The organism is Flavobacterium zhoui, assembly GCF_042787235.1.
GTDB classification, from domain to species: domain Bacteria; phylum Bacteroidota; class Bacteroidia; order Flavobacteriales; family Flavobacteriaceae; genus Flavobacterium; species Flavobacterium zhoui.
This window is the reverse complement of record NZ_JBHZPY010000002.1, coordinates 173,015-230,685: the sequence shown is the minus strand read 5'-3', so window position 1 is coordinate 230,685 and position 57,671 is coordinate 173,015. Positions and strand designations below refer to the sequence as shown.

At 32.0% G+C, this 57,671-nt stretch carries 56 protein-coding genes (2 of these 56 running past the window's edge); 30 read left to right on the top strand and 26 right to left on the bottom strand.

Translation table 11 applies throughout. The features are described from left to right. Positions 1-1,015 carry the 3' portion of a DUF349 domain-containing protein gene (locus tag ACFX5F_RS04035; protein ID WP_379850139.1) on the top strand. 1,010 nt of this gene lie to the left of the window's left edge, so the window shows 1,015 of its 2,025 coding nt (coding positions 1,011-2,025); the start codon falls outside the window, past its left edge; the stop codon is at positions 1,013-1,015. Positions 1,016-1,160: 145 nt separating this feature from the next. After that, on the top strand, positions 1,161-2,525 hold the full coding sequence (gene hemN, locus ACFX5F_RS04030) for an oxygen-independent coproporphyrinogen III oxidase (protein WP_379850137.1): 1,365 nt from the start codon (positions 1,161-1,163) through the stop codon (positions 2,523-2,525). Between the two features lie 228 nt (positions 2,526-2,753). Here the strand turns inward: hemN and ACFX5F_RS04025 are convergent, their stop codons facing one another. From ACFX5F_RS04025 to ACFX5F_RS03990, 8 genes are all read right to left on the bottom strand, one after another. Continuing rightward, positions 2,754-3,455, bottom strand: a complete 702-nt coding sequence (locus tag ACFX5F_RS04025; RefSeq protein ID WP_379850135.1) for a sulfite exporter TauE/SafE family protein — start codon at positions 3,453-3,455, stop codon at positions 2,754-2,756. 75 nt (positions 3,456-3,530) lie between these two features. Then, on the bottom strand, positions 3,531-3,980 hold the full coding sequence (locus tag ACFX5F_RS04020) for a FixH family protein (RefSeq protein WP_379850133.1): 450 nt from the start codon (positions 3,978-3,980) through the stop codon (positions 3,531-3,533). A gap of 38 nt (positions 3,981-4,018) precedes the next feature. After that, on the bottom strand, positions 4,019-5,437 hold the full coding sequence (ccoG, locus tag ACFX5F_RS04015; protein WP_379850131.1) for a cytochrome c oxidase accessory protein CcoG: 1,419 nt from the start codon (positions 5,435-5,437) through the stop codon (positions 4,019-4,021). A gap of 79 nt (positions 5,438-5,516) precedes the next feature. Beyond that, positions 5,517-6,407 carry a cbb3-type cytochrome c oxidase N-terminal domain-containing protein gene (locus tag ACFX5F_RS04010; protein WP_379850129.1) on the bottom strand — a complete coding sequence of 297 codons (891 nt, stop codon included), beginning with the start codon at positions 6,405-6,407 and terminating at the stop codon, positions 5,517-5,519. Positions 6,408-6,434: 27 nt separating this feature from the next. Continuing rightward, the gene (locus tag ACFX5F_RS04005; RefSeq protein WP_073207217.1) at positions 6,435-6,605 is read right to left on the bottom strand and encodes a CcoQ/FixQ family Cbb3-type cytochrome c oxidase assembly chaperone; all 171 of its coding nucleotides are present in this window, start codon (positions 6,603-6,605) and stop codon (positions 6,435-6,437) included. A 5-nt stretch (positions 6,606-6,610) separates the two neighbouring features. Continuing rightward, positions 6,611-8,800 (bottom strand): cytochrome-c oxidase, cbb3-type subunit I, encoded by a 2,190-nt coding sequence (ccoN, locus tag ACFX5F_RS04000; RefSeq protein WP_379850127.1) that lies wholly within the window; start codon positions 8,798-8,800, stop codon positions 6,611-6,613. Between the two features lie 2 nt (positions 8,801-8,802). Continuing rightward, positions 8,803-8,994, bottom strand: a complete 192-nt coding sequence (gene ccoS, locus ACFX5F_RS03995) for a cbb3-type cytochrome oxidase assembly protein CcoS (RefSeq protein ID WP_379850125.1) — start codon at positions 8,992-8,994, stop codon at positions 8,803-8,805. Between the two features lie 116 nt (positions 8,995-9,110). Beyond that, complete coding sequence (locus ACFX5F_RS03990) at positions 9,111-11,516, bottom strand: heavy metal translocating P-type ATPase (RefSeq protein WP_379850123.1); 2,406 nt, start codon at positions 11,514-11,516, stop codon at positions 9,111-9,113. A 112-nt stretch (positions 11,517-11,628) separates the two neighbouring features. Between ACFX5F_RS03990 and ACFX5F_RS03985 the strand changes: the two genes are divergently transcribed. Then, on the top strand, positions 11,629-12,309 hold the full coding sequence (locus tag ACFX5F_RS03985; RefSeq protein WP_379850121.1) for a Crp/Fnr family transcriptional regulator: 681 nt from the start codon (positions 11,629-11,631) through the stop codon (positions 12,307-12,309). A gap of 14 nt (positions 12,310-12,323) precedes the next feature. Here ACFX5F_RS03985 and mazG read toward each other — a convergent pair whose 3' ends face one another. The 3 genes from mazG to def form a co-directional block, all read right to left on the bottom strand. Continuing rightward, positions 12,324-13,097: a nucleoside triphosphate pyrophosphohydrolase gene (mazG, locus tag ACFX5F_RS03980; protein WP_379850119.1), complete on the bottom strand. Its 774-nt coding sequence runs from the start codon at positions 13,095-13,097 to the stop codon at positions 12,324-12,326. Positions 13,098-13,183: 86 nt separating this feature from the next. Beyond that, positions 13,184-13,702 (bottom strand): DUF5606 family protein, encoded by a 519-nt coding sequence (locus tag ACFX5F_RS03975; RefSeq protein ID WP_379850117.1) that lies wholly within the window; start codon positions 13,700-13,702, stop codon positions 13,184-13,186. 87 nt (positions 13,703-13,789) lie between these two features. Continuing rightward, complete coding sequence (def, locus tag ACFX5F_RS03970) at positions 13,790-14,377, bottom strand: peptide deformylase (protein ID WP_379850115.1); 588 nt, start codon at positions 14,375-14,377, stop codon at positions 13,790-13,792. A gap of 197 nt (positions 14,378-14,574) precedes the next feature. Here def and ACFX5F_RS03965 point away from each other — a divergent pair, with 197 nt between their 5' ends. Then, positions 14,575-16,788 (top strand): FUSC family protein, encoded by a 2,214-nt coding sequence (locus tag ACFX5F_RS03965; protein WP_379850113.1) that lies wholly within the window; start codon positions 14,575-14,577, stop codon positions 16,786-16,788. Between the two features lie 65 nt (positions 16,789-16,853). Here ACFX5F_RS03965 and ACFX5F_RS03960 read toward each other — a convergent pair whose 3' ends face one another. From ACFX5F_RS03960 to ACFX5F_RS03950, 3 genes are all read right to left on the bottom strand, one after another. Then, on the bottom strand, positions 16,854-18,350 hold the full coding sequence (locus ACFX5F_RS03960) for a malate:quinone oxidoreductase (protein WP_379850111.1): 1,497 nt from the start codon (positions 18,348-18,350) through the stop codon (positions 16,854-16,856). 97 nt (positions 18,351-18,447) lie between these two features. After that, positions 18,448-18,864 carry a Holliday junction resolvase RuvX gene (ruvX, locus tag ACFX5F_RS03955; protein ID WP_379850109.1) on the bottom strand — a complete coding sequence of 139 codons (417 nt, stop codon included), beginning with the start codon at positions 18,862-18,864 and terminating at the stop codon, positions 18,448-18,450. A 271-nt stretch (positions 18,865-19,135) separates the two neighbouring features. After that, positions 19,136-19,369 carry a hypothetical protein gene (locus ACFX5F_RS03950; protein WP_379850107.1) on the bottom strand — a complete coding sequence of 78 codons (234 nt, stop codon included), beginning with the start codon at positions 19,367-19,369 and terminating at the stop codon, positions 19,136-19,138. A 169-nt stretch (positions 19,370-19,538) separates the two neighbouring features. Here ACFX5F_RS03950 and ACFX5F_RS03945 point away from each other — a divergent pair, with 169 nt between their 5' ends. From ACFX5F_RS03945 to ACFX5F_RS03930, 4 genes are read left to right on the top strand one after another with little or no spacing between them, the layout of a single operon-like run. Then, positions 19,539-20,366, top strand: a complete 828-nt coding sequence (locus tag ACFX5F_RS03945; RefSeq protein WP_379850105.1) for a 2,3,4,5-tetrahydropyridine-2,6-dicarboxylate N-succinyltransferase — start codon at positions 19,539-19,541, stop codon at positions 20,364-20,366. A 36-nt stretch (positions 20,367-20,402) separates the two neighbouring features. Further along, positions 20,403-21,383: a glycosyltransferase family 2 protein gene (locus ACFX5F_RS03940; protein WP_379850103.1), complete on the top strand. Its 981-nt coding sequence runs from the start codon at positions 20,403-20,405 to the stop codon at positions 21,381-21,383. 11 nt (positions 21,384-21,394) lie between these two features. Continuing rightward, positions 21,395-22,459: a glycosyltransferase family 9 protein gene (locus ACFX5F_RS03935; protein ID WP_379850101.1), complete on the top strand. Its 1,065-nt coding sequence runs from the start codon at positions 21,395-21,397 to the stop codon at positions 22,457-22,459. Positions 22,460-22,519: 60 nt separating this feature from the next. Next, positions 22,520-23,311: a glycosyltransferase family 2 protein gene (locus tag ACFX5F_RS03930; protein ID WP_379850099.1), complete on the top strand. Its 792-nt coding sequence runs from the start codon at positions 22,520-22,522 to the stop codon at positions 23,309-23,311. Here the strand turns inward: ACFX5F_RS03930 and ACFX5F_RS03925 are convergent. Then, on the bottom strand, positions 23,294-24,058 hold the full coding sequence (locus tag ACFX5F_RS03925; protein WP_379850097.1) for a lipopolysaccharide kinase InaA family protein: 765 nt from the start codon (positions 24,056-24,058) through the stop codon (positions 23,294-23,296). The genes ACFX5F_RS03930 and ACFX5F_RS03925 overlap by 18 nt on opposite strands. 183 nt (positions 24,059-24,241) lie before the next feature. On the opposite strand from ACFX5F_RS03925, the gene ACFX5F_RS03920 reads away from it, so the two are divergent. Then, positions 24,242-25,312 (top strand): glycosyltransferase family 4 protein, encoded by a 1,071-nt coding sequence (locus ACFX5F_RS03920; protein ID WP_379850095.1) that lies wholly within the window; start codon positions 24,242-24,244, stop codon positions 25,310-25,312. 29 nt (positions 25,313-25,341) lie between these two features. Here ACFX5F_RS03920 and ACFX5F_RS03915 read toward each other — a convergent pair whose 3' ends face one another. The 3 genes from ACFX5F_RS03915 to ACFX5F_RS03905 form a co-directional block, all read right to left on the bottom strand. Further along, entirely contained in the window at positions 25,342-26,082 is a 741-nt protein-coding gene (locus tag ACFX5F_RS03915) for a polysaccharide deacetylase family protein (RefSeq protein ID WP_379850094.1), read from the bottom strand. 100 nt (positions 26,083-26,182) lie between these two features. Further along, positions 26,183-27,295 (bottom strand): glycosyltransferase, encoded by a 1,113-nt coding sequence (locus ACFX5F_RS03910; protein ID WP_379850092.1) that lies wholly within the window; start codon positions 27,293-27,295, stop codon positions 26,183-26,185. A gap of 76 nt (positions 27,296-27,371) precedes the next feature. Further along, positions 27,372-28,343 carry a WaaS/CpsH family glycosyltransferase gene (locus ACFX5F_RS03905; protein WP_379850090.1) on the bottom strand — a complete coding sequence of 324 codons (972 nt, stop codon included), beginning with the start codon at positions 28,341-28,343 and terminating at the stop codon, positions 27,372-27,374. A 267-nt stretch (positions 28,344-28,610) separates the two neighbouring features. On the opposite strand from ACFX5F_RS03905, the gene ACFX5F_RS03900 reads away from it, so the two are divergent. From ACFX5F_RS03900 to ACFX5F_RS03870, 7 genes are all read left to right on the top strand, one after another. Then, positions 28,611-28,736 carry a hypothetical protein gene (locus tag ACFX5F_RS03900; protein ID WP_379850088.1) on the top strand — a complete coding sequence of 42 codons (126 nt, stop codon included), beginning with the start codon at positions 28,611-28,613 and terminating at the stop codon, positions 28,734-28,736. A 193-nt stretch (positions 28,737-28,929) separates the two neighbouring features. Continuing rightward, positions 28,930-29,922 carry a glycosyltransferase family 2 protein gene (locus tag ACFX5F_RS03895; protein ID WP_379850086.1) on the top strand — a complete coding sequence of 331 codons (993 nt, stop codon included), beginning with the start codon at positions 28,930-28,932 and terminating at the stop codon, positions 29,920-29,922. Positions 29,923-29,934: 12 nt separating this feature from the next. After that, positions 29,935-30,501, top strand: a complete 567-nt coding sequence (locus ACFX5F_RS03890; protein WP_379850084.1) for an L-threonylcarbamoyladenylate synthase — start codon at positions 29,935-29,937, stop codon at positions 30,499-30,501. Between the two features lie 67 nt (positions 30,502-30,568). Then, the gene (locus tag ACFX5F_RS03885; RefSeq protein ID WP_379850082.1) at positions 30,569-32,002 is read left to right on the top strand and encodes a CCA tRNA nucleotidyltransferase; all 1,434 of its coding nucleotides are present in this window, start codon (positions 30,569-30,571) and stop codon (positions 32,000-32,002) included. Positions 32,003-32,053: 51 nt separating this feature from the next. Next, positions 32,054-33,076, top strand: a complete 1,023-nt coding sequence (locus ACFX5F_RS03880; protein ID WP_379850080.1) for a COX15/CtaA family protein — start codon at positions 32,054-32,056, stop codon at positions 33,074-33,076. A gap of 57 nt (positions 33,077-33,133) precedes the next feature. Beyond that, positions 33,134-33,907 carry a CDP-alcohol phosphatidyltransferase family protein gene (locus ACFX5F_RS03875; protein ID WP_379850078.1) on the top strand — a complete coding sequence of 258 codons (774 nt, stop codon included), beginning with the start codon at positions 33,134-33,136 and terminating at the stop codon, positions 33,905-33,907. Between the two features lie 238 nt (positions 33,908-34,145). Further along, on the top strand, positions 34,146-34,328 hold the full coding sequence (locus tag ACFX5F_RS03870; protein ID WP_073207301.1) for a CsbD family protein: 183 nt from the start codon (positions 34,146-34,148) through the stop codon (positions 34,326-34,328). A 108-nt stretch (positions 34,329-34,436) separates the two neighbouring features. Here ACFX5F_RS03870 and ACFX5F_RS03865 read toward each other — a convergent pair whose 3' ends face one another. From ACFX5F_RS03865 to ACFX5F_RS03835, 7 genes are all read right to left on the bottom strand, one after another. Next, the gene (locus tag ACFX5F_RS03865) at positions 34,437-35,192 is read right to left on the bottom strand and encodes a LytR/AlgR family response regulator transcription factor (RefSeq protein ID WP_073207304.1); all 756 of its coding nucleotides are present in this window, start codon (positions 35,190-35,192) and stop codon (positions 34,437-34,439) included. 49 nt (positions 35,193-35,241) lie between these two features. Continuing rightward, positions 35,242-36,732, bottom strand: coding sequence for an ArnT family glycosyltransferase (locus ACFX5F_RS03860; protein ID WP_379850076.1), 1,491 nt, complete (start codon positions 36,730-36,732; stop codon positions 35,242-35,244). Between the two features lie 83 nt (positions 36,733-36,815). Further along, positions 36,816-37,169, bottom strand: a complete 354-nt coding sequence (locus ACFX5F_RS03855) for a 2TM domain-containing protein (protein WP_379850074.1) — start codon at positions 37,167-37,169, stop codon at positions 36,816-36,818. A 17-nt stretch (positions 37,170-37,186) separates the two neighbouring features. Beyond that, positions 37,187-37,492 (bottom strand): 2TM domain-containing protein, encoded by a 306-nt coding sequence (locus tag ACFX5F_RS03850; protein ID WP_379850072.1) that lies wholly within the window; start codon positions 37,490-37,492, stop codon positions 37,187-37,189. Between the two features lie 48 nt (positions 37,493-37,540). Next, positions 37,541-38,896 carry a histidine kinase gene (locus ACFX5F_RS03845; RefSeq protein ID WP_379850070.1) on the bottom strand — a complete coding sequence of 452 codons (1,356 nt, stop codon included), beginning with the start codon at positions 38,894-38,896 and terminating at the stop codon, positions 37,541-37,543. A gap of 31 nt (positions 38,897-38,927) precedes the next feature. Further along, positions 38,928-39,548, bottom strand: a complete 621-nt coding sequence (locus ACFX5F_RS03840; protein ID WP_073207318.1) for a hypothetical protein — start codon at positions 39,546-39,548, stop codon at positions 38,928-38,930. 169 nt (positions 39,549-39,717) lie between these two features. Next, entirely contained in the window at positions 39,718-41,877 is a 2,160-nt protein-coding gene (locus tag ACFX5F_RS03835; RefSeq protein WP_379850068.1) for a TonB-dependent receptor, read from the bottom strand. 140 nt (positions 41,878-42,017) lie between these two features. Between ACFX5F_RS03835 and ACFX5F_RS03830 the strand changes: the two genes are divergently transcribed. From ACFX5F_RS03830 to ACFX5F_RS03795, 8 genes are all read left to right on the top strand, one after another. Beyond that, positions 42,018-42,575 (top strand): sugar O-acetyltransferase, encoded by a 558-nt coding sequence (locus ACFX5F_RS03830; protein ID WP_379850066.1) that lies wholly within the window; start codon positions 42,018-42,020, stop codon positions 42,573-42,575. A 9-nt stretch (positions 42,576-42,584) separates the two neighbouring features. Then, a complete protein-coding gene (locus tag ACFX5F_RS03825; protein ID WP_379850064.1) occupies positions 42,585-42,845 on the top strand; it encodes a hypothetical protein in 261 nt (86 codons plus the stop codon). Between the two features lie 12 nt (positions 42,846-42,857). Continuing rightward, positions 42,858-43,247, top strand: coding sequence for an SMU1112c/YaeR family gloxylase I-like metalloprotein (gene gloA2, locus ACFX5F_RS03820; protein ID WP_379850062.1), 390 nt, complete (start codon positions 42,858-42,860; stop codon positions 43,245-43,247). A 183-nt stretch (positions 43,248-43,430) separates the two neighbouring features. Next, entirely contained in the window at positions 43,431-44,711 is a 1,281-nt protein-coding gene (locus ACFX5F_RS03815) for a chloride channel protein (RefSeq protein ID WP_379850060.1), read from the top strand. Positions 44,712-44,717: 6 nt separating this feature from the next. Next, positions 44,718-45,329: an HPP family protein gene (locus ACFX5F_RS03810; RefSeq protein WP_379850058.1), complete on the top strand. Its 612-nt coding sequence runs from the start codon at positions 44,718-44,720 to the stop codon at positions 45,327-45,329. Between the two features lie 158 nt (positions 45,330-45,487). Next, on the top strand, positions 45,488-46,027 hold the full coding sequence (locus ACFX5F_RS03805; protein WP_379850056.1) for an IS1096 element passenger TnpR family protein: 540 nt from the start codon (positions 45,488-45,490) through the stop codon (positions 46,025-46,027). Between the two features lie 94 nt (positions 46,028-46,121). Beyond that, positions 46,122-47,180 carry a nucleoid-associated protein gene (locus ACFX5F_RS03800; RefSeq protein WP_379850054.1) on the top strand — a complete coding sequence of 353 codons (1,059 nt, stop codon included), beginning with the start codon at positions 46,122-46,124 and terminating at the stop codon, positions 47,178-47,180. Positions 47,181-47,376: 196 nt separating this feature from the next. Next, entirely contained in the window at positions 47,377-47,616 is a 240-nt protein-coding gene (locus tag ACFX5F_RS03795; RefSeq protein WP_379850052.1) for a DUF1660 family phage protein, read from the top strand. A 172-nt stretch (positions 47,617-47,788) separates the two neighbouring features. On the opposite strand, the gene ACFX5F_RS03790 is transcribed toward ACFX5F_RS03795, so the two are convergent. Then, entirely contained in the window at positions 47,789-48,853 is a 1,065-nt protein-coding gene (locus tag ACFX5F_RS03790; protein WP_379850050.1) for a hypothetical protein, read from the bottom strand. 421 nt (positions 48,854-49,274) lie between these two features. Here ACFX5F_RS03790 and ACFX5F_RS03785 point away from each other — a divergent pair, with 421 nt between their 5' ends. From ACFX5F_RS03785 to ACFX5F_RS03760, 6 genes are all read left to right on the top strand, one after another. Then, positions 49,275-51,041 (top strand): PAS domain-containing sensor histidine kinase, encoded by a 1,767-nt coding sequence (locus tag ACFX5F_RS03785; protein ID WP_379850048.1) that lies wholly within the window; start codon positions 49,275-49,277, stop codon positions 51,039-51,041. Between the two features lie 83 nt (positions 51,042-51,124). After that, positions 51,125-51,442 carry a response regulator gene (locus ACFX5F_RS03780; RefSeq protein ID WP_379850403.1) on the top strand — a complete coding sequence of 106 codons (318 nt, stop codon included), beginning with the start codon at positions 51,125-51,127 and terminating at the stop codon, positions 51,440-51,442. A 55-nt stretch (positions 51,443-51,497) separates the two neighbouring features. Beyond that, positions 51,498-52,394 carry an ABC transporter ATP-binding protein gene (locus ACFX5F_RS03775; RefSeq protein WP_379850046.1) on the top strand — a complete coding sequence of 299 codons (897 nt, stop codon included), beginning with the start codon at positions 51,498-51,500 and terminating at the stop codon, positions 52,392-52,394. A gap of 58 nt (positions 52,395-52,452) precedes the next feature. Further along, positions 52,453-53,289, top strand: coding sequence for an ABC transporter permease (locus ACFX5F_RS03770; RefSeq protein WP_379850044.1), 837 nt, complete (start codon positions 52,453-52,455; stop codon positions 53,287-53,289). Between the two features lie 15 nt (positions 53,290-53,304). Next, complete coding sequence (locus ACFX5F_RS03765) at positions 53,305-55,644, top strand: T9SS type B sorting domain-containing protein (RefSeq protein WP_379850042.1); 2,340 nt, start codon at positions 53,305-53,307, stop codon at positions 55,642-55,644. A gap of 24 nt (positions 55,645-55,668) precedes the next feature. Continuing rightward, on the top strand, positions 55,669-57,671 hold the beginning of the coding sequence (locus tag ACFX5F_RS03760) for a T9SS type B sorting domain-containing protein (protein ID WP_379850040.1). Its footprint extends 3,094 nt past the window's final position; 2,003 of the gene's 5,097 nt are visible here — the first part of the coding sequence; the start codon lies at positions 55,669-55,671; its stop codon lies off the right edge, out of view.

Sequence of the window (57,671 nt, the reverse complement as noted above, 5' to 3'; positions counted from 1 at the left end):
CGATAAACGCGAAGTTCTTTTTGAAAAATTAAGAGGGACCGAAGCTGAGAACTTAGAGAAGAAAAAAGAAATTATTTCTAAAATTGAAGTTTTAGCAACTGAAAAAGTAAATGCTCATTCGCAATGGCTCGCTCAAATTGAAAAAGTAGAGGCATTACGTACCGCTTTTTTCTCTGCAGGAAAAGTACCTTCTGATGTAAATGAAGAAACTTGGAATAGTTTTAAAACTGCTGTCAGAAATTTCAATACTTTCAAAAATGCTTTTTACAAAGACATTAAGAAAGATCAAAATGACAATTTAAGTAAAAAAACAGCTCTCGTTGCCAAAGCTAAAGAATTACAGGAAAGTCTTGACTTTGATGCCACAACTCCCATCATGAAGCAAATTCAAGAGGAGTGGAAACAGATAGGACACGTTCCTAGAAAATATTCTGATAAAATCTGGAAAGACTTTAAAGACGCGTGTAATCACTATTTTGAAAAATTAAAAGAGCAAAAAAACGAAGAAAATGTCGAAGAAGTACAGGCTTTTAATAGTAAGAAAGCCTACTTGGAAACGTTGCGCGAATACGAATTGACTGGTGACCATAAAAATGATTTGGATGCAATCAAATTGCACATTGAAACCTGGAAAAGTTTTGGAAAAGTTCCTTTTCCGAGAAGACATATAGAAGGAAAATTTAATAAAATCCTGGATGCCCTTTTTGAAAAATTGAGTTTAAGTAAAAAAGACACTGAAATGTTACGTTTTTCTAATAGAATGGACCATTTATCAGAAAGTAACGATACCAGAAAATTAGATAATGAAAAGATTTTCTTAATGCGTAAAATTGAAGAAGTTAAGAATGAAATTTTTCAATTAGAAAATAACATTCAGTTTTTTACCAATACCAGAAATGCTAAAAAAGAAAATTCAATTGTTTTAGAAGTTCGTAAAAACATTGCGCTACACAAAGAGACTTTAGATGTTTGGAAAGAAAAACTAAAACAAATCAGAAATTTGAAACAAGAATAAAGTTTAATAAAAAGCAAAAAAAAACAAACCTCGATTTAAATTCTATTTCGAGGTTTTTTTATGCAGAAATCTTACTGATATGATAAATATCATTTTAAGTAATTAGCTGTAGCATTACTTTTGGTAGATGATAAATCTCGCTTCCATGAAAAATTCTCTAATTCAAAAGTATAATGTTCCGGGCCCTAGATACACTAGCTATCCAACAGTTCCATACTGGGATGAAACAGATTTTTCAAATGAAATTTGGAGTGAAACTTTAAAAAAATCATTTGCAGAAAGCAATACTTCAGAAGGAATAAGCCTTTACATTCATTTGCCCTTTTGCGAAAGCTTGTGTACTTTTTGTGGTTGCAACAAGCGGATTACTAAAAATCACACGTTAGAAAATCCATATATAGAAGCCGTTTTGAAAGAATGGACAATCTATTGTAAAATTCTTAATGAAAAACCGACAATAAAGGAAATACATTTGGGAGGAGGAACACCAACTTTTTTTTCTCCAAAGAATTTAGAAGATTTAATTAATAGAATTTTGAGTCATGCGACTAAAGCTTCCGATTATGAATTTAGTTTTGAAGGCCACCCTAACAATACTACCCATGAACATTTACAAAAACTCTATGATTTAGGTTTCAGAAGAGTAAGTTTTGGTGTTCAGGATTACTCCGAGAAAGTGCAAAAAGCGATTCATAGAGAACAACCGTTTCACAATGTGGCGAAAGTAACCTTTTGGGCAAGAGAAATTGGCTATACTTCGATTGGTCATGATATTATTTTTGGACTGCCATTTCAGGAAGTAGAAGATATTATTGATACCATTGAAAAAACTAAATCATTACAACCAGACAGACTGGCATTTTATAGTTATGCTCATGTTCCCTGGATAAAAGGTAATGGACAACGAGGCTTTAACGATGAAGATATTCCTAAAGATGATAAAAAGAGAATGCTCTACGAAACAGGTAAAAAATTATTGTATAAAAATGGGTATCATGAAATAGGAATGGATCATTTTGCATTGGAAACTGACAGTTTATACAAAGCCTTTCAAAATGGAAAACTACACCGTAATTTCATGGGATATAGTTCTTCAAAAACTAAACTGATGATTGGTTTGGGGGTTTCTTCAATAAGTGACAGTTGGCTTAGTTTTGCTCAAAATGTAAAGAATCTGGAAGATTATTATCAGATTTTAGAATGGGGAAAACTACCCGTTTACAGAGGACATTTACTAACCGATGAAGATCTAATCATTAGAAAACATATTCTGAATTTAATGTGCCAATTTGAAACTTCCTGGAAAAATGATGAAACTTATTTTGAAGAGATTCCAGAAATTTTAATCCAGTTAAAAGAAATGGAAAAAGACGGACTTCTTATCATTAAAGACAATATAATCCAGGTTACTGATGCAGGAAAACCCTACGTAAGGAATATTTGCATGGCATTTGATCTGCGTTTAAAACGAAAAGCTCCGGAAACTGAACTGTTTTCTATGACAATTTAATATACTTTAAGGTCTGATGTCTGTACACAAGTTTAAAATAGGACACATATAAAATTGATTAAGCAGCCTTACACTAATTTTAAAGTTGATATTGAAAATTAAAACACGAATTTCACAATTTGCACGAATTAATTTGCACAAATTTGTGAAATTCGTGTTTAAAATCAGATGCAATATTGTGTCTTAGCCATAGGCCAGTGTATTTTTATACACTATACATTTAAAAATTTAATGACAATTGGGATTTTGTTGTACAAACAAACTCATGTTTGAAGGAGATACATAAGGAATTCCTAACCCTAGACCTCTTAAAATAAATAACACACCAATTATAACGGCAACATAAGGAATTGCTTTCTGAATTTTATTTCGGATGGGAATCGTTAAAAATGAATTCAAATATACTACACTACTCATTAACGGAACGGTACCCAATCCAAATAAAACCATGTACAAAACCCCAAAACCAGCACTTTGCATCGCTATTGCACCAAACAAAGCAACATAAACCATTCCGCAAGGCAAAAATCCATTGAGTAGACCGATTGTAAACAAAGATTTGTAACTCTTATTTTTAAACTGGCTTCCCAGCTTTGTTTTAATTTTTGAAATCAAATTAAAAACAGGTTTTGAAAAATTGTATTTTGCAAAAGCTCTCTCTGGTATTAAAATCACGAAAATCATTGCGATTCCAATAAATATAGATAATTTTTGTTGTAAACCCGCTAGAAAAAAACCTTTGCCTAATAATCCAAAAACCAAACCAATGGTCGCATAAGCCGATATCCTTCCTAAATGATAAGTAAAAATTTGAAATGCTTTTTTCGCAGGATTGTTTCTATCCACAGGTAACATCATAGCAATTGGGCCACACATTCCTATGCAGTGCAAACTACTGATTAAACCGAAAATGAAAGCTGTATAAAGCATTGTTTTAGAATAATGATTTAAAGTCAAAACGAATTAAACTCAAAAAAATTAATTTTTCACTTTTCGATTTTAAGACTAATTGATATATACTGTTTCTTTGGTCAAATACGACTTTCCCTCATATTGCCATTCCATATTAATGTCCCATCGACCGCCTACCAGACTTTTTTTAGGTATGAGCAAAGTAGAATTAGCTAATGAAATTGGCACTTCAAAATCTAATTTTTTGTTAGACGGTCTATACAGGGACACATTTCCTTTTATTTTATTTGGAAAAAATACATCTGGAAATACAATTGTAATCCCTTCTGGAGTATTTGTAATTATTGGCTTTTTAACTAAATCATGCGCATTTTGTATTCGTATCATTTCGTCGCCAAAATGAACATCATGTTTGTAATATTCTTCTACAACCAACTCATTATCATATTTTGAATCCGACTGAACTTTGAATACAAAGTATAAAATGAAGGTCATAAATAATGCAAATGCAATTACAATTCCTGTTCCCCAATTAATTTTCATGTCTTATGTTTTTATATTTAAAGCGTAAAACGCAGGTTTTAATCAAAGCTTCTCGGGCTTAAAAAACTGGTAGTACTAGTCTCAATTTTTTGGTTTCCGTTGAAAACTTCAATTTTTAATTTGGTCTTATCGCTATCTAACAAATTCTGATTGATTTCAATAAATAAAGTTCCTCCGTTCATACCTTGCTTTGGCACTTTTATATCTTGTTTTCCAACTACTTTCAAAGTTCCTTTAATATCAACTAATTTAAAATGAATATCATTAAAATCATCATTGGTTTTATTGATAATCTTAAAAGTATAGATATTACTAATATTGTCCCCTTTGTGTTGGAATAATTGGCCTGGTAAACGTAAAATACTTGCTTCTACATCCGTTCTCAAAAACAACAATCCGATCAAAATACCTGTCAAAATAAGTAATATGGCCGAATAACCTTTCATTCTTGCCGTGAATTTGAACTTCGTTTTTTTCTCAATTTCATCTTCAGAAGCGTAACGAATTAACCCCTTTGGCAATCCGACGCTATCCATAATAGTATCACATTCATCAATACAAGCAGTACAATTCACACATTCCAGCTGAACGCCATTCCGAATGTCAATTCCTGTGGGACAGACATTTACACATTGTTTACAGTCGATACAATCCCCTTTTCCTGATGCAGCCCTATCTTCTTGTTTATTGAATTTAGCTCTGCCCACTACTTTTTCACCGCGAACAAAATCATAGGCAACATTAATCGATTTGTCATCTAATAAAACCCCTTGTAATCTTCCGTAAGGGCAAGCAATAATGCAAACCTGTTCTCGAAACCATGCAAAAATAAAATAGAAAACTCCTGTAAAAATTAACAATGAGACTAAAGTACTCACATGGTTTGCAGGTCCTTCTTCAATCATTAAAAACAACGTATCACTACTAATAAGATAGGCAAGAAAAACATTGGCGATAAAAAAAGAAATTATTAAAAATATAGTCCATTTTACGGCTTTTTTTCTTATTTTCTCTGCATTCCACTCTTGTTTTTCTAAACGGATCTGGGCACCGCGATCCCCTTCGATCCAATATTCTATTCTGCGGAAAACCATTTCCAGAAATATGGTTTGCGGACAAATCCACCCACAAAATATGCGTCCAAAAATAACGGTAAAAAGGATGACGAAAACAACGCCAACAATCATAAAAAGAACAAAGAGATAGAAATCTTGTGGCCAAAATGGAAATCCAAAAATATTAAATCTTCGTTCCAAAATATTGAACATCATGAACTGATTCCCATTAATCTTAATAAAGGGATTCGCAACAAGTATAATCAACAAAAAGTAACTGACCCACTTTCGATACTCATAAAATTTACCTGAAGGTTTTTTAGGGAAAATAAATTTTCGATTTCCTTCTTTATCAATTGTTCCGATGGTATCTCTAAAAGCTTCGCCTGGTAATTTTGACATTTTATTTCTATTTAAATATTTAATCTCAAAGACAAAGTTATTTAGACAGTGACGATTCATTTTGAGATTAATTTATTATTTATTTTGAAGCAGTTTCATCTACCCAAATCTCACCATCCGGGGCTTTTGGATCTTTAGGATTACTTCCTTTTAAAGACAAAATATAACTGGCCACTTTTTGCATTTCTTTTGGTTTCAACGTTCCTTTCCATGCAATCATTCCTTTTCCGTCACGACCACCATTTGTAATTGTATGGAATAAGTTTTTAATTCCTCCTCCCAAAATCCAATTATCATCCGTTAGATTTGGACCAATTTGACCTCCAGCATCTGCTCTGTGACATGCAGCACAATTGGTAGTGAAGATTTCTTTTCCCGCCGCTAAATCAGTCGGTTCCGTTAACAAAGTCACCGTTTTTTCATCCATCATATCAGGAGCAGTTTTCATATATTCCGCTACTTCAATTTTGGCTTGAGCCAATTCTTTTTTAAGTTCAGTTTCTTGGTTATCAGCACCTAATAGTTCATAACGCACCATATAAACCACCCCAAAAACAATACCTGCATAAAATAAATACACCCACCATGGAGGTAAATTATTATCTAATTCTTTGATACCGTCGTAATCATGATCTAACAATAGTAAGCCTTCATTTTCTATTGGTTCTGATTTAGTTACACTTTTTATCAGTTTTTTATACCATTCGGTATCTTTGAAACTTATACTATTTACTTCATTAAGTTTGGCTTTCTGTTCTTCTGTCAAAAGATGATACGTAATATTATCAACAGCGCTCAATGTTATTTCTATTGCGATCAATAGGAAAAGAAACACGAATAAAAAGACAGAAACCATTGGGAATTTTAAGAAAGCAGGTCTGTCTCCAGAGTCTATAAAATATTCCATTGCTGCAAAGACAGCAAAGAAAATAAGTGGGACTCTAACATATACTGGAATTAATTTTTTCATTTTCTAAATTTTAAAAAATTGTACTTTTTAATTGTCGTTCAATGGCATTTGGCTCATTTCATTGATTTTTTCTTTTTTATATGTTAGAACCCAAAAACCGAGTCCTACAAAGAAAATGAAGAAAATCAATAACGAAAGAATTGGATAAGTCGCAACTCCCTCGATTGTTTCCATATTATGCTTTATTTGTTCAAACATGACTTTTATTTTTTAGCTATATCTTTTACTTTAATATCTGTTCCAAGTCTTTGTATGTAAGCAATCAAAGCGATAATTTCTCTTTCATTCATTGGAACAAATTTTTCTCCTCTTGCCTCTGCTTTTTTCTTACTGTCGTTATAACTTTTTACAAAATCAGGATCATTTTTTAAGCTTTCTTCAATTTTTAGGGCTTGTGTTCTTAGATCTTTAACTCCATTTGCAACTTGAAGAGCCGTGTAAGGAACTCCAAGACTAACCATAGCTTCCATTTTCTTTTGCGTCAAAGAAATATCCATTGGTTTGTTATCAAACAACCATTTGTAACCTGGCATAATAGAACCTGCAGATATACTTTGAGGACTCCAAAAGTGATTAAAATGCCAATTGTCATTGTATTTCCCTCCTATTCTTTGTAAATCCGGACCAGTACGTTTTGATCCCCAAAGAAATGGGTGGTCATAAACAAATTCTCCTGCTTTAGCTTGTGGCCCATATCGTTCTACTTCACTACGGAAAGGACGAACTGATTGAGAGTGACAACCCACACATCCTTCACGAATATATAAATCACGTCCTTCTAATTCTAAAGGAGAATACGGTTTCACACTGGCAATTGTAGGGATATTCGATTTTACCATTATGGTAGGTACAATTTGAATAACTCCACCAATTAAAATAGCCACCGTTGCCAAAATGGTTAATTGAATAGGTTTTCTTTCTAACCAAGGGTGAAATTTTTCTCCTTGAACTCTTCCAGAACTAATTTTCAATAATGCCGGAGCTTCGGCTAGTTCATCTTCAATTGCAGAACCTTTTCTCAAAGTTTGAACAATGTTATATACCAATGTCAGCATTCCTATTAAATAAAGTGAACCACCAATAGCTCTCATCCAATACATTGGCATGATTTGAGTCACTGTTTCCAAAAAGTTACCATAAGTTAAAGTTCCATCTGGGTTAAATTGTTTCCACATAGAAGCTTGTAAAAACCCAGCAACATACATTGGAATTGTATATAAAATAATCCCTAAAGTTCCAATCCAAAAGTGAAAGTTAGCCAATTTAAGAGAGTACAAAGTGCTTTTAGTCATTCTTGGAATCAACCAATAAATCATACCAAAAGCCATAAATCCATTCCAGGCTAACGCACCTACGTGAACGTGAGCAATAATCCAATCCGTATAATGCGCTATAGCATTTACATTTTTCAGAGACAACATTGGACCTTCAAAAGTGGCCATTCCGTAACCTGTTATTGCTACTACGAAGAATTTTAAAACTGGATCTACTCGTACTTTATCCCAAACTCCTCTTAAAGTTAATAGTCCGTTTATCATTCCACCCCAAGATGGTGCGATCAACATTATTGAAAAAGCAACACCTAAATTTTGCGCCCAGTTAGGCAAAGCAGAATATAATAAATGGTGTGGTCCTGCCCAGATATAAATAAAAATTAAGGACCAAAAGTGAACAATTGATAATCTATAAGAATATACCGGGCGATTCGCTGCTTTTGGAACAAAATAATACATCAATCCTAAAAAGGGCGTGGTTAAGAAAAATGCAACCGCATTATGTCCGTACCACCATTGCACCAAAGCATCTTGAACTCCTGCATAAACAGAATAACTTTTCATTGCAGAAACAGGCAATTCTAAACTGTTGAAAATATGCAGAACGGCAATCGTTACAAATGTTGCCAAATAAAACCAAATCGCAACATACAAGTGTCTTTCTCTTCGTTTTATAAGAGTTCCAATCATGTTGATACCCATCACTACCCATATTAGGGTAATTGCAATATCAATTGGCCATTCCAATTCGGCATACTCTTTTGATGTACTAAAACCTAATGGTAAAGAAATCGCTGCGGCAACAATAATCAACTGCCAACCCCAAAAATGAATATTACTTAAAAGGTCACTGAACATTCTTGCCTTAAGCAATCGTTGCATCGAATAATACATTCCCGCAAAAAAAGCATTTCCTACAAAGGCAAAAATAACTGCGTTAGTATGTAAAGGTCTCAATCTACCATAACTTAACCACGAAATTCCGTCAGTTAGGTTTGGAAAAAGGAACATGATCGCCAACGTAAGACCGACCAACATTCCTACTACACCAAAAAGGATAGTAGCGTAAATGAATTTCTTTACAATTTTGTTATCATAATAAAACTGCTGCATTTCCATAATTAAATTTGTTTTTCTTCTATTGTTTGTATTGGTTTTGGGCTCTCAATTTTTAGCTCATCGTCAAAAAGCATTCTGACTGATGGCGTATAATCGTCATCATATTGACCTGTTTTTACTGCTCTTATAAAAGCAATAAAAAAGCCGATAGCAACTAATATACTGATGGAGATTAATAAATAAATGACACTCATACCTTAATTTGTGTTAACAAAGTTACTCTGACGTTCTCTAGTAAAATATGACATTTGTCATATATATCGAATTATGTTAAAATTATGTAAAATCAAAATCTAAACGTTATAAGATCCTATTTTTTACTTGCATAATAGCTACTCATAACCGTCACAAAACTGACTATGGTTACAGTACTTAATGGCATAATAATAGCTGCAACCAAAGGCAATAAATTTCCTGTAATGGCAAATGATAATCCAACTACATTATACAATAAGGACAAGGTGAAACTCATTTTGATTGTTGTGATAGAATTCTTAGACAGTTTTAAAAAATAATCCAATTTTGGAAACTCGTTGGCATCTAAAATAGCATCACAAGCCGGCGAGAAAACATTGACATTTTCTGAGATAGAAATTCCAACATTACTTTGTGCCAAAGCTCCCGCATCATTCAATCCATCACCCACCATCATCACATTTTTACCTTTCTCTTGTAAATTCTTGATGAATTCTAATTTTTGTTCTGGTTTTTGATTAAAAATTAACTCCGTGCCTTTCGGCAAAAGTCTTTCAAGAGTTGATCTTTCTCCTTCATTATCACCAGACAAAACTTTGATTTGATACCTGCTGCTTAAATTCTTAAAAAGTTCCTCTAATCCTTCTCTATATTGATTATTGAAAATATATTTTCCGTAATAAACTCCGTCAATCTTAATATGAACAGAAGTTTGCTGAATGCTATTATCCTCAGACTTTTGTACAAAAGAAGCGGAACCAATTTGAATTTGGTATCCAAAAATTTGAGCTTGAATTCCTTTTCCTGTGATCTCTTCAAAAGCATCAACTTTTAACTTTTTAGTTTCCTCTGCCGATTTGCTTTGCAAGATTACAACAGGTAAATAATCATATAACATTCTACTTAGCGGATGATTTGAAGCCCGAAGTACATTTTTAATTAACAGTAAATTTTCATCTGAAAGACTCACTCCTTCATACGATATATTCGATTTTTTATTGGTGGTAATTGTCCCTGTTTTGTCGAAAACGATGGTGTCAACTTTTGCCAACTGCTCAATAACTAATGCATTTTTGAGATAAAATTTTTGCTTTCCTAAAATTCGCAATACGTTTCCAAAAGTAAATGGAGCGGTTAATGCCAATGCACAAGGACAAGCAACAATCAGTACCGCCGTAAACACATTGAAAGCGATACTAGTATCTATAAAAATCCAATATCCAAAACCTGAAAAGGCAATTAATAAAAGTATTGGTGTAAAATACCGAGAAATTCTGTCTGTTATCGTTTTGTGCTTTTGTTCTACATTTTTTTGAAAGACATCATTACTCCATAATTGCGTCAGGTAGCTTTGTGAAACGGAATGCAATACTTCCATTTCTATCACTTTACCCATTTGCTTTCCTCCTGCAAATACTTTATCACCGGAATGTTTGGTAATGGGAATAGCTTCCCCAGTGACAAAACTATAATCAATTTCCGCTTTTTCTGAAATTAAAATACCATCAACAGGAATTAGTTCTTGGTTTCTAATTAATAGTCGGTCACCTTTTTCAACTTCATAAATTGGAACACTTTCTTCTGAAGCATCTGAATTGATTTTGGTAATTGCTATTGGAAAATAGGATTTAAAATCTCTTTCAAAACTCAAAAAACTATAGGTTTTGATTTGGAACATTTTACCAAGAAGCATGAAGAAAATCAAACCGCAAAGGCTGTCAAAAAAACCAGAGCCATAATCCATTACAATATCAACCGTACTTCGCACAAACATCACAATAATTCCCAAAGCAATTGGTATATCAATATTCAGCATTTTAGATTTGATACTTTTATAAGCCGAAACATAATAACCGCTAGCCGAATAAAAGAAACTTGGCAAAGACAAAGCGAAAATCAACCAACGGAAAAAACCGCGGTATTGATCGAGCCAGAATTCTTTAACTTCGAAATATTCAGGAAATGAAAGCAACATGATGTTTCCGAAACAAAAAAATGCAACACCAAGTTTATAAGTCAAACTTCTATCTACATCGTTTTTACCCGTTTCATAGTTTTCTAAACTAATATAAGGTTCATACCCAATAGAACTCAATAAATAAACAATGGTTTTAATTGAAACCGTTTCGGGATTATATGTGATTCGAACTGTCTTTTCAGGAAAATTAACCTGAGAAGTACTTATTCCTTTTTGAAGACGCTGTAAATTTTCCAGAATCCAAATACACGAACTACAATGTATATGAGGAATGTTAAGTGAAATAATAGCGGTTGAATTCTCTTGAAATTCCAAAAGTTTTGAAACGATACTTTCATTGTCTAAAAAATCAAATTTACCATTAATATCTTGAGGGGTTGCTCCAGGTGATTTTTCGAAATCATAATAACAAATCATATCATTAAGACTGAAAATTTCGTAAACGGTCTTACAACCATTGCAACAAAATTCTTTCTCATCAAAAATAATTTCTTCCGCTTTTATAATATCTAAACCACAATGGAAACAGTTTTGTCTGTCCATAATTCTTTGCTCATTTTACCTACCACAAAGGTTGTAAATAGATTAAGTAAAAAATATGACATTTGTCATATAAATGCCTAAATTTGTTGTGTTATTAAATCCCCTTTCTATTATGAGTAAATGTGAACAATGTATTGTTAGAGAATTCAGTTCTTTGAAAGCGCTTTCGAAAAATGAATTAGTACATCTTTCTGATTGTAAAACATCGCGTACTATAAAAAAAGGTGAAGTTATTTTTGAAGAAGGTGAAAATGTGAATGGAATTTATTGCATAAAAGATGGTGTGTGCAAACTAACCAAATTGAGCCCCAATGGTAAAGACCACATTGTAAAACTGGTTACAAAGGGAGAATTATTAGGACAACGCTCGATGATTAGTGAAGAACCCGTGAATTTAAGTGCTGTTGCTCTAGAAGATATGGAGGTTTGCTTTATCCCTAAATCTGAGGTGATGAGTTTCTTTGACAAGAACAATCAGTTTTCAATGAATGTGATGAAAACTATTTGTGGAGATCTAAAAGAAGCCGATGATCATATGGTTAATTTAGCCCAAAAAACAGTAAAAGAAAGACTAGCCGAAACGCTTCTTTACCTGCATGATACCTTTGGCAAAAATGAAGATAACTCTTTAAAAGTTCAACTTTCAAGAGACGAATTAGCCAGTATGATTGGCACCGCTACAGAAAGTTGCATTCGACTATTATCTGATTTCAAAAAATTAGGTTTAATCGAATTGACAGGAAAAAAAATCCTTTTGAAAGACATCAACAAATTAAAAAAAATGGCTGAATAATTATATCCACTAGGCTATAATTTCTTCGCTTCTTCCCAAAAAACATCCATTTCAGCAAGGGTCATATCCATTAAGGGTTTTCCTAATTCACCCGCTTTACTCTCCAGATATTGAAAGCGTTTGATAAATTTTTTATTGGTTCGTTCCAAAGCATCTTCGGGATTTACATTTAGGAATCGGGCATAATTAATCATTGAAAACAGAACATCACCAAATTCGGCTTCAATCTTATCTTGATCACCAGCTTCAACTTCAACTTGCAATTCCTCTAATTCTTCTTGTACTTTATCCCAAACCTGATGTGATTCTTCCCAATCAAATCCAACACCTTTTACTTTATCCTGAATTCGGCTTGCTTTTACCAATGCTGGCAGACTTTTTGGTACGCCTTCCAAAACTGATTTTTTACCTTCCTTAAGTTTTAATTTTTCCCAGTTTTGTTTGACTTCCTCTTCATCTTTTACAACTACATCACTGTAAATATGCGGATGACGATGAATAAGTTTATCACAAATTTCATTGCAAACATCAGCCATGTCAAAATCATTTGTTTCGCTTCCAATTTTGGCATAGAAAACAATATGCAATAACAAATCACCTAATTCTTTCTTTACCTCGCTTAAGTCATTATCTAAAATAGCATCGCCCAACTCATACGTTTCTTCTATGGTAAGATGACGCAGGGTTTGCATGGTTTGCTTTTTATCCCAAGGACATTTCTCTCGCAAATCGTCCATGATATCTAATAGTCTTTCGAAAGCCTGAAGTTGAGTTTTTCTTGAGTTCATTACGCAATTGGTTTTTGTAAAAATAAAAAAATCCTGTTAAGAAATCATCTTAACAGGATCAAATATAATTTATTAAATATAATCTACTATTTTTTTGCTGGAGCTTTTTTAGCAACCGCTTTTTTTGCTGGAGCTTTCACTTCCGTAACTGGAGCTTCTTCTTCAACAGCAACAACCTCTTCTGCAACAGGAGCTTCTTCAGTCGCAACAGTAGCTGATACATCATCAGTAACTAATCCTTTTGCCTGAAGCATATTATACCAGTTTAAAACTTTCTTAATGTCAGAAGGATATACTCTTTCTTCATCATAATCAGGTAAAATTTCTTTGAAATAAGCCGTTAGTTTAGCGTTGTCTTCTTTATGAGAAATTGCAGGACCTTTGCTCTCTTTATCAGCAATTTTTTGCATGATTTCAGCTAATGGTTTTTCGCCTTCATAGGTATAAATTGAAATCTCAGACAATAAACTCACATTGCTTTTTAAATTTACTGTGATTTTTTTTTCGTCTAATAATGATTCTGCAACAAACCCTGTACGTGTTTGTACTTTCAATACGTATAAACCTGGTTTCCCAGAAATGGCTAATATTTTTTCTAAATTCATGTTTTTCTACTTATTATTAAGAATTCAATTTATTTTACTTTTCATTAATCAACTAAAACCATACCAATATTAAAGAATAATACTATTTTATCTACCTTTTTTGGCAAAAAATTTCATTCGGTAATCTTGAAATGTTTTTCCTTCAAGAATATTTTTTAGTTTCTTTTGAATCAAACGTTTTTTAAGAGATGAAATTTTATCGGTAAATAAAACGCCTTCAATATGGTCGTATTCATGTTGGATTACTCTGGCGATTAAGCCATCAAAAACTTCGGTTTTCATTACAAAATCCTCTTCACAATACTCGATAGTTATTGTTGGATTGCGAAATACATCCTCCCGAACATCAGGAATACTCAAGCAACCTTCGTTGAAACTCCATTCTTCACCTTCTTCTTTTATCATTTTTGCGTTGATAAAAGTTTTTTTGAATCCTTTAAGTTCTTTTTGTTCCGCATCTTCAAGATCTTCATCCTCGCTAAAAGGCGTTGTATCGATTACAAATAAACGAACTGCCAATCCTACTTGTGGTGCAGCAAGTCCAACTCCATAAGCATTATACATGGTCTCATACATATTAGCAATTGTTTCCTTCAAGTTAGGATGATCTTGTGAAAGAACCTCTCCTACTTTTCTTAAAACTGGATCACCATATCCTATAATTGGTAAAATCATTAGTGTTGTATTAAGTATTATCTACTATAAGTCTGAAATCAATATACTTTTAATTCAGTCTGCAAAAATAGTAAAAAAATAGACAATGAATAATCCTCCAATGATTATTAGTGATTTTTTAGAATTTAAGTTAAAACCCACTTAAATATTCCTTATATAAATCGTACAATTCTTACCTTTGCAAACAATCCAATTGTATGATCTACGAAATTCGAAAATTCACCGACAGTACTTATTTCACCAATGCTTTAAAAGTAACAATAGCCGCAGTTATTCCGGTCTTCCTATTTTCTTTTTTGGACAATTTTGAAATTGGATTTACAATAGCTCTTGGAGCTTTTTTTACTTATCCAAGCGATATTCCTAGTAATCTAAAACATAAAATTAACGGTATTCTCTTCACTGCATTTCTTGTCGCGGGTGTCAACCTACTAGTGAATATTGTACATCCTTATTCATGGGTTTTCTATCCTTTTTTAGCTTTATTAATATTCTTGCTATCAATGATTTCAGTATATGGACAAAGAGCCACCATGGTTTCTTTCTCCGCATTACTTACGGTTTCACTGGCATTTGCACACTTACACACGGGCTGGGAAATGCTCCAATATTCCGGTTTAATTCTTGTTGGCGGTTTATTTTATCTCCTTATTTCGCTTATTTTTCACTACATCAGACCTCACCGATATATCGAATTACAAATTGCTGAATGTATTAAACTCACAGCTAAATACCTGAAATTAAGAGGTGATTTATGGACTATCAATGCTGATAAAAAGGCAATTATCGAAAAACAATTGCATCTTCAGGTGGAACTGAATACGATTCGACAAAACATTCGAGAAGTGCTTATTAGCAGTCATACAACTTCCGGTTCTTCCAATCAAAACCGAAAGATGCTTATCGTTTTTATTTCATTAACAGAAATTCTGGAGCTGGCACTATCTACATCTTTTGACCACGATAAATTACATCAAAAATTTGATGACCATCCAAAGGTGCTGTTAACGTATCAAAGCCTAGCATACAATCTTGCGGTCAGTTTGAAGCAATTGTCCAAAAGTATTCAAAATAAAACTAAATATGTTTCTAAACATACTTTGCTTAGTGATTTAAATGCGTTGCAACTTGCTATCACAGATTATGAAAGTGACTTAGGAAAAAATTCAGCTTCCGAAGGTGTTTTTATGCTTACAACCATGCTTCAATATGCCGAAAAACAAGTTGAAAAAATAAAAATTGTAGAACGTGCTTTTACATTGGCGATCAATTCACTTGACTTTAAAGGAAAAGATAAAGATTTAGAAAAATTTCTGACTCCACAATATTATCCTTTAAGCACTTTGATTCAAAATCTGAGTTTTTCCTCTACTATTTTCAGACATTCTTTGCGATTGACCATAACTATTCTGATTGGTTTTATAATTGGTACTATACTCCCTTTTCATAATGTATATTGGATTTTATTGACTATTCTGGTAATCATGAGACCTGGATATGGCTTGACAAAACAACGTTCATTTCATAGAATTTTCGGTACTATTTTAGGCGGATTAATTGCATTTGGAGTGCTTTCATTGGTACATAATAGCATTGCAATCAGTATTTTTTCGATCCTTTGTATGTTATTGGGATTCTCGTTTACGCAAACAAATTATAAAATAAGTGCAACATTTGTGACTATGTACATTGTTTTCATTTATGGAATATTAACTCCTAATATTACTGATGTTATTCAATATAGAATTTTAGACACCATTGTAGGTGCCACTTTAGCTTTTCTTGCTAATCATTTTTTGTGGCCTTCATGGGAATTTTTAAACATTCCCATTTATTTGGAAAAATCTATTAAAGCCAATCAAAATTACTTGAAAGAAATCTCTATATTTTATAATAAAAAAGGTTCTGTTTCGACTTCATACCGATTAGCGAGAAAAAATGCTTTTATTGAAATCGGTAATTTAATGGCTTCTTTTCAACGAATGATTCAAGAGCCTAAATCAAAACAAAAGCAATTACCTCAAGTATATAAACTAGCGATTCTTAATCATTCGCTACTTTCTTCTTCCGCTTCTTTAGGGACATATATCCAATCACACAAAACAACATCAGCTTCCGAGGCATTTAATGTGGTGGTGGATACTGTCATTAAAAACCTTGATAATGCAATTGCACTGCTAAAAGAGAATGATTTAGACTTAAAAGAAAATCTTGCAAAAGAAGATTTAGCTATGCGTTTTTCGGAGTTAAAAAATATTCGAGCCAAAGAATTGAAGGAAGGAATTCCAATTGATGAAGAAGCATTCCAATTGAAAATGCAGGAAGCACAGTTAGTAATCGAACAATTAATCTGGCTGACTAATTTATCTGAAAATATTGTAAAAACGACCAAAGAATTAATTGCTATTTAAAACAAAAAAGCTGGATTTAGAAGTTCAAATCTAAATCCAGCTTTATCAATCATGTTGTGCAATTTCTAATTATTCAATTTTAGAATTTCAGCGGTATTTTTTCTGATTTCTTCCAATAAAGAAGGTTTATCATTTAATGTTTGTCCAAATGATGGTATCATTGTTTTCAGTTTTTCTTGCCATTCCGGATTAACAATTTCATTTTTAAAACATTTTCCAACCAAATCTGTCATGATAGAAACTGCTGTAGAAGCACCGGGAGAAGCGCCAAGTAATACAGCTAAACTACCATCCGTAGTTGTAATTACCTCGGTACCAAATTCAAGTATTCCACCTTCTTTTTCATCTTTCTTTATAACTTGAACCCGCTGCCCTGCTCTTTCTATTTTCCAGTCTTTAGATCTGGCTGTAGGAACATATTCTCTTAATGCATTAATCCTATCTTTAGGGGATTGACGTACTTGTTCTATCAAATATTTTGTAAGCGGTATATTTTTAATCCCTGCAGCTATCATAGGAATTATATTATCCGTTTTAATAGACAAAGGCAAATCAGAATAAGAACCATTCTTTAAAAACCGAGTAGAAAACCCGGCAAAAGGACCAAAAAGAAGTGCTTTTTTTCCATCTATCATTCGGGAATCAATATGTGGCACAGACATTGGTGGCGCTCCTACGGAAGCTTTACCATAAACTTTAGCGTGATGTTTTGCAATTACTTCAGGATTGGTACACTTTAACCATTGTCCGCTAACCGGGAAACCTCCGAAACCCTTTCCTTCTGGAACGTCTGCTTTTTCTAGTAAGGGCAATGATCCGCCTCCAGCACCGATAAAAACAAACTTGGCATATGCTTTTCTTTTTTGGCCTGTAGCCAAATCGGTTATTTTTATTCTCCAAGATTTATCTTTGCGCTGTTTCAATTTTTGAACTTCGTGATGAAAATGCATGGTAACACCATCTAATTTAGCCAAATAATTAAACATACTTCTGGTTAATTCCCCAAAATTCACATCCGTACCAATTGCCATAGAAGTAGCAGCCACTTTTTCATTTTCATCTCTACCCTCCATAACCAACGGCATCCACTTTTTTAATTCTGAAAAATCAGTACTAAAAATCATTTGTTTGAAAAGTGGATTAGAATGTAAAACTTCGAATCTTTTCTTTAGATATGCAACATTTTTTTCACCCCACACAAAACTCACATGAGGAATACTTTTTATAAAATTTTCAGGAGATGAAATCTTTTTTTCTTGGACTAAATAGGCCCAAAATTGGCGAGAAACCTCGAAAGATTCAGCAATACTGATTGCTTTTTTGGGATCAATAGTTCCATCAGCACTTTCAGGAGTATAATTGAGTTCACAAAAGGCAGAATGTCCAGTTCCTGCATTGTTCCATGCATCAGAACTTTCAGCAGCTGCAATATCTAATCTTTCGTAAATTTCAATTTTTAAATCAGGTTGTAATTCTTTTAGAATTAAGCCAAGAGTGGCGCTCATTATTCCAGCTCCTATAAGAACTACATCACTATTTGAACGAATGGTTGTATCAGGCATAACAAAAATTTAAAGTGCAAAGATACTTCATATGATTGCAAAAAAAAGCTTAAATTTTGTGTGAAAAGTTACATAATTACGAAAACGTTTTAGAAATTTAAAACAATTTTCGTGTCAAATAGTCTTGCAACATTATCGTTGCCGAAATTTCATCTATAAGTGCCTTATTTTGACGTTGTTTCTTTTTAAGGCCGCTATCAATCATCGTTTGGAATGCCATTTTTGAAGTAAAACGTTCATCTACCCGAATAACTTTCATCTCCGGAAAATGATTTGTGAAATGCGTTACAAAACCTTTAATCATCGATGCGCTTTCTGAGGGTTCACCATTCATTTGTTTAGGCTCACCAATAAGCACTGCTTCTACTTTTTCTTTAGCAAAATAATCCTTCAAAAAAGCAATTGCCGTTGCGGATGGCACAGTCGTTAATCCTGAAGCAATGATTTGCATTTCATCGGTAACCGCAATTCCTGTGCGTTTTTGTCCGTAGTCTATGGAGAGTATTCTTGGCATTTATAAGGAGTGTTTGAGTTTAATAAAACCGAAGACAGAAACGGAGTTTTCTACCATATCAATATAATAAATGACAGTATAACCTTTAAAAACATAATCTCATATATTTTCATCGTTAAAATAAATTGACTTTTTGAATTGAAAAGGTTGTTTTAAATCTTTTCGAATATTTCGCACTAAACCATTTTTAAACTTTCTAGCGGCAACGGGCTTATCTTTCGAAAGATAATAAACCTGATTATTTAATTCAAACAAAAAATCATCCTGAAACTTAATTTTCATACTTAGAAATTGTTTCTTCAAGTATTGCATCTACCTCTTCAAAAGTGTAAAATTCTGCTGTTCCATCTTTAATCCTAGCCAAAGAAATATCTAGTTTTCGCTTATTTTCATCGAAATCAGGATCTTCCTGAACTATTTTGAGTTCATCTGATGAAAATGAACTCAATAACTCCAGAATTTTGGCTTTTATTTTTGGTTGAAATTCTAATCTAATTGTTTCCATAATCCATTTGTTTAATATACAAAGATATAACTTTTTGTAAAGTAAAAACCAAATCTTACTATTTGTAAAAAGACAACCAAACAAGAAGTTAAATCTGTAACATTTTCAACTCATTTTGCTTTTTTGCTTTTGGCTAAAAATCCTATCTTTGTCAAAAATTATCAAAAAAATGAATCCATTACAAACTATTATAGAGCAAGCTTGGGAAAACCGCGCATTGCTACAGGAAAAAACTACAACTGATGCTATCAGAGAAGTTATTGAGTTACTTGACACGGGAAAATTACGCGTGGCTGAACCAGTTGGTCCCGAAACTTCGGGAGAATGGCAAGTAAACGAATGGGTGAAGAAAGCAGTAGTGATGTATTTCCCAATTCAAAAAATGGAAACTTTACATTCTGGTATTTTCGAATACCACGATAAAATGTTGCTAAAAAAGGACTTTGCCGAAAAAGGAATTCGCGTAGTTCCTAATGCTGTGGCGCGTTACGGTGCTTACATTTCCAGTGGTGTTATTTTGATGCCAAGTTATGTAAATATTGGTGCTTATGTAGACGAAGGAACGATGGTAGATACCTGGGCAACCGTAGGAAGTTGTGCTCAAATTGGTAAAAACGTACATTTAAGTGGCGGTGTAGGTATTGGTGGTGTTCTGGAACCTTTGCAAGCTGCTCCAGTAATTATTGAAGACGGTGCTTTTATTGGCTCCCGTTGTATCGTGGTTGAAGGAGTTCATGTCGGTAAAGAAGCGGTTCTTGGTGCCAATGTTTGCTTGACTGCCTCTACAAAAATTATTGATGTTACTGGTGAAACTCCTATTGAAATGAAAGGATTTGTTCCAGCTCGTTCTGTAGTGATTCCGGGAAGTTATACTAAAAAATTCGCTGCTGGTGAGTTCCAAGTGCCTTGCGCTCTAATTATTGGAACCCGTAAACCTTCAACAGATTTAAAAACATCATTGAATAATGCTTTACGCGAATATGACGTAGCGGTATAATCCGTTTTCGTTTAAAAATCTTTATAAAAAGACCTATTGGATATTTCAATAATTATTGTCAATTACCGTGGTTGGAAAGCCTTAGACGAGTGTTTAGAATCTATTGAAGCAATTATTTCAAAAACATTCGCATTTGAAATTATCATTGTTGATAATTTTTCTAATGACGGACAATTTCCAGTTTTTAAACAAAAATATTCCAAGTTTACATTTATAGAAAATTCTGGTAATAATGGTTTCTCAAATGGTTGCAACTTTGGTGCAAGCATTGCTACGGGAAACCATTTCTTTTTTTTAAATCCAGATACAAAACTTACTCTTGAAGCTCTGGAAACCCTATTACATACAGCAGTTTCACATCCAGAAATTGGAATTTTGTCTTGTCTTCAAATAAATGAAAACGATGTTTTTTACAAACAGAATAATTTACTTCCGGCTTTAGGACGATTTTTTGGAATCGCAAGAGCCATTTTTAGAAAGCTGAATAAATCAAAACTAGAAAAACGTTTCAACAATACCAGCGATTTGTTTTACCCGGATTGGGTCACTGGAGCAGTTGTTTTTATTAGCAGAGAATGGTTTGACAAAATTAACGGCTGGAACGAAGATTACTGGTTGTATTTTGAAGATGTCGACCTTTGCAAAAAAGTTTTTGATAGTGGAGGAAAAGTTGCCGTAACCAAAAAAGCGACGATTTTCCATCAGCATGGTGGTGCATCCCGATTAAATGTTAAGACAAAAGCACTCACAAAAACCGAAGTAATTATTTCTAAACACGTTTACATCAGCAATCAATTCCCAACAGGAGTTCAAGTCTATTTGCAAAGTCTATTGATTATAGGAGTCCTTCTGGAGAAAACAATCTTGTCCATTTTAAGTCTGTTTTTGTTTTTTATTCCAAAATTAAAAGTGAACCAATTGATGTTTAAAAACTTATTTGTTTATTATTTTAATGCGCTTCAAAAACAAACTTGGATTAGTCCTCGTGCGATGAATTACTTGAAACCAAAAGCTTAATTTTTCTAATAATGAAAATACTTGTAATTCAACAGAAAATGATTGGTGACGTTTTGGTAAGCTCCATTTTATGCGAAAATTTGCGCAAAGCCTATCCAAAAGCGCAAATTGACTATATGGTTTACGAATCTACAATTGCTGTTTTACAAGGAAACACAAGTTTTGATAATCTCATCCTATTTAAAGAAAAACATCAAAAAAGCAAATGGGAATATTTCAAATTATTGAAATCCATTCGATCTCAAAAATATGATATTGTTATTGATGCGTATTCTAAATTAGAAAGCTGGCTTGTTGTACTATTTTCGGGTGCCAAACAAAAAATTTCATATTGGAAAAAAGGAAGAGAATTTCTTTACACGTATACTGTTAAACGAAAAAAAATTTCCAATACTAATTTGGGTTTAATAATCGAACAACGATTAGCATTGCTAAATCCTTTGCATCTGGATGTTAAATTAGAAACTTTTCCTCGAATTTACGTCACGCAAGAAGAGAATGATTTTGCCGCTTCACTTTTTGAAACTCATGGAATAGACCAATTCAAAAAGACGATTATGGTCAGCATAATTGGAAGCAGTGTAGATAAAACCTATCCGCTGGGGTACATGTCGCAGTTAGTTGATTTTATTGCAGATAAAGGGGATGTGAATATCCTTTTCAATTATTTTCCAAAGCAAATTGAAGAGGCAAAAACAATCTACAACGGCTGTAAAGAAACCACAAAAAAGAAGATTTATTTTTCTGTTTTAGGAAAAAACATCCGAGAGTTTATTGCTATAATGAATCATTGTGATATGATAATTGGTAATGATGGCGGCGCAATAAATATGGCAAAAGCTTTAGAAAAACCTTCTTTTATTATTTTTTCTCCATGGATTGATAAAAAAGGTTGGGCCACATTTGAAGATGGAATTAATCATGTTTCTCTTCATTTAAAAGAATTTAAACCCGATTTATTTGAAGGCAAAACGGACAAAATTATAAAAAAAGAAACCGTTTTATTCTACAGAGAATTTAGCCCTAAATTAATTTATCCTGCATTAAATACATTTTTAGAAACACATCTGAAATAAAACTTACACCTGCTCATTTATTTCCTTAGATTCCTTTAAATTTGAAAAAGACCACCACTAATGGATTTCAATCAGAACAATAAAATTTCAGTTTTAATTATCACTTTAAACGAAGAGGAAAATATACCTGCCCTTTTAGCTGATTTAGATTTTGCTGATGAAATTATTGTTGTCGATTCATTTAGTACCGATAATACAAAGTCGATCGCAATATCATTCTCTCAGGTGCGGTTTATTGAAAACAACTTCGAAAATTATTCTTCTCAACGGAATTTTGCAATTTCTCAAGCAAAAAATGATTGGATTTTATTTTTGGATGCCGATGAAAGATTGTCTCCTGCATTAAAAAATGAAATTATAGCCACGATAAAAACTAATAAAACATTTTCGGCTTTTCTTTTCTGCAGAACTTTTATGTTTGAAGACAAAGTGCTGCATTTCAGCGGAAATCAAACTGATAAAATATTTAGGCTCTTTAATAAAAATCAAGCGGAATATGCTAAAGACAGGCTCGTCCATGAAAAATTAAAAGTGAATGGAAAAATAGGTGTTCTAAAAAATAAACTGATTCATTACTCCTATTCCAATTTTCAAACTTATAAAGCAAAAACAATACGTTACGGAAAATTTAAGGCCCAGGAGAAGTTTATAAAGAAGCAAAAGCCTTCCATTTTATTACATTTTTTGTATCCTGCCTATAATTTTTTGTTTAATTATATTATCAGATTAGGTTTTCTTGACGGAAAAAGAGGATTGATTATTTGTTATTTAAACGCAAATTCGATTTATGTTCGTTATCAAGAATTAAAGCGGCTTTGGAATAGAAAACAAAAGCTACCTCCAAAACAATAATTTCTTTTTTCGTGCGATTTTTCTATGGAATTTCATCTGAAAATCATTGGTATAAAAGCACATTTTAGCAAAAACTTCCTCGTATTTCTTATTGTAAAGTTTGGCATATTCCTCACTCATTACTGCCTGCATTTCAATCTTTGGCGTAAGCCTATGAAAATTTTTCATGCGAGAATCAAAATCCATCATGTCATGAAAATTCATTCTGTTTAAATCAACTAAGTAAAAACTGTAAGCGTTGTTTGCTTCTTTCTTGATTAATGTATTTCCTGGAGAATGGTCTAAAAATTCAATTCCTTTTTGATGTAAATCAAAGGTAAATCGAGTAAACTGTCGCAAGATGTTCTCATGATCAGGATAATCCGGAATTTCAACCAATTCTCGGAAAGTAAGTTCAACCTGAAGATGCTCACTCACATAAAAACTCTTTTCTAATCCTGTGAATGTAAAATTTTCCGCATATGCTATAGGCTGAGGTGTGCCTATTCCGTTTTCCAACAATTTAATGCCATATTCATAAGAACGTCTCGCCTTTGACTTTCGAAAATATTTGTAAGCTACTTGATTAATTAAGTTAGGAACTTTAAAAGATTTAATATTAATCGTTTTACCATCGAAATCAAATAGTTTAATTTTATTTCTTTTACCATCACCAAAGAAATCTCCGGAAGTACTAAAATCACTAATGTTTTTTTTAATCTCCTTTTTTTTAGAAAGAAAATCTTGATGTATAACTATTGTACTCATGGACTATCTGGAATATATGAGCGACAAAAATAGTTAAATGTATTTTTAGTTTTAGAAAAAAAGACTGTCACTTAAAATAAAACTAAAAAACAAATTAAACCTTTTATCCCTTGTATTGTCTAAACAAACACAATTAACATTACTAAACTAATTTGTGTTTTTAATTTTATTAAAAAATATTAAATGTCAAAGTCCGTCTTTATCGAATCTCACAATTTAAAAAATAAAGCAACTGGCTTAGGAACATTCAATTACGAACTGATAAAAGGGTTTTCACAATTAGAATTCAGCAGTTTAGAATTGATATTAAACGCCAAAAATCCTAACGTTCTTGAGAGCGAATTTGGAAACAAGTTTACCTACCATACGTACTCTGACTTATCAAGACTCCATTTATTTCGCACTAGAAAAAAAAATGATTTATGGCATTCGCTTAATCAAAACACAAAAATTGAACCTTATCACGTAAGCAACTATTTATTAACGGTTCATGACGTAAATTTTGTGGAGGAAATTTCATTTGACATGAATCATAAAGTAAATAGGCTGTTTAAAGAAAAATTAGAAAAATCAACTGCAATCACTTACATATCCGAATTTGCAAAAAAGCAAACCCATCAATATTTTAATGTTCCAAATATTCCTGAATATGTAATTCATAATGGGAATCCTATCACCACCATTTTAGACACTTCAGGATTTGCATCAAACATCCCAACTGATAAGCCTTTCCTTTATTCTATTGGCGACTTTCTGGAACGGAAAAACTTTCTTTCAATAGTAAAAATGATGGTTCATATTAGTGACTTTAATTTGATTATTTCAGGAAATAATAATAAAAAATATGGTTTTGAAATCGTGAAATTCATACAAGACAATAATTTACAAAATCGTGTTTTTCTGACCGGAAAAGTAGATGATGTAGCTAAACAATATTATTTATCAAATTGTCATGCCTTCTTATTCCCATCAATAAGAGAGGGTTTTGGACTTCCTCCCATTGAAGCGATGCGTTTTGGAAAGCCCGTATTCTTATCCGATAAAACTTCTTTACCAGAAATTGGTGGAGAACATTGCTATTATTGGGATAATTTTGATCCTGAAAATATGAAAACAGTACTCTTTGATGGATTAAATCATTTTTTCAATAATCAAATTAAAATGGAAACATTTATGAAAGAAAGGGCGAACCATTTTAATTGGAAAACGGCAGCATCAGAATACTTAAACGTATATAAAAAGTGTCTTTATTAAAACAAAACTTATTATTTTTTGATTTTCCTTTAAAATATCTTTTTTCTACCTAAAATAACTTTCTTTTTAAAGTCTTCCATGGAATCAGTACCGCGAATATCAATACGTTGTACTAGATAGTTGTTTTTTAAAGGAAAAATATTGATTCTATTTCCTATTCGTAGTCCATACTTAATGCCATATTTACTTAATAATTCAAAAAAGAGTTTCTGTTTTTCTCCTTTTTTTCTGTAATATCCACCGTAAGTATATGCTAATGCTGGAAAAACATTCAAATCCTCTTTTTTAATTATTTCCTGACAAAGCTGTAGGTCTTTTTCGATTTCCTCTAAGGTTAAATCAGCATAATTATCATGCTTAAAAGTGTGATAGCCCAACTCAATATGAGAACCAATTACCAATAATTGTCCCCTATTCATCAACTTCATATTCGCATTGACGTATTTTCCGTTCCAATCAACATCTTGTCCTATTCTACCTAAAACCATAAAACAAACTGCTTTAAAGTTGTACTGTTGCAATAAAGGATATAACTCTGTATAATTATCTAAAAAGCCGTCGTCAAAAGTAAGAACAACAGTTTTGGGAGCCAATTTGAGATTCTTGTTGTTGCGCTCATCAACTTCTGACATCCATAATGTTGTATAATTATTGTTTTTTAAATATTCAAATTGCTCAATTATTTTTTCTTTGCTAATAGTTATTTGATCTTCAAAACCATTTGTAGAAATGGAATGATACTCTAAAATTCTGAGTTTTTTTGAAGGCAAATACAGCAATTTAAATTGAATATTTAGAAAAATAAAAAAAACAAACAATAATAAAAAGAATGCGATTATAATAAAAATCATATGTGAAATTTTAATCTAATTAAACAAAATTATCTTTAGTTACTTCATTCAAAACCTCTAAAAACTTTGTCCCAATTATAAAACGAGTAGAAGTGGCCATTAAGAAATCAAAACCATTATTGACAAATTTATCCTGCATGGTTTTGTCATTTATTAAAATTTCTACTTTATCTGCAAAATCAATTGGATTACCCACTTCTGCCAATAAACCCGTTTCATTATCCGTTAAAACTGTAGGAATCCCACCGGCTTTTGCTGCTACCACAGGAACTTTACATGCATAACTTTCTAATACTACACCGCCTGTTGCCTCATTTTTTGATGTAAACAAAAACAAGTCTAATTCTGGGAGGCATTTATTTACATCTGCTCTGAAGCCTGCAAAAATAACTTCATTCTCTAATCCTTTTGATTTAACATAAGCCTTAATCTCCTCCTCTAAAGATCCTTCTCCAATAAGAATATATTTGGCTTTCAGTCCTCTTTTAAATAAAATATCTACCGTATCAATCCAGGTGTAATGATCTTTTACTTGGCAAAAAGCAGAAACATTACCAATAATTTTATAGTCTGATGGAATATTAAATTCTCTGTGAAGAAACCCATTTTTAGCATTATTTATAAAACGATCTGTATCAACAACACTTCCTATTACAGTCATTGACTCATGATTTTTTATAGAAGGTTTTAGGATTTCAACTACGGCCTCAGATACACACACTATTTTTTTAATTCCTTTGTAATTATATTTGTATTTTCTTAAAAAATTAGTGCCAATATTTTTTATTAACGTCCTACATAAAACTAAAGGAACTTTTAAACCATAAAATACAGCTGACAGAACACTTATGGTATGTGCTTTACTATTATGAATAATAACTACATTCGCACTGTAAGAGTCCACAATTTTTTTAAATTTCTTTGCGAATTTTAGATCATATTCTGATTTAAAATCAAAAGTCTGAACCTGTAAATTTCTTTCTGTGGCGACTTTATACAGTTCAGAATTAGCAGGACATATAATTAATTGATTCGCAATAAATCTGTTATCCCTAAATGATTCATATAAATCAACAATCATCTGTTCATGACCTCGCCAAACAGTTGAAGTAGTAAAATGGATTAGTTTCATCAATTAGTATTTTATCGACAAATGTAATCTTAATAGTAAAGTAAAAACTTAAAAAAGTACTTAAAAACTAACCAAATTAATTATTCTCCTTAATATTGACTTTAAAAACCTCAAAAATCCAATTGTCTAATTTGTACTTATTAAGAATAGCACTATTAATTTCAACAAAATCTTTTTCAAAAAAGCTAGGAGGAACTTCATAATTACTTTCTGAAATAACAAAAATATTATTAGGATTATAAAAATCATAAGTGACAATATCTTGATTATTAGTAATTAATTTTTTCTTATACCCCAAGGCCTCAAACACACGAAAAGTCAAACCATCCTGATTTTTCTGTTGGATATCTACTAAAACTAAACTGCTTGCAATTATTTTTTTGACTTCACTTATCGGTAAATATCGATCAGAAATTTCAATATTTTCATGTGTAAATATCCTGTCTTTCTTTACTATAAAACGAAAAGAAATTCGCTTTTTAGCAAAATAATCAGCAAGCTTTTCTAAAAATGGGAAGCGCTCATCAAACGAAGATATATTGAATACCAGATTAGTTATTTCTTTAGTTTCAATTTGATCATCATAAATGTAATTCGTCAAAAATTCAAAATTATATTTTTTAACATCTGCTTTATCATAACTATAAATTGTATCAAAAAAAGACAATGTCTTTTTTTGATCTTTAAAATTTTCAATACCATCGAACAAAAAGCAACTCATTTGAATTGCATTTTCCCTTAAAAATAACAAAGCTTTTTGCTCTAATTTATCGGGCCTAATAATTAAAATCTGATCAAATAAATCTTCATTTTGAATTAATGTTTTTATATAATTTGTTTTATTTTTTTCTTTTAAACTGGGGAAATGCAGCAATTTTAAAAGGGAATTAGTAATTCTTGAGATTTTATTTTTATAAGAAAAAGGAATCGTATCAATATTAACGTAAGTCAAATCAACATTCTGTGCTACCTTAAGCTTACTAACTAAAAAGTCAATATAACCAAATGAATGTGTAGTTATTATTGCTATTCGCTTCCGTTTTGTCATTGTTGCTATCTTTGTGAAGTAATTATTTTTAACAAAAATAGAATCTTAATTACAAAATATAATCTAAATAAAGGTTTAAGTTTATTTAAAATTATTTATCGGGAAAATATTTCCTGCGTCTGATTTCAAATTATATTAAAAAATGTCCTAATTAAGCCTGAATTAATCCTAAAATAGCTTCTAAAATCAAGCAACTTCGGTTTTCTTAGAATATTTAATAAAAAACGTATAATTTTGCAAATGCAAAATCCTTTAATTTGAAATTAAATGAGAATTGCAGCATGTGTACTATTATACCATCCCAAAGAAAATGATTTAAAAAACATATTAAGCTATTTATCAAAGGTAGATAATTTGTATATCTATGATAATATGGGAATAAAAAGACAATAATCCCCTTCGAAAATCTCAATGAAATTGTTTATTTTTCTGATTGTGAAAACAAAGGACTGTTCATCCGTTTAAATCAAGCAAGTAAAAAAGCAATTCCGATGGTTTTAATTTTTTAATGACAAGGATCAAGATTCTTACTTTGTTGCGGAAAATCTGCAAGACTATTTTGAATTCATAATAAAGGAAATAAAATATGAAAATATCTGTTGCAATGTGTACCTATAATGGTGAGAAATATATTAAAAAACAAATTGAGAGCATTTTAAATCAAACACGTGCTATTGATGAAATAGTCATTTGTGATGATGGATCAAATGATAAAACTATTGAAATCATAGAGCAATTTCAATTAGAAAACCCTAAATTAATATCTTTACAAAAAAACGAAGTTAATTTAGGAAGTAATAAAAATTTTGAAAAAGCAATTTCCATTTGTGATGGTGATTATATTTTTTTAAGTGACCAAGATGATATTTGGAAAAAAGATAAAGTAAAAAAAATTATTCAATATTTTTATGAAAATGAATCTTTAGAAGCTATTTTTACAAATGGTGAATTGATTAATGACAAAAATGAAAAATTTACTGAAATTAGTCTTTGGGATTCTGTAAGTTTTATGGAAGATCAATTAAAAAATTTAAATGATTTATATCTTCATCTAATATTTAAATCAAACATGGTAACTGGTGCAACTCTATGCATTAAAAAAGAAATAAAAAATTTAATTTTACCATTTCCTGATATAAAAAATTTACATCATGATGAATGGATTGCTGTTATAATCGCCTCAAGAAAAAAAATAGGTTATTTAAAAGAAGATCTAATTTCATATAGATTACATTCTGAGCAACAAATTGGTACTAAATTAAGAATCAAAAAAAACAGATTAAAAAATAATCATTTAATTATAGACCATATTTTAGGTAATTCAATCCCAAAATCGTATGTAGATCATCGACGATTAGCTAAAGCTTATTATAATAATTATTTAAAATTTAAAAAATTTTCCAATAATCAAAAAAACGATTCTCATTTTCTTTTTAAAGAGATATCAGAGCTCAATTTAGAATTGTTTAAAAAATGTAATTTTTCTTTAAAAAAAGCAAACCCAGTTTTTTATATTTTTACAAACATAATAGACAAAATAAGAGGAAAAAGGCAATTACATAAACAACAGACTGTCTAATTAAATAAAAAAATGGATATCAACCAAGAAATACATAATGCCTACGAAGTAATAAAGGAAGGCGGAATTATACTCTATCCTACGGACACTGTTTGGGGAATTGGATGTGATGCTACCAATCCGGAAGCAGTTGCCAAAATTTACAAACTCAAACAAAGAGCCGAGACACAAAGCATGATTGTTTTGATGAATGGGGAAAAGATGATGTACAATGTTTTTAAAGATATCCCTGAAGTAGCGTGGCAAATCATGGATCTATCCGAAAATCCGACCACTTTAATTCTAGACAAACCTAGAAACGTGGCTCCCAATTTAATAGCAGTCGACAACACACTAGGAATCAGAATAGTAAAAGATCCGTTCTGTTTCAAATTATTGGAGAAAATGAAAAAGCCATTAGTTTCGACATCGGCAAACATATCAGGCAAACCCACTCCAAAAAGTTTCAAAGAAATCAACCCTGAAATTATAAAAGGCGTGGACTATGTTGTAAATTTGCACCACGAAAAAATTTCCGGAAAACCTTCTACAATTATAAAATTGACGAATGATTCTCAGGTAAAAGTGATTCGGAAATAGTTTGCAGTATTCAGTTTTCAGTTTTCAGTTTAGCAACTTTAGACTACAGACTTTAAACATTTTTAAAATGAGCATCAAAACTTCATACAAAGAAGCCTTAAATAATAAAATTTTTGAAGTCATTTCTCAAGCTTCCCAAGAACTTAACGTCGAAAGTTATGTTATTGGTGGTTTCGTGAGAGATTTGATTTTGAATAGAGATTTCAAAAAAGATATTGATATTGTTGCAGTGGGCAGCGGAATCGAATTAGCTTTAAAAGTTTCCCAATTACTTCCAAAAAAGCCAAAAGTTCAGGTTTTCAAAACCTATGGAACCGCAATGTTGCGTTTTGAAGATACTGAAATTGAGTTTGTAGGCGCCAGAAAAGAATCCTATCATTTTGAAAGTCGCAATCCAGTTGTAGAAAACGGAACCCTTGAAGACGACCAAAATCGTCGTGATTTCACTATAAATGCGTTGGCTTTATCCTTAAACGAAAAGAATTTTGGAGAATTATCCGATCCTTTTAATGGTCTGGAAGATTTAAAAAACAAAATAATCAGAACACCTTTGGATCCAGATATTACTTTTTCTGATGATCCTTTACGAATGTTGAGAGGAATTCGTTTCGCCAATCAATTAGGTTTTGATATCGAAGAAAATTCTTTGAATTCAATCACAAAGAATGCGGAGCGAATTAAAATTATTTCCGGGGAACGTATTGTTGACGAACTTAATAAAATTCTTTCGACAGACAAACCTTCCATAGGATTTTTGTTGCTATTTAAAACTGGTCTTTTAGACATTATTCTTCCAGAATTGACTGCTTTAAATCAAGTGGAAGAAATAGAAGGCCATACCCACAAAAATAATTTTTATCACACATTAGAAGTCGTTGATAATATTTGTCCAAATACGGATGATGTTTGGCTGCGTTGGGCTGCTTTATTGCATGACATCGGAAAAGCGCCAACGAAACGCTTCAATAAAAAACAAGGCTGGACCTTTCATGGACATGAGTTTCTAGGTGGAAAAATGGCAAAGAAAATCTTTGAGCGTCTTCATATGCCTTTGAACCAAAAAATGAAGTTTGTGCAAAAAATGGTGATGATGAGTTCGCGTCCAATAGTTTTGTCGCAAGATACCGTAACGGATTCTGCTGTACGTCGTTTAGTTTTTGACGCTGGTGAAGATGTAGAAAATCTAATGACGTTATGTGAGGCCGATATTACTACAAAAAACACTAATAAATTCAAGAAATACCATAGCAACTTTGAAATTGTTCGAAAGAAAATTGTGGAAGTGGAAGAGCGCGATCATGTTCGTAATTTTCAACCGCCAATAACTGGTGAAGAAATTATGGAAATCTTCAATTTGAAGCCATCAAAGGAAATTGGAATGCTTAAAGAAGCAATCAAAGAAGCCATACTCGAAGGAGAAATTCCGAACGAATACCAAGCAGCGTACGATTTCATGTTGAAAAGAGCCACGAAAATTGGATTAAAGATTAACGCTTGTTGAATTAACAATTTATCAAATTTCAAATATCTTTGTACAAATTAATTACAAACAATGAAAAAAGAGAATAATTACGTTATCATTTGGTTATTATCAGGATGCTTATTATTGTTTATGATGGTTGTAGTAGGAGGAATTACCCGATTGACCAATTCTGGCTTATCAATGACCGACTGGCATTTAGTTACCGATACCTTCCCTCCATTGACAGAGGAAAAATGGTCACAGGCTTTTGAAGAATATAAAAAATTTCCGGAGTATCAAAAAATAAATATCCACAATGATTTTACGCTAAGTGATTATAAATTCATCTATTTCTGGGAGTGGTTTCACCGTTTTATAGGAAGAATTATTGGTTTGGCATTTATTGTTCCTTTTGTTTATTTCTTGTTTAGGAAACGTCTTTCGTCAGCAACTATCAAAAAATGTGTTATTTTACTTTTCATGGGAGCTTTTCAAGGTTTTCTAGGTTGGTTTATGGTAAAAAGTGGTTTAGTAAATGATCCCGATGTAAGCCATTTTAGACTTGCATTGCATTTGACTTTTGCATTTATAACATTTGCGTATACACTTTGGGTCGCATTAGATATCATTTATCCTGAAAAGAAAGAAATTGAAAAATCTTTGCGCACCATTGCCCGCATTGCATTAGCCTTATTATTATTGCAAATTATCTACGGTGGATTCGTAGCTGGCCTCAATGCAGGTTTAATTCACAACCACTGGCCATTAATGAGTGATGGACAATTCATACATGACAGTGTTTTTCTCGAACAAAAAAACCTGTTTTTGAGTTTTACTGAAGGAAAAAGCGGTGTGCAATTTGTACATCGAACATTGGCTTATTTTGTAGTAGGAATGATTGTTCTATTGTATTTTAAAAGTACCCAATTCACTTTGGAAAAATCACAAACAAATGGTATAAAAGCACTTTTATTTCTTGTTTTTCTTCAGTTTGGATTAGGAGTATTAACTTTACTTTACGGTGTTCCTTTATGGTTGGGGTTAACCCATCAAGTTAGTGCATTCTTTTTGCTTACTGCTATGACATATACTTTACACCAACTAACAAAATAATTTTTATCGTATTTTTATACTGACTATATTGTCGCATTTCTTTGCTCATAAACGTAAATGTCTAAACTTGCTGCTCAAGATAAATTTTTGGATTTATCCGATTACGGAAGACCATTCGGAAAATTTTTAGCTAACAAATTAAAAAATACCCGATTTACTCCCATTCACGTTACGCTGCTTTTTGGGCTTACAGGTCTTGTTGCGATTTACTGCATTTTACAAAATCAGTACCTATTTGCCGGTTTTTTTATCGTTTTGAAATCAGGAATTGATGCCGCCGATGGAGAATTGGCTAGGATAAAAAACACACCTTCTTATACCGGAAGATACCTCGACAGTGTCTTTGACATCATCTTAAATTTTCTGCTTTTAATGACGATTTGTTATGTTTCAAAAGGGAATATTTGGATGACAATTTTGGCATTTATTTGCATTCAATTACAAGGAACTTTGTACAATTACTATTATGTAATTTTACGCAATAAATCAGTTGGAGGAGACACCACCAGCAAGATATTTGAATACAAATCACCCCGAGCTTTACCAGGAGAAAACCAAAAAGCCGTTGATGTTTTATTTCAAATTTACACAATCGTTTATGGCACTTTTGATAAAATAATTCACACTCTTGACAAAGAGGCTTACAAGGTAAAAACATTTCCACATTGGTTCATGACCGCGCTATCCATTTACGGATTAGGCTTTCAATTACTTATAATTGCCATTATGCTGCCAATGAATTTAATCGAATATATCGTTCCGTTTTTCATCGTTTACACTTTATTCATTTTTGTGCTAATTGGCATAAGAAAGACTTTTTTTAAAGCGTAAAACCATTATAGTAATAATCTATAGTAACTATTTATTCAATTTATTATCAGATTATTAAATGCAATTACTTCGCACTTACATTTAATCTGAATCAATACACTACTATATAAAAAACACGAAATCAATTTTAGTAGTTCTGTTGAAATTAAACAAGTTTTTCAATTAATTATGTAACAATCCAACCCCTATTTCTCACCAAATTTGTAATAGAATAAATTTTAATTTAAAACTATACGTTATGCCAAATTCAACAGAGATTAAAGGAAATTACAATGAATTGAAAGGTAAACTTAAACAAAAGTTTGCTGAACTAACAGATGACGATGTGTTATTTGAAGAAGGTAAAGAAGATGAAACTTGGGGAAAATTGCAACAAAAATTAGGAAAGACAGAGAAAGAAATTAAATCGTTATTTGAATAATTTCAGATTTCTAAAATTCATTAAAACTGTTTCAAAAGCTACGTTGAATATTTTCCATTTTTTGGATTTTATTTGTGCTTTTGAAACAGTTTATTTTTTATCCTTTTATTACCCAATCCAAGTTTTAAAATCGGAGACTTTCTCTCTGCTTACGATTACCTCATCATCCTTAAAAGAAGGCAGAATTAGCTTCAATCGAGAGTTACTATAAAGGACTATTTCTTTGATCGCTTTCAGCGGAATTATAAATTTCCTGCTCACTCGGAAAAAGTCTTTCGGATCTAAGTCTTGCTCCAAAACTTCCAATGTATTTTCGATTAAATAATTCCTATTATCGAAAGTATGAATGTACGTTCCTTTATTTTCGCTATAAAAACATTCCACCTCATCAATAGAAATAACTTTTAAATGTTGCCCGATTTTCACCGTAAACCGTTTTTTATAATTTTTTTCAAATGGGTTCGTCAACATTCTTTTGATTTGCTCAAAATCCAATTGTAGAGTTTCTTGTTTTGGTAACCGGGCTTTAAACTTAGAAACCGCTACTTCCAAATCATCCTCATCAATGGGTTTCAAAAGATAATCAATGCTGTTTAATTTGAATGCTCGCAACGCATATTCATCATAAGCCGTTGTGAAAATTATAGCACTTTTGATAGCTACTTTTTCAAAGATTTCAAACGACAATCCATCCGATAATTGAATGTCCAAAAAGATCAAATCCGGATGTTCATTTTTAGAAAACCAATCAATAGATTCTTCCACGGAATGCAGCATCACTCCTACTTGAATATTTAACTTTTCGAGTTTTCTTTGAAGCAATCTGGCTGCTGGTTTTTCGTCTTCAATTATTATTGTGGTCATCATTTATATTTAAGTTTTCAAAAAAGGATACTGTCTATTTTGCTATTTACTAATCAAACACATGCATCTCCAATGATTTCCATTTTTGTTGAAGATTTATTTTTGGATTTCGGCAAAGATACACTGGAATATTATTTTCTTCTTCGATTGCATATTTGTGTTTTATAATCTTCACTAATTTATAATCTGCAAAAACCCTTTCGACGACTTCTTTTTCATTACCAATACTTATACAAACTTGTCCAATTGTTTTCCCAGTTCCCCAAAGCCAAAAGCTACCATTACTACAAATTGGATTTGGTAATCCATACTTTTTTCCAATGATTTCTATTGCTCCGGCTTCACCATAATTTTCTGCCCAAATAACGCAATTTCTTTTGTCTTTTACGGGCAACGATTGGTATAAACTATCGACTAATTTCACTTGTTCCTCCCAACCAAACATATCCGCATAATCATCTGTGAGCTGAATGCGCCCATTTTTTTGAATTTCTAAATCAGAGTAACTAACATAGGATTCTATCGGCAAAATAGCAATTGCCTGAGGCAAAAAAGGAAGTATTGGAAGAAATACCACAGAGGCGACTACATAATTCCATTTTGGTTTATTTTGTAGTAATTTTTCAATTTTCACCGCTCCAGCGGCAAATAACACAGGATAAATAGCGAAGAAATAATAGGCCTTAGACTGCATGATCCACATGCTGAAAAATATCACCAAAGCTGCTATTCCAAACGTTTTATACTTTTTTAAATCTTTGTCAAAAAAGTAAGCAAAAAGTCCCATTAGGCTTATTGTTAACGTGAAAGGATGTTTTAATTGCTCTATTGCAAAATCAAAAGGACCACTCTCATCCAACTGACTTTCTTTTAACTTTTGCAAATGCAGTAACAGTGGAAATTGATGGTTTATTTGCCAAATCAAATTTGGTAAAACAATTAAAAAAGTGATTAATCCTGAAAGATAAAACCATTTATTCTTGAATAATTTACCTTTTTCATAAAACAACAAACCCACTACGACTCCTAATCCCCAAACTAATATGGTATACTTATTCATTAAACCAAAACCAGCAGAAACTCCAAGTAAAACAAGGAATTTTGCATTTCTAGTATTAAAATATTTAATCAAAAAATAAAACCCAAGTGTCCAAAAAAACTGATCGAAAGCTACAGGCTGGAACAACATATGATTGCGATAAAAAGGAACAAAAGCTAAAACAGAAACTCCAGCTAACAAAATTGCTTTTATCTTCCCACCCAATTCTTTGGCAATCAAACAACAAATTACAAGAATACCAACTCCCGCTAACGTGGAAAAAAACCGTACGCCTGATACCGAATATCCAAAACTAAAATGGGCAATTTTACCAATAAAAGCTATAAAAGGCGGAAATTCAAAATACCCCCAATCTAAGTGCTCGCTTACAGATAAATGCAATAATTCATCCCGATGAAATCCATAATTTCGGTTTCCTATTAAGTGAATAGAAAGTTTTATAAACGCTAAAATAGTTATAACCGGTAGATATTTTTTCAAAGTGGAGTTCTTGTTTAGTGTTTAAAATTTTAAAGAGTAACAACTGAAAACTGCTCCCGAAGCTTCGGGATGAAAACTTATTATTATTCCCATTTTTCACTTTTTTCTTTTTCCATTAATTCTTGAATTTTTTTCTCTTCCCAGTTTGCACCAAAAAATATATTTCTTCCAAAAACAGATAATCCATGAGCTGTCAATCCAATCCCCCAAAACAATGCCGTTGAGAAATTCTCCCAACTCCAAAAAAGATGATTGCTGGGTATACTTTCATTGCTATTTGCAATAATAATAAATGAATTTACAACTACATATACCAATAAATGAATATAGAACCCTTTGATTCTTTTTACTCTTTTATAAGCTAAGTTATAGCGTTCATCAGGATTACCAGCATCTATATTATAATCATTACCCATTTTATTTCTATATGTTGCCATTGCTATACTATTTAAAATTATTCCCAAGTTTCCTTGTTTCCCTTTTCCTTATCCATAAACTCCCTTATCTTTTTTTCTTCCCAGTCCTTTGTGACAAAAGGCATGTACTTAAAAACTCTGAGACCGTGGAAAACAACTCCGATTCCCCACCATAACAATGGCCAATAAAACCATAAATGATCTGGTGATGTCATTAAATTTACAATAACTAATCCTATATTTACTACAATGTAGGAAATCAAGTTACCATAAAACCCTTTTATTTCCTCAACCTGCTTTTTTGCACTGTAGTAACGCTCGTCGTTTTGATTGATATGTTCCATACTTTTTTTGTATAATTTATTTTCAAGATTAAAATTTAAAACGCAAAACTATTTCCAAGATTTTTCACTGTCATGTCTTTGCAAAATCTCCTTAATTTTTCTTTCCTCCCATTTTGAACTGTATCCAAAAACCTTCAATGCATGCATAATTAATCCAAATCCCCAGCCTCCAGCCGAAAACCAAAACCATTGAAATTGTGGCGAATAAGTGAGATTAATAAAAATCAAAATTGGAATTACACAACAATAAGATATTAGATTCCCATAAAAACCTTTCAACTCTTCTACTCGCTTCTTTGCTCTGTAATAAGCTGAATTTTCGTTATAATTGGCGGTTGTTTCCATAACAGTAATTTGTTTGGTTAAAATTGGTATTTTGACCGTAAATGTTTTCTCGTTTTGTTCAATCAATACTTTTCTGTTAGTAATAATTCCATAGCGATTGATTATGTTTTGCAATCCTACACCTTGACGATCCTGCAACACCTCTTTCTTTTGATAGTCGTTTTGAACAGCAAGATAATCTCCATCAATTGTTATGCGAATGTGCAGCGGTCTTTGCTCACTAACTACATTGTGTTTTACGGTATTCTCCAATAAAAGCTGTAAGGAAAGAGGAACTACTTTGGCTTCAGCATTTAAATTAGAAGTAGGCAATTCATAGAACAAACTGTTTTCGAAGCGCATTTTGAGCAGGTTCATATAGGTTTTGGCGAAAGCCAATTCTTCTTCTACGGAAACTAACTCTTTATCTTTTTGCTCCAATACATACCGATAAATTTTTGATAACGAAGTCGTAAATCGCTGCGCATTGTCCGGATTTTCTTCAATCAAAGAACTTAAAACATTCAAACTATTAAAAAGGAAATGGGGATCGATTTGATTCTTTAAACTTTCGAACTTTGCCGAGGCTGTTCCTGCGATGATTTTTTGTTCTTTGACTTCTTTTTTTGATGCTTGTTTCCAATTGGCCATAAAACTTCGTGCATGCATGAAAGTCGAAACCCCCAATGAAAGTATGATGTAAAATAAGTGAACCCAAATCATTCTGTCATTAAAAAACTCACTTGGATTCATTTTTTGAAAAACCACGAAAGTCAGATAATCAATACCCAAAACAACAGGAACTGTATACAAAACCGTAGCTATTATTCCGAAATACACTCTCAAATTAGTGTGTTCCAGCCAATCCCATTTTTTGTCCAGAAGCGTATTGATTGCTCCATTACCAAAACCAATTCCAAAAGAATACAACGAACTTACCCAAAAAGTGGTCAGAACCGTTTTTAGGTAAAAACTACCTTGTATTAAAGAAAAAACAAATGTAAAAATCAAAGCAATTTTCAGAGTAACAATTGTTCCCTTTTTAAATTCTGTGTAGGTATGTATCCTTTGATTTTCCATTTTTTAGTTTTTGAATTTTATTCTGTAAATTTTATTTACAGTTTTTCAATGCTTCAGTCGCTCTATCTAGTCCCCATTTTGGAGAGAAAGGCGTTTCTGGTTTAAAAGTAGCAAAAAGTCCGATTGATTTTTCAATTTCTGCACATAAAGGTTTCGTATCAATACCAGTCCATTTTGCACCTCCAATTTGAAATTCAGCTTTACCAAAAACTACTCTCGGATTTTGTGGAGCAATGGCTTCTGCTTTAGCATACATTTCCATTGTTTTTCCAGATAATTTCATTCCGTTTGTCATAGGATCAAAAACAATCCAGGCGGTATTAATCATGGCTTGCATTACATATAATTCAGCATTGTTTTGATCTTTTATCATTTCAATGTCTAATGCATTTTGCGCTTTTGTAAGCAACAAATTCATTTTATCTTTGTCCTGTGTTCCAAAAGCTGTAGTTGTATTTACCAATGCCACATAATAGTTTGGCAACCAACTTGCTTTTTCTGCTCCTGCAATTCTTTCGAATAAATCCGAAGCTTCCGTGTTCTTTCCTTCTTTCCATAGTCCGAATGCTTTTCCCATTCCTTGCTCGAATTGTCCTTGAGCAGATAATAAACTACATACAAATAATGCGATTGCGGTGATAACTTTTGTCATGATATTTAATTTTTAGTTGTTGATTAATTGTTCACCAAATTTACAGTGATCATACCTTTTTTAAAATTTATACTTACTGAATTGTTGATTTTGATGGATGAGTTGTTCTTTTAGTCGAAAGTCATACAGTTGAAGAAATTCACCTAGGGTTTAGACCTAATGACCATTTTTAAAGATTCTTCAACTGATTTTCCTTTTTGTCATTGCTAATCGTCCAGAAGAACCCTACAAAGAAAAACCGATCTGCTGTGGGGGTAATTGCGGCCCTATTGTAAACTCCTGTGGCATCTGGATTTTTAGCATAATCGTACCCGAATACATTTTGACTCCCTAAAATATTAGAAACCGAGAAATACAAAATCTTTTGTGTCGTCAATAAATAAGCCCAGTTGAAACTTAAACTATTATATGATTTTGTTTTTCCGTTCATGAATTTAGTTTCATTTGGATTGTTGTAAGGACGCCCTGAACTGTATGAATTGGTAAATCCTATTTGTGATTTCCAATCGTTAATCCAATATTTTGTAACAATGGACAAACTATGATCGGCAACAAAATTAGGAGTAACCTGAGCACTAAAGTTTTTGTAATCCCTCTCTGTATCGATATAGGAATACGAAACCCAATATTCTAGGTTTTTAATTGATTTCCCGTCTCTCCAAAACAAATCCAAACCTTTCGCATAACCAGAACCATTATTAGTAAATACTGAATTGTATTGTATTGATGGTGTGTCGTATTTTACTAGATTATTGTAGTCTTTGTAATAGGCTTCTGCCCTGAAAGTTTTCCCGTTTTTATTGTATTGATAATTCAAAATATAATGTGCTGCTTTCTCACTTTCAAATTGATGAAACTTCGAATATTTAATAAGTTCTGCAGTGGGTGTTTGTGAAAAATCTCCGTAAGCCATTGAAAGCTGACTGTTTTTAGCCATTTTGTATGCAAATGAAACTCTGGGAGCAATAGCAGTTTCATTTAGTAAATCATTGTATGATGCTCTCAAACCCGCTTTTGCAGCAAACTTTTTAGAGAAGAAAATATCAGCTTCGGTGTAAACAGCTCCGATATTTGAATTATATCCAATTGTGTTTGTTGTACCTGAATTTTCTTTGAAATCCTCATTGAATTTGGTAACAAAATAATCGGCTCCAAACGATAATTTCATTCTGTCTGAAAAACTTTTCTTTAATTTTAGTTTTAAATGAGCCGAGTTCTCCTCATTGTCAACATTATTCAAATCAATCCCAATTTTATTTTTTGCATAACCATAACTTAATCCTGAAGTAATCTGCCAGTTGTTACCAAAACCACCTTTATAAGAGGAATTAAAATAGAAATTATTGTTGTTGAGATTGACTCTTATCTTTTGAGGTGAATTAATATTTTCCTGATTAATATCAAATTTTGAAGAATCGAAAGCAGCGTATAATTTCAATATTCCATTATTGAAGTTATAGCGATATACGGTTTCCCCAGACAAAGATTGGTAAGGACTGTTCCAATCTACATTTTGATGAATTAACGCCTGATATGGTGATAAATTGATATAAGCGGTATTCACACTCAGGGAGCTTTTTTTCCATTTCTGAGTATTTCCTATACCCAAACCAACAGTCATTAATGAAATTTCCGTTTTGTTTTGGTCGGGTTCATCTTGCGTATTCAATAACAAAACACTGGATAAAGCTTCCCCATATTCAGCAGAATAACCACCCGTAGAAAATGATATTCCACTAAAAAGGAACGGAGAAAATCGGCCTCTTGTTGGCAAATTTTGAGCAGAAGCGCCATAAGGTTGTGCAACACGAATACCATCTACAAAAGTTTGAGTTTCATTAGCTTCTCCCCCACGCACAAATAATCGACCATCTTCACCCACATTTTGAGTCCCAGGCAGTGTTTGCAAAGCCGCAATAATATTTCCTGCCGATCCCGCCGTAGTTACAATATCTAGCGGTTTCAAGACCGAAACTCTGGCTTTGTCACCTGCCTCTAGATTTCCCGCGGTAATAATTACTGCATCCAACGCATTGATATTGTCTCTTAATTTTATGGTTTTATTTTTAAAATTTGAAACATCAATTACCGTTTTTGAAGTTTCATACACTAAGAAACTCACCACCAAAGTTTGATTACCAGTTGTAGTTGTTGTGAAAATAAAATCACCCGTTTCAGAACTTGAAGTACCGTCATAAGTACCTTCGATAAAAATATTGGCTCCTGATATAGGATTCCCTTTTTCATCGACCACTTTCCCGGAAAGAGTTGTTTGTGAAAATAACGTTACAGAGAATAGTAAAATGGTAAGAGTATAAATAAACTTCATAATATTTGATTTTTTGATGAAACAAATATATTTCAGGGATTAAATTTAAAAAACAATTATTAACTGAACTGTTGAATTTATAGGATGAGTTGTAATGATCCTTATTTTCTTTTATATTTACGCTAACTAGATTCTATTTTATGAAAACAGAAAAAGAAAAAATGATTGATGGAGAATATTATTTGGCTGGAGATCCTGTTTTAGTAAAAGACAGACGAAAATCAAAAAATCTTCTTCACAGATTAAATGTTACTGAGTATAGAGTAACTAAAAAAGCACGAGAAATACTAAAAGAGCTAATACCTAATGCAGGAGCCAATCTGTATATTGAACCTCCCTTTTTTTGTGATTATGGCTACAATATCAGTTGTGGGGAAAATGTCTATTTCAATGTGAATTGTGTTGTTTTAGATTGTGCCAAAGTGACTATTGGTTCTAATGTGCTATTTGCCCCAGGAGTTCAACTATATACCGCATCACATCCACTTGATGCTGAACTGAGAAAGACCCATGAAAATGCTTTACCTATAACGATTGGAAACGATTGTTGGATTGGCGGAAATTCTGTTATTTGTCCTGGTGTTACAATAGGAAACGGTTGTGTGATAGGCGCCGGTTCTGTTGTTACAAAAGATATTCCTGACAATTCACTTGCAGTAGGAAATCCGGCAAAAGTAATTCGGAAACTTAATGAGTAAACTCTAATTATGCCACACGTTCTAGCAAAACTCAAAAATGTTCCTCTGGAAACCATCAAAGCTATTTTAGAAAAAGACAAAGCGTTTCATGCATCCCAAGGAATGTATTTAGAATACCTTTGGCAAAATGCCGATGATGAAAACGAAGTGCAATTCCTTTTTAGAATTGATAACATCGACAAAACAAAAACAGTAATCTATAAACTTCATTCAGAAGCTTTGTCGCAAAATCCTAAAGCCAATCTCCCTGAAATGATTTATTTAAAATAAACGCAAATAACTATGATTTCTATCAACAAAGTACACCATATCGCTATTATTTGCTCCGATTATCAAAAATCAAAAACGTTCTATACCGACGTTTTGGGCTTAACGATTATTAGGGAAATTTACCGTGAGGAAAGAGAATCCTACAAACTTGATTTGGCTTTAAATGGTATTTACATTATTGAACTTTTCTCCTTTGTAAATCCACCGCAGCGTATGTCAGGACCTGAAGCGACTGGATTACGCCATTTAGCATTTGAAGTAAATGACATAGATCAAACAATTGATTTTTTATCTTCAAAAAATATTGAATCAGAAAATATACGCTTAGATCCTACCGCAAACAAACGTTTTACCTTTATTGCCGACCCGGACAACCTCCCGATTGAGTTTTATGAAAAATAAGAGCTTTTGTATATCATTAAAAAGCACAATTCATAAAGAAATCATAAAAAATGATGATTATAGGCTGTTTTTAATTTAATTCCAGGATTGTTTCATTAAATTTGCAATACCCTCAAAAACTCCTTTTTTAAATACCATAGTTGTTATTTTATTTGAAAATAAGTTTTACAAAACATCTTTATAATGACCAATACTGCCCGAATTAAAAAAAAACACCAATTAATCAAATTTCAAAAATTAGTAATTGTTTCCCTTCTAATTGGTTTTCTCTCGGCATTTTTAGGGATTTCACTAAAAAAAATCACCGAATATTACGAGGAGATATTTTTTCATCAAGCATCAACGAACCCATTATTCTTTGTTTTATTTCCAATTGTCGGACTATCTATTATTTATTTTCTTCGAGAATATATTTTTAGAAAAAAAGAAAACAAAGGAATTAAGGAAATTTTTGAAAGCACAAATTCCAAATCTAAGAATCTTCCTAATTATAAAATTCCATCCCATTTCATCAACGGATTATTGACTGTAGTTTTTGGAGGATCCACGGGAATTGAAGTTTCTACTGTTGTTGCTTCAGCAACTATAGGTTCCGTTGCCCAAAGAAAACAAAACGTATTTAGACAATACAAAACTGAATTGATATGCGCTGGAGTTGCTGCCGGAGTTACTGCTTTATTCAGTAGTCCTATTGCCGGAATTCTTTTTGCGATTGAAGTCATTTCCAGAAAAGTAACCAGAGCGTTTTTAATCAGTAATTTGATTGCGGTTGCCATAGCTTTTGGCCTTGTTTTTTTATTGGACGAAAAACCTTTGTTTACCGTAACTATTACAACTTGGCATTTAAGAGCGATTCCATATTTTATACTTTTAGGAATTTTAGCCGGTATCAATTCCGTTTATCTCACCCGTTGTGTTTTATTGTTTAAATCTCAATTTTCTAAAATAAAAATTCATTATTATAAAATTCTGATAGGTTCGTTAATCCTCAGTATTTCCTTATTCTTCTTTCCACAACTTTATGGAGAAGGATATCATGCCATCAAAGGAATATTTGCTTATTCGAATGAGGTCACACTATCATCTTCACTGGTACTGACATTTATTGGAATCATCCTTTTAAAACCAATAGTAACTTCGGCAACGCTTGCTTCGGGTGGTGATGGAGGTGTTTTTGCGCCAAGCCTTTTCATTGGTGCCTTTTTAGGATTACTGGTTGCTTTGCTTTTAAACACCTATTTAAATGCTAATGTAATCCCGGTAAACTTTATGGTTATTGGAATGGCAGCGGTTTTAAGCGCCAGTATTCACGCCCCTTTTACCGCGATTTTCTTAGTATGTGGATTAACTAATGATTATACTTTATTTCTTCCCATTTTGGTTGTTTGTCTGATTTCAAAATACACAGCAAAAATGATATATCCGTTTACCGTATACTCCTACTCTGCCAGTTTATCAAAATAATAGTTTATGCCAATTGAAAAAATAAAACGGAATTATCGCAAAACTAAATACATCCTTTACAAAGAAACTTTAGTTGATTTCAAAGAACATTTTTGGGCTTTTTTAGGATCATTTATCGGTATAGGTCTAATGGCTTACGTGCAATCCAAAACATTACTTCATTCAGATGTTGTTTTTTTGATTGGCTCTTTTGGTGCATCCAGTGTTTTGGTTTATGGCGCAATCCAAAGTCCATTAGCACAACCCAGGAATCTTATTGGCGGTCATCTTGTATCAGCTATTGTAGGAGTGACAGTAGCTAAATTTGCACCCGATATTTTATGGATAAGCGCTCCTCTAGCCGTATCGTTTTCAATTGTTTTGATGCAAGCAACTAAAACACTGCATCCTCCTGGAGGCGCAACTGCATTGATTGCAATAATTGGCTCCCCTAAAATTACAAATCTTGGCTATTGGTATGTACTGTATCCTGTTCTAAGTGGAGTACTTATTCTACTGATTGTAGCTTTAATTTTCAATAACATGACCGTGAACAGAAGCTATCCAAATCATAAAAAGTATCACATTATTAGAAAACGAATTACTAATAAATTCAAAAACACCTTACCTAATTTATAAAAAGCATTACTATTTTAGAAATTATTACGATCAACGGCTTACACACCTATAGAATCATACGCAAAAATATTATCAACAAATCTGAAATCTGTCCCGAAACTTCGGGATAAAATCTAAAATTAAATTTTACCTTTGACCTTTCAACAAAAACAAAGATTATGGTTTATAAATTTAGAGTAATTCTAGACGCAGAAGATGATGTTTTTAGAGACATTGCAATACTTGAAGACGATACTTTAGAAGATTTACACAATGCTATCTTTAATTCCTTTGGTTTTGACGGAATGGAAGTCGCTTCGTTCTATACTTGTGATGAAACATGGAATCAGGAAGATGAAATTTCGCTTTTTGATACGGGAGATATCCCTGGTGAACAAAAAGTAATGAGTGATTATCCATTGTCTGATATATTGGATAAGGAAAACACAAAAATCATCTACGTTTACGATTTTATCAATATGTGGACTTTCCTAGTAGAACTTGCAGCTGTCGAAGATCAAGTAATTGGAAATTTATATCCCGAAACAATTTTTTCTCATGGTGAAATGCCTGATGAAGCGATGGAGAAAAATTTTGAAGCTGATAACGCAGATGACTATAATGATGAATTTGAAGATGGACTGGACGAAGATGATTTAGACATGTTTGAAGGAGATGATAGTTTTGAAGACTACGGGTTTGAGGAAAATTGGAATTAAACTACTAAGCGATTAAGCATCCAGAGCCAAGATGAAAGACTTAAAAATTGTCATTTATCTTGGCTCTCTTATCTAAAATAAAAAAATAAAAAATATGATCAATCTGTATAATACGCATATCGAAAACTTATCGATTCACAGAGTTGGAAATAAAAGTAGAAACGAAGTCATTTTTTTATCAGAGCAGCCATTTAATTTAAATGATGAAATTGTTCCCTTGATGAAGGAATTTTTCTTTAAACCTTTTAGAGAAAAAGAAGAAAACTATTTTCAGTTTGCCCATGAAATCGATTTGGATTATAATGATATGTTCAAATTTGCATCGGAGATTTTTGAGAATCCATCTACTATTCACGAAACTTCAAAAAAAATAACGCAGCATTTATTTGAGCAATCCAATCACCCGCACATCAAGAATGGAGAAGTCTATGTTACGTATTTAACAAACGTAAGTATTGACAATAATGTAGTGGATGCAATAGGAATCTTTAAAAGTGAGATACAAGCTGATTTTTTACAATTTGAAGAAAAAGCCACACACTTAGAAATGATTTTACAACAAGGTGTAAGTTTAAACAAGTTAGATAAAGGTTGCATCATTTTTAATTATAAAAAAGAGGAAGGCTACAAAATACTAACTGTTGACAGCAACCGTTACGATGCAAGATATTGGCTGGAACATTTCCTCTCTGTAGATGCTTTTGAGGACGAAAATTTCATTACCAAAAAATATTTGAAATTCTGCCAGAACTTTGCCAAAGACGTTGTTTTCCCAGCCGAAGACAAGAAAGAAGAAGTGATGTTTATGAACCGTTCCGTGAATTATTTTGCAAAAAATGATCAGTTTGAAGAAACTAATTTCTTAAATGAAGTTTTAGACAATCCAGATTTGATCCCAGAATTCAAAAACTATAAAATAGACAAAGGAGAAAAATACAGCATTGAAGATGTAACTTCTTTTCCTATTGCTAATGCTGCAGTTTCTGACGCAAGAAAATCAATCAAAAATGTAATCAATTTAGATACGCATATTCAAATAAAAATGGATTTTATCAATCCTGAAAGTGCTGAAAAATATGTAGAAAAAGGTTGGGATGAAGAAAAGCAAATGTACTATTACTTAGTATATTTCAACAAAGAAGAGAAGAGCTAGAATATACTATTGTTCAAGAAATAAATATGCAATCCTCAATTACGAAATTAGTTGAGGATTTATTTTGATTTCAAATTATAAAAAAAAATTTTTGTAAGATTTATTTTGTTTTATTTTAAATATAATGCTTTTAATCGATTTTATTCGTCGTTTAAGCAGTTATTAGTTACATTTAGCTCCCCCAAATCCTACTATTATGATTACTACTGAATTCAAAAAAAAAATTCTCACGAAAGAAATTTTGTGTTTATTGCTTGGACATAAATTTATAATAACTAGAATTGTAACAGACCACTTTAAAGAATATAAATGTACGGTTTGTCATATCGAATTAACTAATGATGAAAATGGCCATAAAACATTTCTCACACCAGAATTAAAGGAAATAAATGAAACCCTGATAGGTTTTCATAATAAAAAGCTTCATTTGGTTTAATTTTCAAATAGAGATTTTACAAATTAATTTCTGCGTACTCCTAAACCTACCTAAACTCTACAAAAATGCTAATCCTATTATTAATCCAATCTATTATCATTTTTAAACAAAAAATGAAAGAAAAAAAGAGGGTTAACACCAATTAGCTCTAACATTATTTTGAACTATTTTGTTAAAATCCGGTATTAAATAAATTGGTGTTCTTAAAGTTTCTGGTTATAAATTCAAATGCCGCACTCATGACATTTCCCATCGACTTTGCTTTTTTAAAATTCAAGTCATTCGTATAATTATACAGTTCCAATTTCAGCTGATTCAAATGTTCATCGGTCGAAATAACATCTGACCCCATGATTTGCAATAATCTTTTGATACGATTTTCGGCAGAATGTATTCTTTTGGCTAAAACAGCCCGCTCTTCATCTTTATACTGCTCAATCGAACTATGCTGCAATTTATCTTTAACTAATTTTACCATTGGATAATTCTCTTTAAAAAACTGCGGACGATAGACCTTAAAATTTCCTTCAAAGCATTGTTGATCAAAATCAATAGCACGAATTCTATACACTACCTGATCAAAATCGTGAATTGGAATAATGACATAATTATAAGAACGCATATCCCCTAATAAACGTATCATACAGCGTTCATTAAACTTAACAAATTCTTTGGCGATTTGTGATTTTTCTGTTTCAGTACAGTCAGCGAGAAGTGTTTTTATAAACACATCGCCCGCAATTCCCATAATATGTTCTTCGATCAAAGTATCTTTATAAACTAAAAAATTTATCTTATCCGGTGACAAAATATGCTCCAACTCCAAGCCGTAAACGCGGGACGCATCTGCCCGCTTAATATAAAAATGCGTGTAATTATCATTTAAAATATTTCTAACTTTTATTCGAAAAGGTTTCGAATTTCCAAAAGTGCAATAGTCGATTGAATCCACATTCAAAAACTTAATAATCCCTAAATTACCATCCGAATGCAACAATGAATAGATTTTCATTAAAGTCAAATCAATTTCATTTCTTTCGAATTCGGTGTAATATACCCTAACCCATAAAGTATCTTGATCGTGTTTATCATACACATTTATGGAACCTGAAAAGCGCAACAAATCATCATAGAAAATGGGTACTTTAGAGATACGGTCAAATCGTTCCAAATAATCCAGTAAGGAATTATTTATAGGATAAGACGGTTTTTTTAAAAGCATTAATGGATCACTCATTTTTTAATAATAATTAAATACAAAATTACAACAATATAAAGCTCAGTTAGGATAAAATCAGTAACTTATTGAAGCCTGTATAGGTTAGAACGTTAACATGATAATATTATTCGGCTTTTTTTTATAAATAGCTATATAGCGAAAAACCAACCCCAAAATAAAAAAACTCAATTATAAAAATAATCTTTCAAAATACAGTTCAATTACAAAATCATAATCAATTAATTTAAAGCATATTAAGAATTACATCTCTACATATTAATCTAAAATAGCATCTTTATCGTGGTAAAAAAATCAAAACATACAAAATTATTATATATTTGATTGTCCCCAAGACATTTAAACCTACAAACTTACTATGACGAATAAGCTTGAGCTTTACTGCAAAGCTGCCCAATCTGCAAAGATTGGTATATGGAAAATGAATATTATAACTAACGAGGTCTTTTGGGATGCCGTAACTAAACATATTCTAGAAGTTCCTGAAGACTTTGACCCTATTAATGGTAGTGGTGTTAACTTTTACACGGAAGGCGAAAATAGAGACAAAATCAAAATGCTTATTAATCAAGCAATTAGTGATGGAATTTCATTTGAGGACAAATTTCAAATTACAACGGGCAAAAACAATATCAAATATATTGAATGTATCTGTCAAGTTGAAATAATTGATGGAATTCCGACCCAACTATTAGGAACATTCCAGGATATTACCAAAGAACAGAATCTAATTCAGGAACTTCAATTGAGTGTTGAAAAATTTTCTTCTATTTTTTCAAGCGCTAATGATGCTATTTTTATAATAGACACTTCAAATGGAATTATTACAGATTATAATCCCCGAGCAGAAGAGCTTACCGGATACAATAGCACTGAATTAAAAGGTTTGCATAATTCTGAATTATTCCCATTAGAAAATAGAAAACAGGTCGCATTTTTCCTCAATTACAACTTAATAAAAGATGATTATGTTGTAAATGAGACTTCTATAATAAATAAGTTCGAAAAATTAATCCCTGTTGAAATAGCTTTTGGTAAAAAGTTTAAAATGAATAAAATAACTTATTTAGTTTGTTTTTTCAGAGATATCAGTGAGCGGAAAAATGTAGAAGAGAAATTGAATATGCTATCTCTTGCAGCTTCAGAAACTACAGATACAATTGTAATTGCAAATCCTAATGGTGATGCTATTTGGGCAAATAATGCTTATTTAGACCTGACAGGGCTATGTTTAGAAGAAGTAATTGGCAAGAAACCAGGTTATCTATCCAAAGGTCCAGAAACGGATGTGCAATCAACAGCCAAAATGAGAAAAGCAATTCAGGATAAAGAAAGCATCAAAATTACAATTCTGAATTATAACAAGAAAAAAGAAAAATATTGGTTCGAGCTGAATATTACAACACTATTTGATTCACAAAATAACTTCATCAATTTTGTGGGTGTAGGTCGAGATGTTACTTCCAGAATTGAAAAAGAAATTGAACTACAGCGACTACTAGACGTTACCAGTCAGCAGAATAATAAATTATATAATTTTGCCCATATCGTTTCTCATAATATTCGATCTCATACCAGTAATTTAACAATGGTTGTTGATTTAATCGAAAACACCGAGACTACAACTGAAAAACTTTCCTATTTTGATTTATTTAAGGAAGGAACAGAAAAACTATCAGAAACAATTGAATATTTGAATGAAATAATTACTATTCAACAAAAAACAAGCATCGAAAAAACGAAGATTCTTTTAAAAGATGAAATCGAAAAAACTAAAATGGCTTTAAGTTTAGTTATTAAACAAAGTCAAATTACAATAACCCATACCATCCCAGAAGATTTAATCGTGTATGCTGTTCCAGCATATCTGGATAGTATTTTACTTAATCTCTTTACTAATGCAATAAAATATAAATCTCCTAACCGCAAGGCTTTTTTGGAGATTGGTTACGAAGTGAATGAAAACTATACCGTTATTAGCTTCAAAGACAATGGTCTGGGATTAAATTTAGAGAAAAACGGTCATAAAATTTTCGGAATGTACAAAACTTTTCATGGCAATGAAGATGCAAAAGGAATTGGATTGTATATAACCAAAAATCAACTGGAAGCCATGGATGGTAAAATTGAAATCGAAAGTAAATTAGATCTTGGTTCTACATTTAAAATTTATTTGAATGAAAAATAAAATAACCTATATCATTGATGATGATCAATTATCCGTAAAATTGGTCAGTATGCTTACTACTAAAAAATGAGTTTTGCGAAACAATCAATCCGTTTTTTAGTCCGCAAATAGCATTAGAGGAATTAAAAAAGAATTGTACAGAGAACAAAAACCTACCCGATGCAATTTTACTTGATCTCAATATGACTGTTACGGATGGTTGGCAATTTCTAGATGAGTTTAATTATTTATCTATAAAAAAAGAAATTCCCATATTTATTATTACTTCATCAATTGACCCCGTTGATATTGAAATGTCAAAAAAAAATAAAAGGGTAAAAAGTTATATCATGAAACCGATTAATGCTGAAAAATTACAAGCAGCATCCTTACTGATTGGTAAAAAACAATTTCCCGATTAGCAGTAACAAATTTCTATTTTGTTCGTCATATAAAAATATATCAAAAACGAACATTTTGGAAATTATTCTCTCTATTAAAAATCTTAACAAACGTTACGGCAGTTTACAAGCCTTAAATAACGTTTCATTCGAAATACACAAAGGCAATGTTTACGGTATACTTGGTCCAAACGGAAGTGGAAAATCGACAACCTTAGGAATTATATTAAATGTAGTCAACAAAACGTCTGGAGAATACAGTTGGTTTGGCGGCACCATGCAAACTCATGAAGCACTTAAAAAAGTGGGGGCAATTATAGAAAGACCCAATTTCTATCCTTACATGACCGCAAAAGAAAACCTAGAATTAGTCTGCAAAATTAAAAGCATAAATTACGCTAAAGTAACCGAAAAGCTCGAATTAGTAGGTCTAGTAGATAGGCAAGATAGTAAATTCAGCACTTTTTCTCTTGGAATGAAACAACGATTAGCGATTGCTTCTGCCCTTCTAAACGATCCCGAAATTTTAATTCTTGACGAACCTACAAATGGTTTAGATCCGCAAGGTATTCATCAAATCCGTGATATTATCAAGCACATCGCTGCTCAAGGAACTACCATTTTATTGGCTTCTCATTTATTAGACGAAGTCGAAAAAGTATGTACGCATGCATTAGTTTTAAGAAAAGGAGAAGTTTTATATTCCGGATTGGTTGATGGAATGTCAGCAAACGAAGGATTTTTTGAGCTTCAAGCTGATGACATTGAAAATCTAATGTCTGTTTTAAAAGCTCATCCTGCAGTAAAAAATAGTGTAAATGAAGAGGGAAAAGTATTGGTTTATTTAAAAGATAAATTGGAGGCAAAGGAACTGAATCAATTTCTCTTTGAAAAAAATATTATTCTGAGTCATTTAGTAAAACGCAAAAACAGCTTAGAAGAACAATTTTTAGCATTGACTAAAAACAAATAAACCCATTCTTTAAAAAATCTGAATTTATAAATCTGATCTACAAAATATCTCTAATAAAATGAAAAGACTTCTCTCAATAGAACTTCAAAAAATATGGAAAAATAAAGCGAGCCGTGTTTTGACTTTAACTTATTTTATTCTCTTAACTTTTATTGCATTAATTGCTTCAATAAAGTTTGATTTAGGAGTTTTTAAACTTCATCTTGCCGAAATGGGAATTTTTAATTTTCCTTTTATATGGCATTTCAACACTTATATTGCTGCAATCTTAAAATTATTTTTAGCTATTGTCATAGTTTCCATGATGGCGAACGAATACAGCTACGGCACGTTGAAACAAAATTTAATTGACGGAATGAGTAAAAAAGAGTTTATTCAATCTAAATTTTTGACCATTCTATTATTTGCATTTGCATCGACGGTTTTTATTTTTGTACTGTCCCTGATTTTAGGGTATGGATTTTCTTCATACACAGAAATTGGTATTGTTTTTTCTGATTTAGAATATCTACTGGCCTATTTCATAAAATTAATTGGGTTTTTCTCTTTCTGTTTATTTTTAGGAATATTAGTAAAACGATCCGCGTTTGCGCTTGGATTTCTTTTAGTCTGGAGTATCATTGAGGGTATTTTAAAAGGAATCTTGACTTTTAAAATTTTTCCTGAAAGTAAAATAGCCAGTTATATTACACAATTTTTTCCATTGGAATCAATGTCTAATTTAATTGTGGAACCATTCTCTAGACTATCTGTCGTAAAATCTATTGGAACACAAATAGGTATAGAAAACACGAAGGATTATGCCGTACACTTTTGGTCTATCGTAATTGTTTTGTCTTGGGCCTTGATTTTCAATTTCTTATCTTATCGATTATTAAAAAACAGAGATTTGTAGTATCTTTATGGAGCTATGAAATCTATAAATAAAAAAATAGTATATCTTTTCATCTGTTGCTACGGTTCTATTGCAACTGCACAATCTATATCAGTAGACGATACTTATTCCGCACAGCAGCTTGTTGAAAATGTTTTAGTAAATAATAGCACTTGTGCAGCGATTTCTAATCCAATTGCAACGGGAGACAATTCTACTCCAGGCAAAAGGAGTTACGCCTATTTTAATAATCAGGGAGGCACTTTTCCTTTTACTGAAGGCGTACTTTTAAGCACTTGGAGTAGTACCAATTCAAAAGCTCCTTATGTTGCAAATGTTCCTGCAGGTGACAACAATGCATGGTTAGGAGATTCAGATTTAGATACAGTTTTAGGCAAATCAACACTAAATGCAACGGTTTTAGAATTCGATTTCACACCTTTAACCAATTTTTTAAGTTTTGATTATATATTTGCCTCCAATGAATACCAAAGTTTTTTCCCTTGTACCTATTCAGATGCTTTTGCTTTTTTAATAAAAGAGTCCGGAAGCACTGGTCCTTATCAAAACCTGGCTGTTATTCCAAATACCATCACTCCCGTTTCATCTACAAATGTGCATCCCCTAATTCCTGCTGTGATTCCCGCTCCTGCTTTTGGAATAAATGGTTGTCCTGCAATAAACGATGCGTTTTTTGGAGCATTTAATACCTCTTCAAGTCCAGTAAACTATGCAGGACAAACTGTTGTACTGACTGCTGAAACGACTGTAATTCCTAATAAAACGTACCACATAAAACTAGTAATTGCAGATAATGGATCTACAACATTTAACTCTGCTGTTTTTATAAAAGCAGGAAGTTTTACTTCCAAAATAGATTTAGGTTCCAATCGACTATTTCCAAATAATCCCATTTGTTATGGAGAAAACTTTATCATTGATACTAAACTATCGGCAGCATATTCTTATAAATGGTATAAAAATGGCTCCTCTATTCCAATCTCAGGAGAAATAAGTCCTTCACTTAAAGTTACTGACACTGGCACTTATAAGGTTGAAGTTGAATTAGGTAGTCCGAATTGTATTGCTACTGGTGAAATAAAAATTGAATTTACGCCTCAAATTGTATTAAAAAATACCTCTTTAATTCAATGTGATGAAAATGGGGATGGAATTGCAATTTTTGATTTAAATAAAGCTGAAGCAATCATAAAGAACAATAATAGCAATTTAAGTCAAATGTTTTTTTTCGAAAATAGTATTGATGCTCAAAAAAATCAAAATCCAATTCCAAGCCCAAATAGCTATACGAACAAGTCCAAAAATCAAATTATAATTGCAAAAGTTTTGGATACCTATGGATGCCCCAAATATGCTGAATTGACATTATCTATTTCGAACAAAACCATTACACCACTAGCGCCAATAATAGTTTGCGATGATGATGGATCCAGTGATGGAATACATCAATTTGATCTAATGGGTATTGCTACTTCAGGTTATTTTTCTGGTATAGGAAATAATATTTTTGTTTCCTTTTATTTAAACTCTACAGATGCTTATCTTGAAAAAAACGAATTGTCTTTTTTTTTCAAAAATACGATTCCTTATCAGCAAACTCTTTTTGCAAGAGTGCTAAATGGATCTGATTGCTATGCGATTACTCCAATTACTCTTGTTGTGAACACATTTAATCCTCCTAACTTTGAAAATGAAAATATCCCTTTATGTGAAGGAAGTGCACTTAATTTATCTGTAAGCAATAATTTCTCAAGTTATTTGTGGAATACTCTTGCAACTACTAATTCCATTTTAGTCAGTACACCAGGAAACTATTCGGTAAAAGTTACCAATACAAATGGATGTACCGCTACAAAAAAATTTAATGTTTCAGCATCTGGAATCGCAACAATTACAGATGCAATAGTGACTGATTTTGCAGCAAATGAAAATTCAGTTTTGGTCGAATATTCTGGAGTTGGTAATTATGAATTTTCACTAGACGGCTCTTTTTTTCAAGATAGTCCCTTATTTACCGGCTTAGCTGCTGGAGAATATCTAGTTTATGCCAATGATAAAAACGGTTGCGGTCGATCAATACCATTTAAAATATATGTATTGGATTATCCCCGTTATTTCACTCCAAACGGAGATGGATATAATGATTTTTGGGAGATTAAAAATCTGGGGCTTTTACCAAAATCTACAGTAACTATTTTTGATAGATATGGTAAATTATTGAAGCAGTTTAATTCAACTAGTTCTGGTTGGAACGGAACATTGAACGGCTATTCACTACCTGCTGATGATTATTGGTTTAACATAATTTTTGAGGAAAATAAAACCATAAAAGGTCATTTTTCGCTAAAAAGATAATAGTTATTTTCCTATTTTTAGCCCATGAAAAAAACTTTACTTATTTTCTTTATTTTTTTATCAATAAGCTGCTTTGCCCAATTTAGTAAAACGCATTATATACCGCCATTAACATCAGGTACTTCAACTGGAGTCTCTCCGCAAGATCATTATTTATACATTTCTACCCCTAGCGTACTAGATGTCAAAGTGAAAGTAATTGAAATTGGAGGAAGTGTATTTACCCGTTCAATAAATAAAAATAATCCTTGGATTTACTCAATTGGATCGGGCAACGACACGCAAATATTCACACCAAATACAACTATAGGAAAATTAAGCAACAAAGGTTATATCGTAGAAGCCGAGGATCTAATTTATACCAGCTTACGAACAAATGCTGGAGGATATAATCAAGCTGGGGGATTAGTTTCGAAAGGAAATAGTGCCTTGGGGAAAGAGTTTAGAATTGGAGCGATGCTAAACAAATATAACACTAGTGGCTTAATGAATTTCGCGTCAATTTTAGCTGTTGAAAATAATACTAATATAACGATATCCAATATTCCTACTAGTACAGTTTTAACCAACGGAAAAATTATTACAGGCCCATTATCATTTACCTTGAATAAAAATGAAAGTTATGTTTTAGCTATTGAAAATAACGGTTCAAACTTTAACAGTACTAACATTATCGGTAGTTTAATAAATTCTGATAAAGATATCGTTGTAAACGCTGGTTCATTTGGTGGTTCTAATTATGAAGGACCAAATACTACCTTTTCAACAGGAAGAGATGTTGGTTTTGATCAAATAGTTTCTTTTGAGAAAACGGGAAAAGAGTATATTTTTATAAAAGGATTAGGAAGTAATGTTTTAGAACGTGTCTTGTTAATTGCACACAAAGACAATACTAAAATTTACGTTAATGGAAATACTGCGCCAATTATTAAAAATGCAGGCGAATATTTAGTACTAGACGGAAGTAATTACAGTAATAATAATCTATACGTTACTAGTTCCGAAAATATTTTTGCTTACCAAAGCATTGGCGGTACGGATTCGCCTGCCAACCAAAATCTATTTTTTGTGCCACCTATAAATTGTTCTACACCTACTATAGTTGACAATATTCCTTTTATAGATTCAATAGGAAGTATTTCTTTCGGTGGAAGCATAAATGTTGTGACTGAAGTTGGCGCCACTGTTTTAATGAATGATGTCCCAATCCCCTCCAGTCCAATAACTATAAATGCAAACCCCGGTTTTGTATATTATTCTGTCAATGGATTGTCTGGAAATGTAAGTGTAAAATCCACAAAACAGGTTTATGTTTCTTATTTAGGCACAAATGGTACTGCAACTTATGGAGGTTATTATTCTGGTTTCGATCTAAAACCAGAAATTATTTCCGATAAACTTGCAGTATCCACTACCGCCTGCATTCCAAATATTATTTTAAAAATTAATGAGTTAACCTCTTATGATACTTTTCAATGGTTTTTTAACGAGGTAGCTATCCCTGGAGCGACTACTAATAAATATACTCCTACCCAATCTGGATATTACCAAGTTAGGGGAAGCATTTTGAACTGTGGTTCTACTGTTTTTTCGGACAAAATACCAGTAAGTAAATGTCCCGATGATTCTGACAATGATGGAACAAATAATAACATTGACATTGATTTAGATAACGACGGAATAATTAACCAATCTGAAGCATTTAGTTCCTTAATTAATCAGTTTAATCCAGTTTTAGGCACAGGATATAGTGGTTTAATAAACGGATCCGGCAGTATTATAGGTAAACCATTATATGGATTTGTATCTGAAGTACCAGCCGGTAAAACCAGAACATTAAGTTATACCTTAAACTTAAATCAGTCTGAATCGTTAAATTTTAGTTATATCAGTCAAGACAATGCCAGTCAAGCAACTCTTGTTTCTGATTATATGAATAGTGATGGAGATTTTATAGTACGCGTACCAACTGACAAAACCATTACAGTTACCGATCCTAATGGCCAATTATTGATCGACACCAATTA

Bases quoted from the DNA above. Each gene is read 5' to 3' on its own strand.
- hemN (WP_379850137.1), top strand. From the start codon at position 1,161: ATGAAAAATTCTCTAATTCAAAAGTATAATGTTCCGGGCCCTAGATAC.
- ACFX5F_RS04025 (WP_379850135.1), bottom strand. From the start codon at position 3,455: ATGCTTTATACAGCTTTCATTTTCGGTTTAATCAGTAGTTTGCACTGC.
- ACFX5F_RS04020 (WP_379850133.1), bottom strand. From the start codon at position 3,980: ATGAAAATTAATTGGGGAACAGGAATTGTAATTGCATTTGCATTATTT.
- ccoG (WP_379850131.1), bottom strand. From the start codon at position 5,437: ATGTCAAAATTACCAGGCGAAGCTTTTAGAGATACCATCGGAACAATT.
- ACFX5F_RS04010 (WP_379850129.1), bottom strand. From the start codon at position 6,407: ATGAAAAAATTAATTCCAGTATATGTTAGAGTCCCACTTATTTTCTTT.
- ACFX5F_RS04005 (WP_073207217.1), bottom strand. From the start codon at position 6,605: ATGTTTGAACAAATAAAGCATAATATGGAAACAATCGAGGGAGTTGCG.
- ccoN (WP_379850127.1), bottom strand. From the start codon at position 8,800: ATGGAAATGCAGCAGTTTTATTATGATAACAAAATTGTAAAGAAATTC.
- ccoS (WP_379850125.1), bottom strand. From the start codon at position 8,994: ATGAGTGTCATTTATTTATTAATCTCCATCAGTATATTAGTTGCTATC.
- ACFX5F_RS03990 (WP_379850123.1), bottom strand. From the start codon at position 11,516: ATGGACAGACAAAACTGTTTCCATTGTGGTTTAGATATTATAAAAGCG.
- ACFX5F_RS03985 (WP_379850121.1), top strand. From the start codon at position 11,629: ATGAGTAAATGTGAACAATGTATTGTTAGAGAATTCAGTTCTTTGAAA.
- mazG (WP_379850119.1), bottom strand. From the start codon at position 13,097: ATGAACTCAAGAAAAACTCAACTTCAGGCTTTCGAAAGACTATTAGAT.
- ACFX5F_RS03975 (WP_379850117.1), bottom strand. From the start codon at position 13,702: ATGAATTTAGAAAAAATATTAGCCATTTCTGGGAAACCAGGTTTATAC.
- def (WP_379850115.1), bottom strand. From the start codon at position 14,377: ATGATTTTACCAATTATAGGATATGGTGATCCAGTTTTAAGAAAAGTA.
- ACFX5F_RS03965 (WP_379850113.1), top strand. From the start codon at position 14,575: ATGATCTACGAAATTCGAAAATTCACCGACAGTACTTATTTCACCAAT.
- ACFX5F_RS03960 (WP_379850111.1), bottom strand. From the start codon at position 18,350: ATGCCTGATACAACCATTCGTTCAAATAGTGATGTAGTTCTTATAGGA.
- ruvX (WP_379850109.1), bottom strand. From the start codon at position 18,864: ATGCCAAGAATACTCTCCATAGACTACGGACAAAAACGCACAGGAATT.
- ACFX5F_RS03950 (WP_379850107.1), bottom strand. From the start codon at position 19,369: ATGGAAACAATTAGATTAGAATTTCAACCAAAAATAAAAGCCAAAATT.
- ACFX5F_RS03945 (WP_379850105.1), top strand. From the start codon at position 19,539: ATGAATCCATTACAAACTATTATAGAGCAAGCTTGGGAAAACCGCGCA.
- ACFX5F_RS03935 (WP_379850101.1), top strand. From the start codon at position 21,395: ATGAAAATACTTGTAATTCAACAGAAAATGATTGGTGACGTTTTGGTA.
- ACFX5F_RS03930 (WP_379850099.1), top strand. From the start codon at position 22,520: ATGGATTTCAATCAGAACAATAAAATTTCAGTTTTAATTATCACTTTA.
- ACFX5F_RS03925 (WP_379850097.1), bottom strand. From the start codon at position 24,058: ATGAGTACAATAGTTATACATCAAGATTTTCTTTCTAAAAAAAAGGAG.
- ACFX5F_RS03920 (WP_379850095.1), top strand. From the start codon at position 24,242: ATGTCAAAGTCCGTCTTTATCGAATCTCACAATTTAAAAAATAAAGCA.
- ACFX5F_RS03910 (WP_379850092.1), bottom strand. From the start codon at position 27,295: ATGAAACTAATCCATTTTACTACTTCAACTGTTTGGCGAGGTCATGAA.
- ACFX5F_RS03905 (WP_379850090.1), bottom strand. From the start codon at position 28,343: ATGACAAAACGGAAGCGAATAGCAATAATAACTACACATTCATTTGGT.
- ACFX5F_RS03900 (WP_379850088.1), top strand. From the start codon at position 28,611: ATGAGAATTGCAGCATGTGTACTATTATACCATCCCAAAGAAAATGAT.
- ACFX5F_RS03895 (WP_379850086.1), top strand. From the start codon at position 28,930: ATGAAAATATCTGTTGCAATGTGTACCTATAATGGTGAGAAATATATT.
- ACFX5F_RS03890 (WP_379850084.1), top strand. From the start codon at position 29,935: ATGGATATCAACCAAGAAATACATAATGCCTACGAAGTAATAAAGGAA.
- ACFX5F_RS03885 (WP_379850082.1), top strand. From the start codon at position 30,569: ATGAGCATCAAAACTTCATACAAAGAAGCCTTAAATAATAAAATTTTT.
- ACFX5F_RS03880 (WP_379850080.1), top strand. From the start codon at position 32,054: ATGAAAAAAGAGAATAATTACGTTATCATTTGGTTATTATCAGGATGC.
- ACFX5F_RS03875 (WP_379850078.1), top strand. From the start codon at position 33,134: ATGTCTAAACTTGCTGCTCAAGATAAATTTTTGGATTTATCCGATTAC.
- ACFX5F_RS03870 (WP_073207301.1), top strand. From the start codon at position 34,146: ATGCCAAATTCAACAGAGATTAAAGGAAATTACAATGAATTGAAAGGT.
- ACFX5F_RS03865 (WP_073207304.1), bottom strand. From the start codon at position 35,192: ATGACCACAATAATAATTGAAGACGAAAAACCAGCAGCCAGATTGCTT.
- ACFX5F_RS03855 (WP_379850074.1), bottom strand. From the start codon at position 37,169: ATGGCAACATATAGAAATAAAATGGGTAATGATTATAATATAGATGCT.
- ACFX5F_RS03850 (WP_379850072.1), bottom strand. From the start codon at position 37,492: ATGGAACATATCAATCAAAACGACGAGCGTTACTACAGTGCAAAAAAG.
- ACFX5F_RS03845 (WP_379850070.1), bottom strand. From the start codon at position 38,896: ATGGAAAATCAAAGGATACATACCTACACAGAATTTAAAAAGGGAACA.
- ACFX5F_RS03840 (WP_073207318.1), bottom strand. From the start codon at position 39,548: ATGACAAAAGTTATCACCGCAATCGCATTATTTGTATGTAGTTTATTA.
- ACFX5F_RS03835 (WP_379850068.1), bottom strand. From the start codon at position 41,877: ATGAAGTTTATTTATACTCTTACCATTTTACTATTCTCTGTAACGTTA.
- ACFX5F_RS03830 (WP_379850066.1), top strand. From the start codon at position 42,018: ATGAAAACAGAAAAAGAAAAAATGATTGATGGAGAATATTATTTGGCT.
- ACFX5F_RS03825 (WP_379850064.1), top strand. From the start codon at position 42,585: ATGCCACACGTTCTAGCAAAACTCAAAAATGTTCCTCTGGAAACCATC.
- gloA2 (WP_379850062.1), top strand. From the start codon at position 42,858: ATGATTTCTATCAACAAAGTACACCATATCGCTATTATTTGCTCCGAT.
- ACFX5F_RS03815 (WP_379850060.1), top strand. From the start codon at position 43,431: ATGACCAATACTGCCCGAATTAAAAAAAAACACCAATTAATCAAATTT.
- ACFX5F_RS03810 (WP_379850058.1), top strand. From the start codon at position 44,718: ATGCCAATTGAAAAAATAAAACGGAATTATCGCAAAACTAAATACATC.
- ACFX5F_RS03805 (WP_379850056.1), top strand. From the start codon at position 45,488: ATGGTTTATAAATTTAGAGTAATTCTAGACGCAGAAGATGATGTTTTT.
- ACFX5F_RS03800 (WP_379850054.1), top strand. From the start codon at position 46,122: ATGATCAATCTGTATAATACGCATATCGAAAACTTATCGATTCACAGA.
- ACFX5F_RS03795 (WP_379850052.1), top strand. From the start codon at position 47,377: ATGATTACTACTGAATTCAAAAAAAAAATTCTCACGAAAGAAATTTTG.
- ACFX5F_RS03790 (WP_379850050.1), bottom strand. From the start codon at position 48,853: ATGAGTGATCCATTAATGCTTTTAAAAAAACCGTCTTATCCTATAAAT.
- ACFX5F_RS03785 (WP_379850048.1), top strand. From the start codon at position 49,275: ATGAATATTATAACTAACGAGGTCTTTTGGGATGCCGTAACTAAACAT.
- ACFX5F_RS03770 (WP_379850044.1), top strand. From the start codon at position 52,453: ATGAAAAGACTTCTCTCAATAGAACTTCAAAAAATATGGAAAAATAAA.
- ACFX5F_RS03765 (WP_379850042.1), top strand. From the start codon at position 53,305: ATGAAATCTATAAATAAAAAAATAGTATATCTTTTCATCTGTTGCTAC.